55 protein-coding genes and 2 pseudogenes (2 of these 57 running past the window's edge) are annotated in these 57,671 nt (G+C 48.8%); 48 read left to right on the top strand and 9 right to left on the bottom strand.

What is annotated here, in order from left to right; genetic code table 11:
• The 10 genes and pseudogenes from V1224_04490 to V1224_04535 form a co-directional block, all read left to right on the top strand.
• On the top strand, positions 1–1,156 hold the 3' portion of the coding sequence (locus V1224_04490; protein ID WWR16698.1) for an MFS transporter. 80 nt of this gene lie to the left of the window's left edge; the window shows 1,156 of its 1,236 coding nt (coding positions 81–1,236); its start codon lies off the left edge, out of view; it ends in the stop codon at positions 1,154–1,156.
• Positions 1,149–1,319 carry a cysteine-rich KTR domain-containing protein gene (locus V1224_04495; GenBank protein ID WWR16699.1) on the top strand — a complete coding sequence of 57 codons (171 nt, stop codon included), beginning with the start codon at positions 1,149–1,151 and terminating at the stop codon, positions 1,317–1,319. Before V1224_04490 ends, V1224_04495 begins: the two co-directional genes overlap by 8 nt.
• 413 nt (positions 1,320–1,732) lie before the next feature.
• On the top strand, positions 1,733–2,155 hold the full coding sequence (locus V1224_04500) for a sigma-70 family RNA polymerase sigma factor (protein ID WWR16700.1): 423 nt from the start codon (positions 1,733–1,735) through the stop codon (positions 2,153–2,155).
• 330 nt (positions 2,156–2,485) lie between these two features.
• On the top strand, positions 2,486–2,686 hold the full coding sequence (locus V1224_04505) for a hypothetical protein (protein WWR16701.1): 201 nt from the start codon (positions 2,486–2,488) through the stop codon (positions 2,684–2,686).
• Positions 2,687–2,796: 110 nt separating this feature from the next.
• Positions 2,797–3,063, top strand: coding sequence for a hypothetical protein (locus V1224_04510; protein ID WWR16702.1), 267 nt, complete (start codon positions 2,797–2,799; stop codon positions 3,061–3,063).
• A gap of 117 nt (positions 3,064–3,180) precedes the next feature.
• On the top strand, positions 3,181–4,866 hold the full coding sequence (locus tag V1224_04515; GenBank protein WWR16703.1) for a recombinase family protein: 1,686 nt from the start codon (positions 3,181–3,183) through the stop codon (positions 4,864–4,866).
• Positions 4,867–4,921: 55 nt separating this feature from the next.
• Positions 4,922–5,599 (top strand): annotated as a pseudogene (locus tag V1224_04520) (ATP-binding cassette domain-containing protein).
• A gap of 3 nt (positions 5,600–5,602) precedes the next feature.
• A complete protein-coding gene (locus tag V1224_04525; GenBank protein ID WWR16704.1) occupies positions 5,603–6,397 on the top strand; it encodes an ABC transporter permease in 795 nt (264 codons plus the stop codon).
• The gene (locus V1224_04530) at positions 6,394–7,185 is read left to right on the top strand and encodes an ABC-2 family transporter protein (GenBank protein WWR16705.1); all 792 of its coding nucleotides are present in this window, start codon (positions 6,394–6,396) and stop codon (positions 7,183–7,185) included. Before V1224_04525 ends, V1224_04530 begins: the two co-directional genes overlap by 4 nt.
• Positions 7,186–7,281: 96 nt before the next feature.
• Positions 7,282–7,690, top strand: a pseudogene (locus V1224_04535) (DNA mismatch repair protein MutS).
• A 72-nt stretch (positions 7,691–7,762) separates the two neighbouring features.
• Here V1224_04535 and V1224_04540 read toward each other — a convergent pair.
• Positions 7,763–9,835 carry an ankyrin repeat domain-containing protein gene (locus V1224_04540; protein ID WWR16706.1) on the bottom strand — a complete coding sequence of 691 codons (2,073 nt, stop codon included), beginning with the start codon at positions 9,833–9,835 and terminating at the stop codon, positions 7,763–7,765.
• Between the two features lie 176 nt (positions 9,836–10,011).
• Here V1224_04540 and V1224_04545 point away from each other — a divergent pair, with 176 nt between their 5' ends.
• From V1224_04545 to V1224_04560, 4 genes are read left to right on the top strand one after another with little or no spacing between them, the layout of a single operon-like run.
• Positions 10,012–10,509, top strand: a complete 498-nt coding sequence (locus V1224_04545; protein ID WWR16707.1) for a hypothetical protein — start codon at positions 10,012–10,014, stop codon at positions 10,507–10,509.
• Positions 10,510–10,543: 34 nt separating this feature from the next.
• Entirely contained in the window at positions 10,544–11,524 is a 981-nt protein-coding gene (locus tag V1224_04550) for an ankyrin repeat domain-containing protein (protein WWR16708.1), read from the top strand.
• A 46-nt stretch (positions 11,525–11,570) separates the two neighbouring features.
• On the top strand, positions 11,571–12,395 hold the full coding sequence (locus V1224_04555; protein WWR16709.1) for a hypothetical protein: 825 nt from the start codon (positions 11,571–11,573) through the stop codon (positions 12,393–12,395).
• 22 nt (positions 12,396–12,417) lie between these two features.
• Positions 12,418–12,975 (top strand): uracil-DNA glycosylase, encoded by a 558-nt coding sequence (locus V1224_04560; GenBank protein WWR16710.1) that lies wholly within the window; start codon positions 12,418–12,420, stop codon positions 12,973–12,975.
• 81 nt (positions 12,976–13,056) lie between these two features.
• Here V1224_04560 and V1224_04565 read toward each other — a convergent pair whose 3' ends face one another.
• Both V1224_04565 and V1224_04570 read right to left on the bottom strand, forming a co-directional pair.
• Positions 13,057–14,643 (bottom strand): methyl-accepting chemotaxis protein, encoded by a 1,587-nt coding sequence (locus V1224_04565; protein WWR16711.1) that lies wholly within the window; start codon positions 14,641–14,643, stop codon positions 13,057–13,059.
• 41 nt (positions 14,644–14,684) lie between these two features.
• Positions 14,685–15,920 carry an extracellular solute-binding protein gene (locus V1224_04570; protein WWR16712.1) on the bottom strand — a complete coding sequence of 412 codons (1,236 nt, stop codon included), beginning with the start codon at positions 15,918–15,920 and terminating at the stop codon, positions 14,685–14,687.
• Positions 15,921–16,226: 306 nt separating this feature from the next.
• Here V1224_04570 and V1224_04575 point away from each other — a divergent pair, with 306 nt between their 5' ends.
• The 7 genes from V1224_04575 to V1224_04605 all read left to right on the top strand — a co-directional run bounded on the left by V1224_04575 (position 16,227) and on the right by V1224_04605 (position 21,311).
• A complete protein-coding gene (locus V1224_04575; GenBank protein ID WWR16713.1) occupies positions 16,227–17,144 on the top strand; it encodes a fructosamine kinase family protein in 918 nt (305 codons plus the stop codon).
• A 354-nt stretch (positions 17,145–17,498) separates the two neighbouring features.
• Positions 17,499–17,906 (top strand): PTS mannose transporter subunit IID, encoded by a 408-nt coding sequence (locus tag V1224_04580; GenBank protein ID WWR16714.1) that lies wholly within the window; start codon positions 17,499–17,501, stop codon positions 17,904–17,906.
• Positions 17,907–17,921: 15 nt separating this feature from the next.
• The gene (locus tag V1224_04585; GenBank protein ID WWR16715.1) at positions 17,922–18,404 is read left to right on the top strand and encodes a PTS sugar transporter subunit IIB; all 483 of its coding nucleotides are present in this window, start codon (positions 17,922–17,924) and stop codon (positions 18,402–18,404) included.
• Positions 18,405–18,416: 12 nt separating this feature from the next.
• Complete coding sequence (locus tag V1224_04590) at positions 18,417–19,169, top strand: PTS sugar transporter subunit IIC (protein ID WWR16716.1); 753 nt, start codon at positions 18,417–18,419, stop codon at positions 19,167–19,169.
• 4 nt (positions 19,170–19,173) lie between these two features.
• Entirely contained in the window at positions 19,174–20,001 is an 828-nt protein-coding gene (locus V1224_04595) for a PTS system mannose/fructose/sorbose family transporter subunit IID (protein ID WWR16717.1), read from the top strand.
• Positions 20,002–20,025: 24 nt separating this feature from the next.
• Entirely contained in the window at positions 20,026–20,739 is a 714-nt protein-coding gene (locus V1224_04600; protein WWR16718.1) for an N-acetylmannosamine-6-phosphate 2-epimerase, read from the top strand.
• A 53-nt stretch (positions 20,740–20,792) separates the two neighbouring features.
• A complete protein-coding gene (locus V1224_04605) occupies positions 20,793–21,311 on the top strand; it encodes a hypothetical protein (GenBank protein ID WWR16719.1) in 519 nt (172 codons plus the stop codon).
• A gap of 82 nt (positions 21,312–21,393) precedes the next feature.
• On the opposite strand, the gene V1224_04610 is transcribed toward V1224_04605, so the two are convergent.
• A complete protein-coding gene (locus V1224_04610; GenBank protein WWR16720.1) occupies positions 21,394–22,179 on the bottom strand; it encodes a Nif3-like dinuclear metal center hexameric protein in 786 nt (261 codons plus the stop codon).
• 129 nt (positions 22,180–22,308) lie between these two features.
• On the opposite strand from V1224_04610, the gene V1224_04615 reads away from it, so the two are divergent.
• From V1224_04615 to V1224_04665, 11 genes are all read left to right on the top strand, one after another.
• A complete protein-coding gene (locus tag V1224_04615; GenBank protein WWR16721.1) occupies positions 22,309–23,145 on the top strand; it encodes a MurR/RpiR family transcriptional regulator in 837 nt (278 codons plus the stop codon).
• Positions 23,146–23,429: 284 nt separating this feature from the next.
• The gene (locus V1224_04620; protein ID WWR16722.1) at positions 23,430–25,307 is read left to right on the top strand and encodes a methyl-accepting chemotaxis protein; all 1,878 of its coding nucleotides are present in this window, start codon (positions 23,430–23,432) and stop codon (positions 25,305–25,307) included.
• A 108-nt stretch (positions 25,308–25,415) separates the two neighbouring features.
• Positions 25,416–26,915: an MATE family efflux transporter gene (locus V1224_04625; GenBank protein WWR16723.1), complete on the top strand. Its 1,500-nt coding sequence runs from the start codon at positions 25,416–25,418 to the stop codon at positions 26,913–26,915.
• Between the two features lie 87 nt (positions 26,916–27,002).
• Positions 27,003–29,801, top strand: a complete 2,799-nt coding sequence (locus V1224_04630) for a P-loop NTPase fold protein (GenBank protein ID WWR16724.1) — start codon at positions 27,003–27,005, stop codon at positions 29,799–29,801.
• Positions 29,802–29,875: 74 nt separating this feature from the next.
• Positions 29,876–32,449, top strand: a complete 2,574-nt coding sequence (locus V1224_04635; protein WWR16725.1) for a hypothetical protein — start codon at positions 29,876–29,878, stop codon at positions 32,447–32,449.
• On the top strand, positions 32,446–33,153 hold the full coding sequence (locus V1224_04640) for a DUF1653 domain-containing protein (protein ID WWR16726.1): 708 nt from the start codon (positions 32,446–32,448) through the stop codon (positions 33,151–33,153). Before V1224_04635 ends, V1224_04640 begins: the two co-directional genes overlap by 4 nt.
• Positions 33,154–33,201: 48 nt before the next feature.
• Positions 33,202–34,305: an A/G-specific adenine glycosylase gene (mutY, locus tag V1224_04645; protein WWR16727.1), complete on the top strand. Its 1,104-nt coding sequence runs from the start codon at positions 33,202–33,204 to the stop codon at positions 34,303–34,305.
• Positions 34,306–34,351: 46 nt separating this feature from the next.
• On the top strand, positions 34,352–35,590 hold the full coding sequence (gene glyA / locus V1224_04650) for a serine hydroxymethyltransferase (protein ID WWR16728.1): 1,239 nt from the start codon (positions 34,352–34,354) through the stop codon (positions 35,588–35,590).
• Positions 35,591–35,681: 91 nt separating this feature from the next.
• Positions 35,682–36,536: a transporter substrate-binding domain-containing protein gene (locus tag V1224_04655; protein ID WWR16729.1), complete on the top strand. Its 855-nt coding sequence runs from the start codon at positions 35,682–35,684 to the stop codon at positions 36,534–36,536.
• A gap of 120 nt (positions 36,537–36,656) precedes the next feature.
• A complete protein-coding gene (locus V1224_04660; protein WWR16730.1) occupies positions 36,657–37,313 on the top strand; it encodes an amino acid ABC transporter permease in 657 nt (218 codons plus the stop codon).
• Entirely contained in the window at positions 37,303–38,043 is a 741-nt protein-coding gene (locus tag V1224_04665) for an amino acid ABC transporter ATP-binding protein (GenBank protein WWR16731.1), read from the top strand. Before V1224_04660 ends, V1224_04665 begins: the two co-directional genes overlap by 11 nt.
• On the opposite strand, the gene V1224_04670 is transcribed toward V1224_04665, so the two are convergent.
• The 4 genes from V1224_04670 to V1224_04685 are packed head-to-tail and all read right to left on the bottom strand — an operon-like array spanning position 38,038 to position 40,072.
• Positions 38,038–38,337 (bottom strand): YciI family protein, encoded by a 300-nt coding sequence (locus V1224_04670; GenBank protein WWR16732.1) that lies wholly within the window; start codon positions 38,335–38,337, stop codon positions 38,038–38,040. The two genes, V1224_04665 and V1224_04670, sit on opposite strands and share 6 nt — an antisense overlap.
• A 44-nt stretch (positions 38,338–38,381) precedes the next feature.
• Positions 38,382–38,996, bottom strand: coding sequence for a flavin reductase (locus V1224_04675; GenBank protein WWR16733.1), 615 nt, complete (start codon positions 38,994–38,996; stop codon positions 38,382–38,384).
• A 28-nt stretch (positions 38,997–39,024) separates the two neighbouring features.
• Positions 39,025–39,768: a 3-oxoacyl-ACP reductase family protein gene (locus tag V1224_04680; GenBank protein WWR16734.1), complete on the bottom strand. Its 744-nt coding sequence runs from the start codon at positions 39,766–39,768 to the stop codon at positions 39,025–39,027.
• A gap of 55 nt (positions 39,769–39,823) precedes the next feature.
• Positions 39,824–40,072 carry a hypothetical protein gene (locus V1224_04685; GenBank protein WWR16735.1) on the bottom strand — a complete coding sequence of 83 codons (249 nt, stop codon included), beginning with the start codon at positions 40,070–40,072 and terminating at the stop codon, positions 39,824–39,826.
• A gap of 157 nt (positions 40,073–40,229) precedes the next feature.
• Between V1224_04685 and V1224_04690 the strand changes: the two genes are divergently transcribed.
• The 16 genes from V1224_04690 to V1224_04765 all read left to right on the top strand — a co-directional run bounded on the left by V1224_04690 (position 40,230) and on the right by V1224_04765 (position 56,937).
• Entirely contained in the window at positions 40,230–40,673 is a 444-nt protein-coding gene (locus V1224_04690; protein ID WWR16736.1) for an ACT domain-containing protein, read from the top strand.
• Positions 40,674–40,679: 6 nt separating this feature from the next.
• Positions 40,680–41,900 (top strand): homoserine dehydrogenase, encoded by a 1,221-nt coding sequence (locus V1224_04695; protein WWR16737.1) that lies wholly within the window; start codon positions 40,680–40,682, stop codon positions 41,898–41,900.
• Positions 41,897–43,102 (top strand): cofactor-independent phosphoglycerate mutase, encoded by a 1,206-nt coding sequence (locus tag V1224_04700; protein ID WWR16738.1) that lies wholly within the window; start codon positions 41,897–41,899, stop codon positions 43,100–43,102. The genes V1224_04695 and V1224_04700 overlap by 4 nt, the downstream gene beginning before the upstream one ends.
• Before the next feature lie 32 nt (positions 43,103–43,134).
• Positions 43,135–44,454: an aspartate kinase gene (locus V1224_04705; GenBank protein WWR16739.1), complete on the top strand. Its 1,320-nt coding sequence runs from the start codon at positions 43,135–43,137 to the stop codon at positions 44,452–44,454.
• Between the two features lie 110 nt (positions 44,455–44,564).
• Positions 44,565–44,834: a hypothetical protein gene (locus V1224_04710; GenBank protein ID WWR16740.1), complete on the top strand. Its 270-nt coding sequence runs from the start codon at positions 44,565–44,567 to the stop codon at positions 44,832–44,834.
• Between the two features lie 79 nt (positions 44,835–44,913).
• The gene (locus V1224_04715; GenBank protein ID WWR16741.1) at positions 44,914–45,279 is read left to right on the top strand and encodes a VOC family protein; all 366 of its coding nucleotides are present in this window, start codon (positions 44,914–44,916) and stop codon (positions 45,277–45,279) included.
• A 61-nt stretch (positions 45,280–45,340) separates the two neighbouring features.
• Complete coding sequence (metF, locus tag V1224_04720; protein WWR16742.1) at positions 45,341–46,207, top strand: methylenetetrahydrofolate reductase [NAD(P)H]; 867 nt, start codon at positions 45,341–45,343, stop codon at positions 46,205–46,207.
• Between the two features lie 293 nt (positions 46,208–46,500).
• Complete coding sequence (locus V1224_04725) at positions 46,501–47,349, top strand: PRD domain-containing protein (GenBank protein WWR16743.1); 849 nt, start codon at positions 46,501–46,503, stop codon at positions 47,347–47,349.
• Positions 47,346–49,244, top strand: coding sequence for a beta-glucoside-specific PTS transporter subunit IIABC (locus V1224_04730; GenBank protein ID WWR16744.1), 1,899 nt, complete (start codon positions 47,346–47,348; stop codon positions 49,242–49,244). Before V1224_04725 ends, V1224_04730 begins: the two co-directional genes overlap by 4 nt.
• Positions 49,245–49,354: 110 nt before the next feature.
• Positions 49,355–50,782 (top strand): 6-phospho-beta-glucosidase, encoded by a 1,428-nt coding sequence (locus V1224_04735; protein WWR16745.1) that lies wholly within the window; start codon positions 49,355–49,357, stop codon positions 50,780–50,782.
• A 92-nt stretch (positions 50,783–50,874) separates the two neighbouring features.
• Positions 50,875–51,948 carry a branched-chain amino acid aminotransferase gene (locus V1224_04740; GenBank protein ID WWR17424.1) on the top strand — a complete coding sequence of 358 codons (1,074 nt, stop codon included), beginning with the start codon at positions 50,875–50,877 and terminating at the stop codon, positions 51,946–51,948.
• Positions 51,949–52,126: 178 nt separating this feature from the next.
• Positions 52,127–52,762, top strand: a complete 636-nt coding sequence (gene udk / locus V1224_04745; protein WWR16746.1) for a uridine kinase — start codon at positions 52,127–52,129, stop codon at positions 52,760–52,762.
• Positions 52,759–53,514 carry a PHP domain-containing protein gene (locus tag V1224_04750; protein WWR16747.1) on the top strand — a complete coding sequence of 252 codons (756 nt, stop codon included), beginning with the start codon at positions 52,759–52,761 and terminating at the stop codon, positions 53,512–53,514. The genes udk and V1224_04750 overlap by 4 nt, the downstream gene beginning before the upstream one ends.
• A gap of 25 nt (positions 53,515–53,539) precedes the next feature.
• Positions 53,540–54,940, top strand: coding sequence for an FAD-dependent oxidoreductase (locus tag V1224_04755; protein ID WWR16748.1), 1,401 nt, complete (start codon positions 53,540–53,542; stop codon positions 54,938–54,940).
• 4 nt (positions 54,941–54,944) lie between these two features.
• Entirely contained in the window at positions 54,945–56,012 is a 1,068-nt protein-coding gene (locus V1224_04760; protein WWR16749.1) for a peptidylprolyl isomerase, read from the top strand.
• Between the two features lie 70 nt (positions 56,013–56,082).
• Positions 56,083–56,937, top strand: a complete 855-nt coding sequence (locus V1224_04765; GenBank protein ID WWR16750.1) for a polysaccharide deacetylase family protein — start codon at positions 56,083–56,085, stop codon at positions 56,935–56,937.
• Here V1224_04765 and V1224_04770 read toward each other — a convergent pair.
• Positions 56,934–57,671 carry the 3' portion of an AraC family transcriptional regulator gene (locus V1224_04770; GenBank protein WWR16751.1) on the bottom strand. The gene runs 93 nt beyond the window's last position, so the window shows 738 of its 831 coding nt (coding positions 94–831); its start codon lies off the right edge, out of view; its stop codon occupies positions 56,934–56,936. The genes V1224_04765 and V1224_04770 overlap by 4 nt on opposite strands.

Raw genomic sequence — 57,671 nt, forward strand, 5'->3', positions numbered from 1 at the left:
GCAAATGGCCTTGATTTGGCATTTAACAGTAATAACACAATCTGCCTTTGTGCTTTCAATGGCCTCGTTAGCCGGATTTCTACCAAATGCCATTTTTGGAATAGTGGCAGGAACTTTTGTTGATCGAATGGATAGAAAAGGTATCCTAATAGGAGCTGATCTTTTTATTGCGGTAATTAGCCTGACACTTGCTATCGCCGCACAGAACGGGAATATAGCCGTATGGTTAGTATTGGCGGTATTAGCTATCCGTAGCATCGGAACTGCATTTCATACTCCTGCCATTAGTGCGGTCACACCGCTTATCGTCCCACCGGAAGAATTGACAAAATGTGCGGGGTTTACGCAGTCGCTACAGACTATCGGCTACATGGCCGGGACAGCTATAGCAGGAATACTATATCCGATCTGGAGTATTAGTGGTATGGTAGCCCTGGATGTTTTCGGAGCTATTGTTGCTTCTCTTGTTGTGGCACTTATCAAAATACCAAAGATTGAAAATGCTGATAGGGCAAATCAATCGAAAAGTTTTTTTGAAGAAACAAAAGCGGGATATTCCGCATTAAAAAAAGAAAAAGGTATTTTTGCTCTTGTCTGGATTGCCGCCGCGTTTACAATTTTGTACTTCCCTATCAATGCCCTTTTCCCGTTAATGTCTCTTGATTATTTCGGCGGTACAACTTTCCAGGCTTCTGTTACTGAGATTGCTTTTTCCGTAGGTATGCTTGTCGGAAGCGTCATCTTGGGTATTGGAGGAGGGATCAAAAATCGGGGACTTGCAATTCCCTTTTCAATTATGCTTATGGGAGTGCCTATTACCTTTTCGGGACTGCTCCCTCAAAGTGGTTTTTGGGCTTTTGCTTTTTTCTGTATCATTATGGGGGCTTCTGCCCCATTTCATAATGGCCCTGTTACTGCACTCATACAAGAGAAGTTACCACCGGAATATTTAGGTCGCGCTTTCGGATTTTACGGCAGTATTGCTTCACTTGCTATGCCAGTCGGTCTATTGATTTCAGGGGCCTTTGCAGATATAGTGGGAATAACAAAATGGTTTTTTATTACTGGCACTCTTATTGTAATACTTGCATTGATATGCCTTGCAGTGCCATCTATTAGAACGATTGATAAGGATGGTAAAAAGGCTGATGGCTAATAAGTATTGGGTGAAGTGTCCAATTTGCAAAAGAAAAACCCGTATTCAAGTATATAAAGAAACCACGCTAAAAAATTTCCCTCTTTTCTGTCCTAAATGTAAGCAAGTACACGTAATAGATTTAGAACAACTTAAAATTGTAGTCAAAAGTGCCAGTCGCTAAGACGCAGAGCCGACAAACAGCTAAATGTTGTTTGTCGGCTTTTTGCTTTTAAGCAAATCCGCCGGTGAATGAGACGGATAGCGCGTCTAATCGAACCTCTTATCAAATGGCGGTATCAAGGAGGTATCGCCGTGTCTTTTTTAACTTCTATTCAATTTAATTTATCAAAAAAAGCACAGCTCCGCCACCGGACAATTCCGACCATAAACGCGAAATTAACAAGTACATAAAGAATGATGTCATTTCATGCGCCCGCACAGCACAACGCTGTGCGGGCGTTGTCGTTTCTTGTCGGCTCCACTTCGAGACAAACAGTCCCAAAGTGCGGGACGGCTCCCCAGGGTGCCGCTCCCCGCCGCCATCCATATCGTTTCCCGTCAACCCGACCACAAAACGATATGGAGGTACATACCATGACAATTATCAACTTGCGCGACTTTTACTACTGGTACACCCAGGACGAATATATGGAGGTTTCTGACGATGTGGCCGAGGCGCTCCGGGTCAGTGTCCGCTACGAGGCGGCCTATGCGGAGCGGGCCCGGTACAACAAGGCTTACTACTCCCTGGACTGCGATGACGGCATCGAGTATTCGGCCTGCCAGCACGAGCTCACCCCGGATGAGGTTCTGGAGCTCAAGGAGCGGTTCTGCCGTCTGTGGAACGCGCTGAACAGCCTGCCGGAAACCCAGGGCCGCCGGGTGGACGCTCACTTTATCCTCGGCATGACCTACCGGGAGATCGCTCAGACCGAGGGCGTGGACAAGAGCGCGGTGCGGCGTTCCGTTCTCAGCGGACTGGAGAGCATGAAAAAATATCTGCAAAAAAATTCGTGATTGCCGTCTCCATTTGCTCCACTTTTCTGGTGGTATATGAGAGGAAGTTTTTTCTCTCCACAACTGAATAGCGGGCGGCCCCCAGTGAACGCGGGGAGCCGGGCGGCGGGTGCGCGGTGACTTCTCCAACGGGAGGACGAGCGACCAACACCACCGCCGCGCCCGAGGAGCTTGCCAGCCCCGGGGCCACGATCCGCGAGGGACAAGCTGGCCGCTTGCCGCTCCGGGCCGCCGCACAAAACAAGGGAGCGCCGGGACGCTACTCGCTGTCTTTGGACGGGCCAAACATACGGGCCCGGCGCTCCCCATTTTTACATAGGAGGCGGACTTATGGAATACGACCCCACTCTGGCGGCTCTGCTGGCCCAGCCGTGGAGCAACAACGTGTGCCGGGGCTATGTCATCTACGCGATGGAAAACTGCGGGTTTGCTCCCGAGGACATCCGGCGCGTGGTGGCCGAGCTCTATGAGGTTTTTGACTGCCGGGGGCTGGACGAGGCCGAGGCACACTTTCTGGACAGCCCCTATTAGGTTCGAGACATTTTGTCCCAAGGTGAGGACAGGCCAAAGGGCGGCACTTTTCGCAGTGCCGCCTTTTCGCGTTTTCCCACCAACCCAACAACGCAAAAGGAGGTTTTACCGTGAGACTGACCGCAAAAGAGCTTGAAAAAATGCAGAGTGTCAACATTGGCGCGGTGAGCGCGGATGCGCTGGCTGACGTGAGCGGTATGGCCTTTGACCGCACCCTCCCCCGGGAGGAGCGGCTGGCCCGGTTTGTGAAACGGGCCGTCAATCCGTACTGCTTTAGCGTGGGCGGCGTGGGCGTGAAGATCGAATTTGCCGAGGGCGGCCCCTCCCTCCAGGAGACGCTGGCGGCCTTTCTTATCCGGCAAAAGAGCGGGCTGTAACTGCGGTTACGGCCCGTTCCCCACTTCGAGACAAACTGTCCCAAGGCATCGACATCCTTGTTGATACCCCCAGGCAGAGGTATAATATAAGTGTAATGTGATAGGGAAGGAGGAACAATGGCACGAGCTAAAAACAGAGGGTATCAGCAGACTTTTACCCCTACATATACAATCCGGCGTTGGAAAATGGGCGGCTACATCCGGCTCTCTCGGGAGGACTTACAGAAAATCAACCGGGGCTTGGACGATAGCAACAGCGTGAAAAATCAGCGCGACATACTCAACGATTTTCACCATAACCACATGGACGAATTTGAGAGCTATACCGAGTATGTGGACGATGGGCACACCGGAACCGATACGGAGCGCGAAAGTTTCCAGCGGCTCTTGGGCGATGTAATGAATGGGAAAATCAACTGTGTTGTTGTGAAAGACCTTTCCCGTTTTGCCCGGAATTACAGTGACGCCGGAAGTCTGATTGATAACCTGTTTGTGCAGATGGGCGTCCGCTTTATCAGCTTGGCCGAGGGCGTGGACAGCTACCGCGACCCGGATAGCGTGAACAGCATTATTGTTCCAATCACAAACGTGATGAACGACCAGTATTGCTATCAGACCTCAAAGAAAATCCGGCAGGTATTTGACTATAAGCGGCGCAACGGCCAGTACATCGGCTCTTTTGCTCCCTACGGCTACATTAAAGACCCGAAAAACAAACACCAGCTAATCGTTGACACGGAGGCCGCCGAAACCGTCAAGCGCGTTTACTCCATGCTCCTGCAAGGCTCGTCTAAAAGGGCCATCGCTCTGTATCTGAACGAACACGGTGTACCCAGCCCCTCGGCCTACCGCCGCATGAAAGGCTTGCCCGTTTCGTCTGCTGTGGCTGACGACCCCATGTGGAGCGCCCGGATGATACATGAAATGCTCACCAACCCCATTTACACCGGGGATTTGGTACAAGGCCGCCGCCGGGTGAAAAGCTACAAGGTACACCAGATTGAGGCTGTGCCGGAGGAGGAGTGGGTACGAGTGCCCGATACTCACGAGGCAATCATCCCCCACGAAACCTTTGACAAGGTGCAGTCTCTGCTGATACGCGATACCCGGACATCCCCCAAAGGGCGGGAAGTTCACTTGTTCAGCGGTTTTCTGAAATGTGCCGACTGCGGGAAATCCATCACCCGCAGCGTGAGCGGGAAAAATGTGTACTACGCCTGCTCCACCTACAAGAACCGCTCCCGAACCGCCTGCACGATGCACTCTATCAAGCACAACCGTTTAGAGGCCGCCGTACTGTTCGCTATCCAGTATCAAGTGAACACCGCCGTTTCCTACTCGGAGCTGATAGCCCGTATCAATTCGGCCCCGCTGAAAAAAAGTCAATCCCACCGCCTTAACGACCAGATAGCCGCAAAGGAAAAGGAATTGACCAGGATAACCCGCTATAAGCAGTCACTGTATCAAGATTGGAAAGACGGGGAAATCACCCAGCAGGAATACCGGGATATGAAAGCCGATTATGAACGGCAGGCCGCCGAGCTTGCGGATGTGCTGGCCCGGCTGAACGCGGAACGGGCAGAGCTGGCAAACGGCGTTGACAAGGAACACCCCGCGCTGGTAGCCTTTGCAAAGTATCAGAGCATCGAAACGCTGAACCGTGAAATCCTCACGGACTTGGTAGACCACATCAAGGTTTACGAAAACGGCAATATCAGCGTTCACTTCAAGTTCGCGGACGAGTTCCGCAAGATTGCCGAGTACATTGAAATCAACACCACCGATACCGCCGAGGCGGGCTAACCCCGCCAACGCATAAACCCCTTTGACAGTGTGTTTTCCTAATAGGAGTTAATCATATGCGGTAGTTATGGGGCAGAAAAGCCAGTTGTTTTTTGAGCTGACAGCGGAGGATACGCTGAGACTGTTTAAAGAAATATATCGTATTCCAGAAGACGAGTATAGGAGAAATAAGAACTTTTTTGTGGAGCTGTTTCAGGTGCAGGAGCTTATGGATGTACAGGTAAGGACATTATCATTAGGAGAAAGGATGAAAATGGAATTGATTGTTGCATTGCTTCATAATCCCAAAATACTGTTTTTAGATGAGCCGACAATTGGACTGGATGCTGTGGCAAGTAAGCAGATTCGGACTTTCCTGAAAAATATTAATGAATCGAGAGGGACGACCATCCTGCTGACTTCACATTATATGGAGGATATTAAGGCATTATGCAAACGCTCTATTGTAGTAAATTACGGCAGAAAAATATATGACGGCGATACGGATATGTTATTTGAACAATACCAGAAGAGCAAGAAAATGACTATATACTTTGAGCATAGCGTAGAGCCTGATGTCCCGGAACATTGCAGGATATTAGAAAAAACAAATGACAAACTGGTGCTTGAAATACCAAAACAAAATACAGAAAAAGTTCTGGAATTGTATATAGGTCATTATCCGATCCGGGATATTGGAATTGAGGAAGAAGAAATAGGCTCTGTAGTAGAGCGTATCTATAAGGGGGTGTAAAACGTGAAGAAATATATGGAAATTGCTAGGGCATATATGAAAGCGCAGTTAATCTGGAGAGCAGATGTATTTATTGATGTGATTCTGTCAGTAGCCAAGATATTGTTTGCATGGATCTTATGGAGTATTTTGTTTGAAGGAAAAGAGCAGATAGCAGGATTGAAATTTCACACCATGATTTCTTACTATATCATAAGTTCCTATCTATTCCAGATGGAAAAGTCTGCTGAAATCAGCCAGCAGATGACGGGGATGTTGAGAAACGGCACTTTTTCAAAATATATGGTGATACCGGTACAGACACAGGGCTATTTTGTGGCAATGGAGGTCGGGAAGCTAGCATTTTCTTCAGGCATTGGCTTTTTAGCAACTGTTCTGTGGTTTTGTTTGTTCCGGATTTCTATTGTACATACACTCAATTTGAAGATATTGCTATGCGGAATTATCATGGTTGTTTTAGGTCTGCTGTTTATGGCTCAGCTCAATTATTTCCTTGGGATTTTAACTTTAAAATTTGAGGAGATCAGTACCTTTCTTATGATAAAGGATAATTTATCAGCAGTTGTGACAGGAGCGGTGATTCCCCTTGCACTTTTGCCGGAATGGATGATAGCCAGCATGAGATTTCTGCCGTTCTATTATGTCACATATCTCCCAAGTATGCTGTTTATAGGAAGATGTGAGGATGAAGCAGTGACAGGCTTATTTGTTTTAAGTATATGGTGCATTTTCTTTATTGTTTTAAATCAAGTAACTTATGAACATTATCGAATTAAATATGACGGAGCAGGAATATGAAAGATAATTTTAAATTTTTGAAAGAATTAATGAAATTAAGGCTATCCCATATCATGACATTCCGGTTGGGATTCTTTGGACCGTTTTTTATTGACACCAGTTATTTTCTGGTTCAGCTTTTTGCCTTTGAGGCAATTTACGGGCATGTGGATAAAATTCGTGGATGGGGGCATGGAGAAATCCTTGTTTTTGTAGGAACATTTTCCTTGATCAATGCCCTTAACATGACAATTTACTTTTTTGGAGTGATTTCCATACCTGAAAAAATACAAACAGGTGAACTGGATTTGTATCTGACCAAACCGGTAAATCCGCTATTGCGAATTACTTTTGAAAAAATAAATCCAGGTTCCATACCGCTATTGGCTTTCAGTGCATGTATTATTGCGTATGGGGTGAAAGAAATAGGCATGGTTTTTTCATGGTCTCATATTATTAAATATCTGTTTCTGGTTTTTATGATGACGATACTGTACTACGATATGGAACTCTTGATACGATGCTTTGCTTTTTTTGTTTTCTCTGTAAACAATTTAACGAAAATTGAGGAGACAGCGATTGACTTGTGTTTGAAAATACCAGGGATTGCTTTTTATGGAATTTATAAGTTTATTTTTTATTGTGTATTGCCATATGGAATCATTGCAACGTTGCCGACACAAGCATTTATAGGGGCACTGTCAGTAAAGGGTCTGTTTTTTGGAGTAGTAATTGTGTGTATTTTTACTTTTTTTGCATTATCATTTTGGTCATATGGAGTACACAGATATGAAAGTGCAAGCAGTTAATTATTTTTTGTAATAGGAGGGTTAAAATGGTTCAAACAGATAAAGTATTGAAATTTGATAAGATTAAAGAGAAGTCTGAGTTTAGAATAGTCAGGGTGCGTGCCGCTGCAATTTGAGACAGGGTTTTGATGGTGTAGTTATTACAGGGCCTAATACGGGCGGTAAAACAGTTACAATTAAGACAGTTGCATTAAATTGTATGATGGCACAATGCGGTTTACACGTGACATGTAAAAAAGCGGAAATTTGTATGAACAGTAATTTTCTGTGTGATATAGGTGATGGGCAAAATATATCAGAGAATCTTTCTGCATTATCAGCACATATTGTGAAGGTATTAGAAATATTAAAAAAAGTTAATAGAGACAGCCTTGTAGTTATGGATGAGCTTGGTTCCGGCACAGACCCAACAGAAGGTGTGGGAATTGCCATTGCAATATTGGAAAAATTACAAAAGAGTGGAGGATTATTTCTTGTTACGACACATTATCCAGAGGTAAAACAAAAAATGCAGCCGGACTTCGAAAAATCCGGCTGTTGCTGTCTGCATATTGTTACGATTCGACCATCTGATCCTCTATTCTATATCTGTCATAAGTTCCAGCACTGTGTCCAGACCATGTTCCACGGCCACTTGCACAGGTGTAATTCCCTCATTATTTGGCTGGTTATAATTGGCTCCCTTCTTGATCAGATACCGCGCTACACCTGAATCTCCGTTTTGCAGAGCATAATACAGAACCGTATTGCCCTCATTATCCGTGATATGGATGTCGGCTCCGGCCTGAATCAACTGTTTGATGGCGTCTTTGAAACAGTAATGGTCTGCATTCAGCATCAGCGCAGTCATGCCAAGGTTGTCTGTGTGGTTCACATCGACACCCTTTTCTGCGAATATCGGGAACAGTTCTTTGGGAGCGGTAAGGTCCGCAAGCTGTAACAGCATGAGAGGAGTCCTTCCGTTCTGGTCCGGTATATCCAGGTTTTTCAGCAGTTTTAATACAAGGCCCCGTTTTTCGTTGGTCATTTCCCGGCTATACCGATCACTTGACACCACACAGTGTGCAGGTGTTTCCCCTTTGGAATTTTTTATCGTATCATCGGCGCCGACATCCATCAGCAGTTTTACTACATCAACGTGACCATAGGTGCATGCTTCGTGGAGAGGGGTTGTTCCCGGATCGGCGGGAGAGTCCTCGGAAAGATTCACATCAATGCCTTTTTCTATCATGACAGCCAGCATATCCGCATGTCCGTTCCGGGCAGCCATATGTATTGCGGCTTTGCCGCTTTCGTTTAACTGTTCCATAGATTGCTTGGACAGAATTTTTGCCGCTTCGCGATGATAATTGACACAGTCCTGATATATTCTGGAACCGGGGTCTTTGGAAGCTATGATATATGCCGGAGTCAGCCCTTTTATTACGCCGGAATCCATGTCTACGCCAAGATCTATCATTTTCCGGATAACGTTTGCTCCATAGCATGTGCCAAGGCATTCATCGCGCAGGCATGTGATGCTGCCGCCAAAATGGATGGGCATGGTAAAATCAAGTCCGGCATTATGACAGGCGTCCAATACCCGGAAGCCTGGATCAGACAGAAGGGCGTTGTGGAAAATGTCTGTGACATATCCTAATTCATCATCGTCATCCATGTCTACCTGAGCGATCAGTTTCTCTGTAAGAAAAAGAGCCAGGCTGATACCGTCCAGATCATCATGAGAGTGGTTGCAGAAGGCATTGCTGGTAATCTGGCTCAATTCACTGATGTCCATAGGAGCTGTGTCAATCGGAGTTGCCCCGTAGTCCGCAAGGGCAAGGCAGAGTCCGTCATTTCGCCACTCATGGGCGTGCCGGATGGGAGTCACCCCTTCCTTGTTGGCCATCTCCACCATTTCCGGATGCCGTTTCATCAACTGGAGGGCAGCGGTTATATGACCGTTTTTCATGGCCAGCATCAGCAGTGAGTTACCATTTTGATCGATATAATCGGTTTCAGCGCCTTTGTCCAGAAAAACCTCTGTCAGAGGCCAGGTATATTCCGAGCAGTAGGAGGAAGTTAAAAGGCGTGACAGAGGGGTAAAACCTTCTGCGTCTTTCTGATTGATGTCACAGGTTAAAATCCGGGCAATGGCTTCTCTCTGCATTGCGGTCTTTTCCTGACAGGGATCGTTCAGACCCTCAAACTGAGGATATGCGAGGAAATGGAAGGCATTCATGCCCCGTTTGTCGGAGAGGGAGGCATCGGCCCCGTGATCCAGTAAAAGTTTGGTCATAGCCAGATTACCGCGGCAGCAGGCCAGTAAAATGGGAGTAAGGCCATACCCTTTATCATCAGTCAGGTTTACATCTTCGTCAGAGATTCTTCCGTCATCAAACATGGCCTTTATCGCATCATAAAAGTTATGCCATACCAGAAGATGAAACAAAGTAAGTCCATAACCGCCATAGATGCCTGTGGGAGCCAGCAAAGTCTCTTTCGAACATTGTGCAAGGCATTCCTGCGCTTCTGCGATCTCTTCTTCCGTGATGAGGTTATAATAATAAATGCTGTTTTCAAAATCTTCCTCCCACCAGGGGATGAACTTGCTTTGGTTTAAGCGGGTGGCAGATACGGTCAGAAATTTTGACAATTCTTTTACGTCCATGATAAAGTTTTCCTTTCTTTGATATTTTTTCCTGTAAAAATATCATACCACAAATGTAGTAGGAATGGTAGGAAAAGAGACAGTCTACGCCAGCCGTATTGCTTGACTTGTAAAGACTGAGACGATAGAATAAGATATAATCTTACAGAAGTTGGTAAATTCAGAGGTGAGCCATCATGGAGTTTGTGGGCAAAGGCAGAGAGCAGGCGGGACATACGACGGAAGACGAAGAGTTATACCGTGTATTGGCGGTTGGAGATCTGCCTGCGGCATGGCTTCTGACCAAAGCTGTTATGGAGAAATCGAAAACGGAGCAACTACCCTATACAACAGCGTTTAACTGCGGACTGTGCTTATACCGGCTGGAGGAATACGAAAAGGCTCTTGCGGAGCTGAAACGTGCAGAGCAGTCTCTGGGTAATCCTCCTGACTTAGACATATCGGAGAAAAAGCCGTTTATGCAGGCGCTGTCTGTGACAGGGGAAGCGGCAGCGCTGCTCCCTCTCGCTCCAGGCAGTGGGAAACGTCTGGAACGCTATGGGTTTTTGCGGGTGAAATGGCTTATGACTCTTAGCCTGTTACGGCTTGGACGCCAGCAGGAGGCGGCTGCCGGTATCAGGTTTTTACGACAATATCATATCGAGCTCCAGGGAAAGCAGGATGCAATATCATGAGATTCTAAAATATAAACAAAAGGTGGGAGAAACGATGCAGTTAGACAATATGCTCTTACAGGCATGTAAAAACAACAAGAAAAGTGTTGTGCAGACATTTTTAAAACGAGGCGGGGTAGATGTGAACAAACAGGACGAGTCAGGTAACACGCCGCTCATCTACGTCTGCATGAAAAATGCCAGAGATCTTGTAAAATTGTTGCTGGACAATGGTGCGGATGTCAACCTGGGAAACCATCAGGAGCGTATGCCTCTCCATTATGCGGCGGAAACGGGAAACTCAGAGATCATTACCCTGCTGACGGACGCAGGCGCAGACGTAAACTGTACGGATACAAACGGGGTTACACCGCTGATGGTCATGGCGCGCAGCGGCAAGACAGACGCGGCGCTGAAATTCATTCAAAATCCTGACATAGATGTGAAACTCAAAGATAACGACAACCATATGGCCATAGATTATGCTTCTTCTTCCGGACTGCGTGAACTGGTAAAAGCGCTTACGCAGACAGAAGAGCACACGGATGCCTTTGGGAATACGACGCTTCATCACGCCTGCTGGGAGGAACAGGCAGAAGTGGTGAAAGTTCTTCTGGAGAAGGATAAAGAGAGTGTTAATAAAGTCAATGATGAGGGAGAGACTCCGCTGATTCTGGCGGTAAGACGGTCTAATCTTGTGATCACCGAGCTGCTCCTTGGCGCAGGCGCCAAGCCGGAGTGTGCTGACCTGAACGGTGTCCTGCCTCTTCATATTGCCGCTGACAGCGGGGACTTATTTGTGGCAAAGGCGCTGATTGCGGCGGGGGCGGACATTAATACAAAGACTACAGGGGGAGAGACTCCACTGATTCTGGCGGCAAGAAGCGGCAGGAACGATTTCACGGCAATGCTTATGGAGGCAGGTGCAGATGTGAACGCGGTGGACAATGAGCAGCACAGTGCGCTCTATTATGCGACAGAAGCAGGATTTACGGAGATCGTGGAGCAGCTTCTCATGGCCGGAGCGGAAAATTAATGATATGGCAGCAGTTCGTTTCTATGACTACATATGAGGAATCACTATGGAAAACTTGTTACTACTACTTTTTTTTGTATTTATCCTGGCGGTGTTTGTCTGCGTGAAACTGATGAGAAAAGTCAGCAACCGCAAGGCGGCGCAAAGTGGTGAGGATAAGGAGCGTGTGCGCAGGGCGGCGGAGTTGCTGTTGGCCGAAGGCGGAGAACGCAGGACAATCTATGCCCACTGGGAAGAGCGGGAGTCGTATGGCCGCAGCGTCAGGACCACTTATTACCGCTATGTTGTGACATATCAGAATCAGACAATGTGCATTGCCCCTTTATATATTGACAAAAAAACCCGTCAGGTCCAGGTTGGCCAGCCGAGCATTGTTACGCCGGAACGGTTGGGAAAAGTGACGGTCAGGACGAAGAAAAAAGATGGTGTGGTAAAGCGCATAGAAGTCTGGCTGGGCGATAAGCAGGGCCATACGCTCATTGAGCTGTTTATGGATGCGGAAAATCTGCGGAGAAGCCGCTGGTATCCGGTCAACATCATGCAACAGGAGGAATGTGTTGATTTTGAACGCTTTCTCTTATCTCTGGCGCAGCGTGTTGCAGCCGAAAATCCGGGTGTGGACGATCTGATCAAAGCGGAGAACAATGAAGGTTTCGGAATTATCGGTGCAGGCATTTCCATTGCCGGAGCATTTTTTGCATTTTTCTTTCCTCCTGCCGGAGTAATCCTGGCCCTGATCGGACTGATTATGTCCATGGTAAGCAAACGAAAAGGAGCCAAAGGCTGGAAGGTTATGATTATTAGTATTCTATGTACCATATGGAGCGCAGGGTTTTTCTGGATGTACTGGACCTATTTTATTTGTCAATAACGATCACAGAAGGAGCGTCCTTATGCAGTGTACCTGGAACGATATTGAACAATATGTCGCTGTCTGTACCCTCTGTCCGCTGAGCCGGACCAGGCAGCGGCCGGTTATGGGCCGTGGAAATTTTCAGGCGGATATAATGTTGATCGCGGAGGCGCCGGGAGGACAGGAAGACCGGCAGGGAATTCCGTTTGTCGGGCGTTCCGGGGAGATATTGGATGATCTTTTGAGGGACTGCGGACTGGACAGAACGGAAATTTACATAACCAACATTGTGAAATGTCATCCGCCCGGGAATCGTGATCCGGAGGAAGAGGAAAAGGCGGCATGTTTTCCTTTTCTGAAGTATGAGACATTTCTTTTAAAACCGAGAATCATTGTCTGTCTTGGCCGTGTCGCTGCACAGCGTATTATTTCGCCGGATTTTAAGATTACCAGACAACATGGTACATGGATATGCCGTAAAGGCTGTGCGCTGACTGCGACATACCATCCCTCGGCTATTTTGCGGGATCCTTCCAAATATGAAACTGCGAAGGAAGATTTTTACCAGATCGTTAAGAAAAGGGATGAGTTACGTTGACAGGTGTTTCGTACAGGAACATATTGACAGTTTGAGGGCAGGATTTCCTGCCCTCTTTGAATTATCTTTATAATTTTATTGTTACAGGTTGTCAAATACAAGCGTTTCTTTTTCCAGTTCTTCTATGACTTCCTGATTGGTTCCCATGCGCTGTGTGATGTCTTCCATATCTTCCACGAGATCCCGTGTGTTGCCGGCGACGCCGGTAATGCCGCTGGCGCCTTCATCAATGACATTTGTGATCGTGCTGATGGATTCTGCAATTCCGGACATGGAACTTTTCAGACGCTCGGTACGCTCATGGAATTGATCCATCGTTTGTCTGATATAAGCGGCGTCTTGCTTATACTGGCTGCCGGATTGGACGAATGACCGGAACTCAGTGAGAACCGACTGATTCATATAATCAATCAGATGCTGGGCATTTTCGGCCAGATTATATACAGCATCGGTGATCACACTGTTGATCGACTGGATTCGGTTGGCCGCTTCCTGGCTGGAATTAGAGAGATTACGGATTTCGCGGGCAACGATCGCAAAACTTTTGCCGGCGTCTCCGGCGTTGGCTGCTTCGACGGAGGCATTCAGAGAGATCAGGCTGGTCTGATCGGCGATGGCGAGAATGTCATCGGTCAGTATTTTGATCTGATCCACACTTTTACTCTTTTCAATGGCATCATTGAGAGCGCAGAGGATTTCTGATGCTTTGGCGCTGGCAGTCTCCGCACTGTCCCGGGCGGATTGCTGCATGGCGTCTGCGCGTGCGTTCATATCAGTGGTGTAGGCGGTGATGTCACCGCATTCTTCTACAATATTCTGTACATCAAGGCTGACAGTCTCGGTGTTGTCGTTGATGAGAGATACATTGCCGGCCACTTCCTGGATTGTCGCTGATAACTGCTGGGCAAGGGCGGAGAGACTGGCGGCGCTGCCCTTAGAATCCTGCGTTCTTTTCAGAACCTCTCCGGTCATGTTGTTGATACGGCCGGAACTTTCACGGATCGTCCCGATGATGCTTTTGATCGGCAGTACGACGTAATTGTTGATCAGTTTCAGATCTGCCAGTACAAGCAGGATACAGGCAATGACTGCAGCGATACCGACGACCAGGGAAACTATGTACACAATAGAAAGCCGTGTCCTTGCGTGGGCTGTCTGATCGTTGATAGAAGTGTTCAGCGCATCAATATCCGCTTCTATGGCCTCGGCGGCGGAGGCTACATCGCCGTTGGCGAGAGCATAGGCATCCTGAGTCTTGTGACTGGCGCTGGCACAGACGAGGTGGACGAGCGCGTGTTTAAACGAAGCGTAATCGTCCAGAAGTGCTGCATATTGAGGCTGATCCTCGGGGAGCACATACTGTTCGTAGAGAATGAGCTTTTCGTCCAGGAGCGCTTCCTGCTCTTTGATCTGCTGCACGAGGACGATCATCGTATTATAATCAGTGGCAACGATGTGACTCAGCGCCATTTTATGAATGTCCATTGCAGACTGGCTGATCTCAGCCAGCTGGCTTTTGCCATTCATATAATTGTCAGCGATATTGGATGCGCTTGCGTTCACATTGTGAATGTTGATAATGGACAGAATATTTGATAAAAGCGCGACGATTCCGAGAATAACGATCGGTATGATCAGGCGGTGTTTAAGACTGATATTTTTCATCATAACTGATAAATACTCCTTTGCGTTTCTATATATCCGGGGTATTATGGGGCAATGATTCCCTCAACCATAATATCGAGCTGTTCCTGAAGGCTTTCTCCTTTGGGATTCCCTGCCAGCATGTTTTCGGTAAAGGCAGCCACGGGTTCCCAGAAGTTGCCGCCGATACGTTGCGGAGAGGAAAATTCTGACTGCTCGAGCAGCGCCATGATTGCGGGGGAGCTTTGCACTTCCTCTGAAGCAGCAGCGGTTATATTGGATGGTCCCTGACCGCGCAGTAAAAAGCGGAGCTTTTGATTCTCTTCATTTGCAATCCATTCCGCCAGTTTCGCCGCCCAGTCACGGTGCTTGGAATATGCGTTTACACCGATCAGTTTATAGCCGGAAAAGGATGCCATCTGGATCTGTTGTCCGGCGCAGGTATAAGAGGGCAGTTTCGCTGCCCCGAAACCGCTGTTCCATGCGGATTCCACGGCAACGGCGTTCCATACACCGTTGATTCCGGCAATGATCGTCCCGTTTTTGACACCTTCGAGAAATCCGGCGTCATCCGTGCTGATAAATCCCGGGTGTTGCGCCATTCCTGACATGGCGCGTGCGACATCGATGCCTCTGACAGCGCCGTCCGTGCTGTTCCAGGTGCAATAGTTGGTGATACCGTCATCGTTCAGGCCGACCGTGAGTCCGGTGTTGCCAAACAGAGAATATACATACCATCCCGAGGACCATTCCATAGACACTTTTTTGCCTTGTTCGGCGGCAATATCCAGCATTCGGTCCAGAGACTTGATGTCTTCTTCCGAAAAATATTGTTTATTATAATATAGAAAGTAGCCGTTGTCCGCCGTCAGCGGCAGTGCATATAACGTATCATTGACAGATGCCGCCAGGACGGCTTCCGGCAGGTTGGCATTGATAAATTCCTGGGCGTTTTCGACTGGTTCCAGCGCGCCGGCAGCGACGAGCGTATTCAGCTGGTCGTCGGCAAAGGCAAAGACGTCAGCTCCCTGCTCAAGGTTTTCCATCAGAGCGTCGGTACAGTGGCTCTCGCTCTGCGGTTCATAAGTAATCACGAAATTGGCCTGCTCCCGGTATTCTTCTTTGAAACTGTCGATGATCTGTAGGAGCAGTTCTTCATCTTCCTCGGCGCCCCAGACAGTCAGATTGACCGCATCGGAATTGGTTGTCTGCTCTTTGGGATCAGAGTTGTTTTTCTGACATCCGGATAATAATGCGATCGACAAAAAGGCTGGGAGCCATAAATAATATTTTCTTTTCATAACTCTCTCCGTTGCATGTAATTTTTAGTGTTATAATTTTATCATTTTTCGAAATTGCTTACAATCTATCCGGTCAATTTTGTCATAAATCACATGCCGACAAGCGAGAAAAAATAAAAATTTGTATAAATCTCTTGACCTTATACTTACAACACCCTTTATAATCAGCTATATCGATCTGCGATGATCGAAAACCCGAGGGAATTTACGGAGGCGCTCCTGTAATGTGCCAGTGAAAACTGCAGGGAACTTGTTTTTCACAAAAGAGGGAATGTACCCGCTCTTCGAGCAGGAAGGAGAATCATCATGACTATTTCAACGAAAGACATATATTCGTCACTGCGGCAGGCGATCTGTTCAATATTGGGAGAGGACAGGAAGATCGTGCGGTTTGTGCCGGTCTCCGGCGGTGACATCAATGAGGCGTACCGGCTGGAATTACATGACGGAAGTCTGGTTTTTATGAAAACGAACAGAAAGGAAAATCTGTCCTTTTTCACGACGGAGGCAGCAGGACTGCGGGTGATCGCTGCAACCGGGGCTATCGCAGCAGCGCGTGTTCTCGGCTGTGGGACAGATGAGGGCAACGGCGGCTACGCATTTTTGCTGCTGGAATATATTGCGGGCAGGGACCGCGCTGCGGATTACTGGGAAACGTTCGGTCGTGAGCTTGCCGCCATGCACCGGGCGCCGACAGCGGAGCTGGTACCTGGCGGAAGGTATGGTTTTGCAGAAGACAATTATATCGGCGCAAGCCGCCAGATCAATACCGCCTGTGATAATTGGACTGCGTTTTTCCGGGATTGCAGACTGGAACCTCAGCTTCGGTCGGCCGCCGCATATTTTGAGCGGGCAGATCTCCGGCGGTCAGGCAGACTGCTGGATCAGCTGGAGAACATACTCGATGAGCCCAGGCAGCCGTCCCTGCTGCATGGCGATCTGTGGTCCGGAAATGTGATGACGGGAGCGGACGGAAACGTGTGGCTGATCGATCCGGCGGCTTATGTGGGACATGCTGAGACCGATCTTGCAATGACAGAGCTTTTCGGAAGATTTCCCCGGAGATTCTATGACGCTTACAGGGAAGTAATGCCGCTGCAGCCGGGCTATGCCGACCGGCTGGACCTGTATCATCTCTACCATCTTCTGAATCATCTGAACCTGTTTGGACGTGCTTATCTTTCGCCCGTGCAACAGATTTTGAAAAGATATGTCTGGCTGTGACAGGCCGGACATATTTTTTTCGCTATTTGATTGATGGAAAAATGTTTGCATATCTATAAAAACAGAAATAATTATATGATAAATTAGAATATATAAATAAAATTTCTGAATATATATTCAAAATATGAAAATCATATATAAAAATGGAGTGTAAAGAATAAGACAACCGGAGTGGATCAGGTATATCTTTCCATTTTATAAAATACCTGGAAAATTTTTGTGTAATTTTGATAAAATAATTATAAAAAATACTTTACAGGTATGCAGATGTATGCTATATTTTGTCTATGGAGTAATACTTCAAAAAAATAAAAAACCGGAGCGCAAAATGTTTTTTAGAAAGGAGTGTAGTGAGTGTTAGGTGTTATTGTTTGCACCCATTCGGATTTCGCTGATGGGATTCGTAAATCCGTAGAGATGATCTTGGGTGAGCAGGAATGTTTCGATGTGGTTTGTTTTCAGGAGGGAGAAGACATGCTTGCCCTGAGTGACAGGGTCAAGGAAATAACAGAAAAGTATCGTCAGGACGACGAGAAATATATCGTCTGTGTAGATCTTTTCGGGGCAACTCCTTTTAATGCTTCATCAGCAGCATTGGCCGCATTCGACACAAGCGTGATCACAGGGGTAAATCTTCCCATGCTTTTGCAGATCATGTCAGAGAGAGAGGATTATGAGGATTACGACGCTCTTCTGGAAGGAGCCCTCTCGAATGCGAAGGAAAATATGAAAATTGTGAAGATGAAAGAAATGTTCGGTTAGAAAGGAAGGGACAGAATGATTGCTTTAGTTCGTTGTGATGATCGTTTGATTCATGGACAGTGTATGACTGTTATCGTGAAGTCGTATGATATTCAGGAGATTATTGTAGTTGATGATTTTACTGCAACCAATGCAGTTTTGAAAACAGTATTTAAAACGGCAGTTCCGTCCAATATGAAAGCGGATGTGTTTACCATTCAGGATTCCCTGCCAAAGATTAAAGAAGCTCTGACAAATGACGTGAGGACAATGGTATTGATGAAGAGTCCTATCGTTTATGTGGAACTGTTAAAAGCGATGGATGAGCTTCCGAAGGAACTGAATGTGGGTCCTATGACGAAGAGAAAAGGCTCCATTGCCGTTCATCCGGCAATTAACCTGATCCAGAGTGAAGGCGACGCTGTTAAAGAAGCAGTGAGCATGGGTGCGCATGTATATTTCCGTCAGGTTCCTGAACAGGCACTGATCGAATGGGATGAAGTGAAAGATAAATTTTAAAAGGAGGGCACTATGAGTATATTTCAAGCTCTGTTATTAGCATTATTTGGTTGGATGAGTTCTATTTACTGCCCGGTATTATCGGGTGGACTGGGCGGCTGGTATACACTGGGCAGACCGCTTGTATCCGGTATGGTGATTGGTATTATCATGGGTGATGTACAGACCGGTATTATCATGGGCGCGGCAATTCAGATGCTCTATATCGGCCTTGTTACGCCGGGCGGTGCAATGCCGGCTGACGTAAACTTTGCTTCCTGGATTGGAATACCGCTGGCTATGGCTGCGGGAGCAGGACAGGAGTTCGCACTGGCGCTGGCAGTACCGCTGTCTACGCTTGGTGTGTTTGCAGTCTATGGTCTGTGTGCAATCAATCTGTTTTTTGTACATAAACAGGACGCTTATATTGACAGCGGTGAACTGGACAAAGCGGCAAGAATCCCGATTATTGGTCAGATTACGAATATTATGCTGCGGTTTTTCCCGATCCTGATTATCAATTATTTTGGTGCGGATCTGGTAGCAACCCTTGTCGAGATGATGCCTGTATGGCTGACAGATATTTTGCAGATTTTCGCAAATATGCTTCCTCTCGTTGGATTTATGCTGCTGATGCGTACACTTGTTAAGAAAGATCTGGATCTGATCTACTTTGTACTTGGATTTGTGCTGGTATCCGTTATGGGACTGGGCATGATTCCGATCGTTATCTTTGCACTGGTAATTGCATATCTGAAATATCAGATGTCGGAAAAGGAGGCGTGAGAAGATGAGCGAAGAAAAGAGAACTTTAAGTAAGAAAGCGATACGCAAATCTTATTGGAACTGGATGTTCTGGAACTTGTCCGTTCAGAACTTCGAGCGTATGGAAGGTCCGGCAATCGTAAAGATGCTTGCCGATGTGAGAGAAGAGCTGTATCCGGGTGATGTAGAGGCGCAGAAAGAGATGCTGGAGCGCCATTCTATCTTCTTTAATACGGAGCCTTTCCTTGGCAGTATCGTTCCTGGTATTGTACTTGGTATGGAGCATGAGATGGCACAGGGCGGAGACGTGCAGCCTGAGTTTATCAACTCCATCAAAACTGCTCTGATGGGACCGTTTGCAGGTATCGGTGATTCCCTGCTTCCCGGCACACTGTGCCCGATCCTTTTGAGTATTGCCCTTGGTCTGTGCGGTAACGGCGAGATTATCGGGCCTCTGTTCTACATTATTGTGTTCCTTGGCGTTATGTTCCCGCTGACATGGTTCTTATTCTCCTATGGTGTTAAAACCGGTGCCAATGCAGCCGAGATGGTGCTGGCGGGCGGTATCAAGGATAAGGTGACAAAAGCAGCCGAGACGGTAGGTTTGATTGTCGTCGGTGCGGTCACAGCTTCCTATACCCATGTAAATATTGGACTCGTGTATACGAGCGGTGATTTGTCCGTTGATATTGGAGCGATTCTCAATTCCCTGCTTCCGGGACTTTCCGTACTGATCGTATCCATGATTGCATATGTATTGATGGTAAAGAAAAAATGGTCAGTCAACAAAATGATGCTGCTCTTCCTCATTATTGCTATTGTAGGCTATGTGACAACGGTTCTGACGGTTTAAAACCGGCCGGGAGGAGGAAAACGTATGCACAAAACAGTAGAAAAGTTATTACACGGACTGGTGATCTCCTGCCAGGCTTATGAAGATACCCCTTTGTACGGGCCGAAGTATATGGCAGCGATGGCGCTGTGTGCACAGATGGGCGGAGCCAATGGGCTTCGCGCCTGCTGGGCGCAGGACATCCGTGCAGTGAAAGAGGCTTGTGATCTGCCGATCATTGGTATTAACAAGAAATTCGGAGACGGCAATCCACTGGATGAGATATTCATTACACCGACATTTGAATCTGCGAAAGAGATCATTGAGGCGGGTTGCGACATTGTGGCGCTGGATTGTACGATCCGTGACTGCCGACCATTTGCGGAATTGGATAATCTGTTGCACCAGATCAAAGACGCTTATCCTGACATTGCGATCATGGCTGATCTGGCAACGCTGGAAGAGGCTGTTAAGGCTGCGGAGACAGGTTGTGTGGACATTATCTCCACCACCCTTGCCGGGTATACGAGAAATTCTCTTGACGGCGCTACGGACGGACCGAATGTAGGATTGATCAGAGAGATCAAAAAACAGGTTTCTCTGCCGGTCAATGCAGAAGGCCGCATTTGGGAACTGCATGATCTTGAGGAAGTGCTGGAGGCGGGAGCCGATATGGTTTCCATCGGCAGTGCGGTTACAAGGCCTCATCTGATCACGGAACGTTTTGCGAACTGCAATAAGAAATACCATAACAGATAGGAGTTTGGGGCTGTCTTATGACAGCCCTTTCTTAAAAAGGTGAAAAGTCAGAGATGGACAGAACATTTCATGTAACATTACAGGAAGAAGAATATGTTGAGTATTTGAGCTGTCAGATCAGCTACTCAAAGATGATGCGGGGATACCGCTGGTTTCTGTTGACAAGCGTTCCGGCGCTGCTTGTGACAGGGGTGCTGATTCTGAAGATCAAATCATGGCTGTTTGTATCAAGTATCATTGCCCTTGCCGTAGTGTGGGTACTGTACGGCGCTTCGGCAGTATGGAGAAGATACATCAGAGGAAAGATCAGAAAAAAATTTCTGCCGAGGATGAATGTCAAAGAATTTAAAGAAGTCACCTATCATTTTGGCGAGCGGGAAATCGAATATTCTGACAAAAATAAAAAAACAAAGATCGCTTATTCTGATATTGTGACAATGCTGCCATTAAAAAGTCAGTTTGCTTTCTGCTATCCCGGCGGGACGATCCTGCTCCCTTATCGCGTTTTTAAGGAAGAAGAGGATATGAAACAGTTTATAAAAGAATATGAGGAATTCAGAAAGAAAGGCTGAGATAACAGGGAGCTGATACAGACGATTGCACCAGCTCCTTTTTAATAAATAGAAAACGATTTTTTATGAATAAGACTGTCTCTTATACACAGATATGTGTGACAGTATACCCTTCTTCCAGATAAGAGACGGACAGCTCCGGAAAACGGTTCTGTAAATACTGTTCCATACTTTTGATTCCCGCAATCTCACAGCAGGAGTGGTTGACGACAATCAGAGGGAGATCATTATCAATCGCATACTGGGCCTGATAAAAATTGGAGATTCCGTCATCAGCCACAATACATACGTCGCAGTGCTGTTTGTCGAGCATTTTGAAAATATCGGTGGCGGCGCCGGTCCCCATGCCGATGGCAGATACTTTTTTATCGACATCTCCAAAGACATAGACACCGTTCTCTCCGTCCTGTTTCAGACAGTCGGCAACATGGGCAGCAAGCTCTCTGACGGTTGTCTCCGGAATCGTCGCGTGCTGGATATAGGAGGAAGTTACCCGGGTGAAATCAAAGCCGAGACGTTTCGCCCACATATCGGCCACGCCAACTTCGGGGATCATGTCCCACAGGTCATGACAGCGATAGACAGTAATATCGTGTGCGTTCAGACGTGCAAGTTTTCGCTTAACACTTTCGTGTGCGAGCTTCTTGGGGCCGGTCGTCATATGGTAAAAGGGATTTTCATGACTGATAATAAAGTGGATGCCCTTTTCGATTGCCTGATCAATGACCTTGTTTGTTGCTACCCAGCATACGCCGATACGGTCAGCATCCATGTCCTCACTGCCGCAGAGGATAATGTCACGTGTTTCATTGTAATTGACCCACGGCGCATCTGCTGTTAATTGTTCTATTAAATTTTTTATTTTCATTTTGATTCCTTTCCGAATCGGAGCGCTAATCTTATTTTAACAGATTTTCAGAGAAAATACAGTATTTATATATCTTTTACTATCGCTATAATATATAATGCAAAAATATAACATATAAAGGGGTGGCGGATGAATACAACAGATATTATTGACAGCAATTACACGAAATTAACCAAAACGGAAAAAAAAATAGCGAATTTCATTCTCCAGGACCAAAGGCATACACTGATCAATATGACATTGCTGGAGCTGTCAAAGCAGCTCAGACTTGGGGAAGCGAGTATTATCAGGTTCTGCCGGAAAATGGGTTTCAGAGGGTTTCAGGATCTGAAACTGAGCATGGCGATTGAGAGCGCTCAGGATGAGGAAAAGGATAAAACAGGAAGAGCGGGAGAGGCGGACAACAGTATCGGTTCGGAGAAAATGATCCGCGTCATCCAAAATACGGATGCCTGTGTCAATCGTGAACATTTAAAACAGGCTGTGGCATTGATGGGAGTGAACGAACAGGTCTACTTTTATGGGGCCGGCAGCAGCGGGATCGCGGCGGAAATTGCGGAGACACGTTTTATCCGTATGGGCAGAAGGAGCAAGTCAGTCAGAGATTCCCATATTCAGACAATCCAGGCTGCGATTATGTCTCCGGAAGATGTGGTTGTGGCGATCTCTGTCTCAGGAACCACGCATGACCTTTACAATGCGCTGATGCTCGCCAGAGACAGCGGCAGCAAGATTATTGCCATTACCAATCATGAAAATTCACCGATCGCCGAAATAGCGGACTGCGTGCTTTTGACGAGTGCACCGGAGAATCCGATTACAGGGGGGACGTTCGAATCGATCGTATCGCAGCTTTATGTGCTGGATATGCTGTTTTCCTGCTATTCTGCAAATAATCGGGAGACAGTCAGCAGTTACAGGGAGAAAGTGGCAATTTCCATTAACCGAAAACTGGAGACGAAATAAACAGGCAGACGTTGACAGGAAAGGCCGCCGTAAGAAGATTTATCAGAGGCGGCAGTCTTTCCTGTCAGCGGTTATGTACAGACCGTATAAAATGTAATTTTTAGTATGACGAAACCAGGTGCCATGAATATGACAAAAGTCATTGACGGTTTGGATGTCTTGTTATATGATAGAGACAGGGGAGAAAACATTGCCGATATTGATCGGTATGTTTATTTTTTTTACCTTTTTTTAGGCATTACACGACAAAACCTATAAAACACAAAAGGAAGGAAACCCATCCAATGAAAAAAATGTTTACCAGGCGCCTGTTTCTCTATATGCTGGCGGGACTCGTCATCACAATCAGCGTTATCTTTGCATTGCAGACAGTAATCAACCAAAAAGAAAATACTGCATCCAGTGGGGACAAACTGGCGATGGTGAAAGAAAGGATGCGCATTAACGAGGAAAATATCGAAAATCTTACGGTAAATCTCGGTGAAAACAACCTTGCCAAGACGAGGGCCTTTGCGGATATGCTTGTCATGGATGATACGATTGCAGGCGATATGGCAAAACTCAATGAAATCAAAGACCGTCTGATGGTCAATGAGTTACATATTATTGATGAGAATGGGATCATTACGAGCAGTACGATAGAAGCGTACATAGGATTTGATATGAAGAGCGGTGAGCAGTCCAATGCTTTTATGGTCATCGTGGATGACCCTTCTATCGAGATCGTACAGGAGCCGCAGGTTAATGTTGCGGAAGGAACAGTCATGCAGTATATTGGCGTGGCAAGAAAGGATGCAAGAGGGCTTGTACAGGTGGGTGTACAACCGGAAGTTCTGGAAAATATGCTGGCTGGTACGGAAATATCCAGAGTCCTGCAGGATATAGATTTTGGGAAAAAAGGATATGTGTATGCGATTAATATAGAAAACGGAGAGATCGCGGCGCATCAGAACAAGGAGCTGATCGGTACGTCCGCTGTCTCTGCAGGATTTCCCGCTGAACTTACCGGAAGCGGAAAGGCCGTTATCGATGGCATCAGGGGTTATTATGTGGCGGAGCGGCACAATAGCTGGGTCATCGGTACTTTTATGCCTGCGAACGAATATTATGATGCCCGTGGCAGCCAGATGTTGGTAGTATCGCTGAGCATGTTGGTCATATTTGGTGTGTTACTCATTGTAATCAATCAGACTGTGGATGGTAAGATCGTTCAGGGAATCAATCGTATTGTTAATTCCATGAAAGAGATTGCCGGTGGAAAATTTGACGTTGTCGTCAATGAGCAGGGCAATCCGGAGTTCGTGCAGCTTTCAGAAAGCATCAATAAGATGGTTGGCAGTATCTGCCGGAATATGCGGGAAAATGAAAGGCTGTTGGAACAGCAGAAAGATGATGTGGCGAATAACCATAATCTGATCCAAAATGTGAAAAATGCCTGTATTGACCTGAATGAAGTGTCGGGAGAGACTTTGCGGAATGCGGACAGCATCCATGACGGGACCGGGGAGCAGGAAAAAGCGGTTGCAGATTTGAAGCAGATCATGAATCAACTGACCCAGGAGCTGAACCACAGCGCCAGTGCTTCTGAAAGTGCTTTGGCGGCGACAGACGGGATCGCAGAAAAAATGGCGCAGACGCAGTCTAAGATAGAATTGCTCAAAGGCTCCATGAAGAGAACGAGTGAAATGTCGATCGCAATCGAAAAGATTATTGATGAGATTGATTCCATTGCCCAGCAGACGAATATGCTTTCTCTGAATGCCTCCATTGAGGCTGCCAGAGCCGGTGAGATGGGAAAAGGGTTTGCCGTTGTGGCGACACAGGTCGGGGAGCTTGCGGAGAGGAGTGCGCGGGTGGCAAAAGAGACGAATGAGCTGATTACCAATTCCATACAGGCTGTGGAAGAGGGAAGAGAGATTACTGATCAGACGGTGAACGCATTTGATATTGTTGCGGAAAACATTGAGAAGGCCAACCATGATATAGAACAGATTACAAGCATGGTAAAACAGAATGTTGAAAGCGTTTTCAAAGCGGTTCAGAAACTGGAGAGAATATCCGGCGTCGTGGAGGAAAATGTAAAGATTTCTCATGACTCAAAGCAAGTGTCGATGCAGATGGCGGATATTACAGGAAAACTGCTGGTATTAATAGAATCATGATAGCTGTGTGAACGGAGAGGCCCCGTGACTGTGTGACAGTCATGGGGCTTCTCCGTTGTTTTTCCCAGGAGAGAGCAAAAGTCATTGACCGTCCGTTGACGCTGTACTATGATGAGAATGCAGGAGAAAATCAGGACTGCAGATCAGGCGAAGAGGGGGATATTGATGGAGATGGAGAATGAAACAGAATATTCTGATGTAAAATTTTCCCATAAAAAGAATGGTCAGATGGATATGGTGACAGGCAGTCTCTGGGATAAGATTTTATTGTTTGCCTTGCCGATTGTCGTCACGAATGTATTGCAGCAGTTGTTTAATACGGCGGATATTGCCGTCGTCGGACGGCTTGTCGGCAACGACGCGCTGGCGGCGGTGGGCTGCACAGGTCCGATCGTCACACTGTTTATCACACTGTTTTCCGGTCTGGCGATCGGAGCCAACGCCGTTATCGCCAGACATATCGGCGCAGGAGACCGGAAAAAGACTAAAGAGGCGGTACATACATCCATAGCCATCGCCGTCCTTGCAGGGCTGGTTATTATGGCGGTGGGTGAGAGCATCACCAGACCTTTACTGGAAGTCGTGAGTACGCCGGATAATGTGATGGATCTGGCAGTCACTTATCTGCGCATCTATTTTTCCGGCAGTCTCTTTCTGATGCTCTATAATTTTGAGGCTGCGATCCTGCGCGCGGGCGGCGATACGAGAACGCCCGTATTTGTATTGATGGCCACGGGAGTGATCAATATCGGACTGAATCTGTTTTTTGTATTGGCCTGTGGTATGAGTGTGGAAGGTGTGGCGCTCGCCACGCTGATTTCCAATATTATGAGTGCGCTCATTCTTTTCATGATTCTGATGAGGGAGGAGGGCGTGCTCAAAGTCAGGCTGCGGTCGGTGCGCATATACGGAAAAGATGCAAAGGCGATTTTGATGATCGGCGTTCCGGCGGCGATACAGGGAATGCTGTTCAATGCGGCCAATATTGTCATTCAGTCCGGAGTCAACAGTCTCGGCTCCGATGTGGTGGCGGGAGCGACCGTCGGCCTCAACGTGGAGACGTTTGGTTACTATATCGTGGCTGGCTTTGGTCAGACGAGTATTACGTTTAACAGTCAGAACCTGGGGGCAGGCAAGTTAAGGCGCTGCGCCGAGTCCACGAGGTGGTGTCTGGGACTTGGGTTTCTCGTCACGGCGCTGGCCTCTGTATTGATGGTCGTCTTCCGGGAGGCGCTGGCGGGACTTTTCACGACGGATCAGACATTGATCGAGATCGCCTCTGTGCGCATTATGCTGATCGCGGGCTTTGAAGTGGTCAATATGGTCATCGAGGTGATGTCAGGCACCCTCCGGGGGTTGGGATATTCGGCTTTGCCGGCGCTATTAAGTGTCTTTTTCGTGTGCGGAGTGCGTATTTTCTGGCTCTTTTATATCTTTCCGCTTAATCGGACATTTGGCTGGCTGTTCACGGTCTATCCTGTGAGCTGGGGACTTGCGGCTGCCAGCATGACGGCTGCATATCTGATTGTAAAAAAGAGATTGTATACACTGGCGGCGAAGCGACTGCAGGCAGGGGGAAACAGTGTGCAGGCTGATTATAATATGTGAACGGCAGATGAAATTCTGAATGAATTCTGAATGGAGCTACAGTTTTGCAATCGGTGGCAGAACCTGTAAGAGAAAGGACGACGACAAATGATAAAGTTAAAACTTTCGGACGCGCAAAAATTTAAGATACATATCGAAGAGAAAATCAAACGGGACAGCCTGTTTTTTCACGAATATAAGACTGCCGCCGGTCATCTGAATCAGATCTGGCAGATGCAGAAGGAGGCGGAACAGGACAGAAAGCAGGAGTTTGCCGCGGAAACGCCGAACAATATCATTGCCTTTTGCGGCGAGCGGGGAAGCGGGAAGAGCAGCGTCATGCTCTCCTTTGTGAACGCGGTCATAAACTGCGGAAAGGAGGAAAATGTCCTTTCTTTTGACAAGGCAGTCAGGGAGAACGGCTGGAGCCATGCGGCAGTGACGATCGACCCTTCCATGTTTGATGAAGTGCACAATATTGTGGACATTGTATTGGCGCACATTTATCAGAGTTTTGCCGATGCCTATGAGGCGGACAATCAGAGACTTGATACGTATGAGCGGGAGAAGATGATTGGCCTGCTGGCGAAAACGTACAAGAGCCTGTCGATTATTAAAAAGAAAGAAAAAATGCTGGATGACGAGTATGACATCGCCGGCAATGTGTCCAAGCTGCAAAAGCTCGGTCAGAGCACGCGGCTGAAACAGGATCTGAGGGAACTGATCGATCATTATTTAATGCTGCTTCCGGGACTCGTCAGCAGTAAGAAAGACGCAGCGGACTGGAAAAGCAAAAAGCTGCTGATTGCGATCGATGACCTTGATCTGTGCAATGAACATGCCTATGAGATGGCGGAGCAGGTGCGCAAGTATCTGATCCTGCCGAATGTGGTCGTTCTGATGGCCATCAGGATCGAGCAGTTACAGATGGGCGTGGAGGAAAAGAACCGGGAAGATTTTAAACAGGTAATTGCAGGAAGGAACAACGACCCTTCGATCGCACGGGAGATGAAGGACATGGCCGAGCGGTATGTGACAAAACTCATTCCCATGGCGCGGAGAATCTATCTGCCGGAACTTCGCAGCGATCAGGTCAGCCTTGTGCCGGAGAGCAGGGAGGATCAGCAGGGAAAAGACGATGTGGTGCGGACAACGGAAGAGAGCAAAAAGGCAGATAACGAAGAATCGCTCGAACAGACGATCCTGCGTCTGATCCGGGAAAAGACAGGGATGTACTTTGTGACGCCCGAAGAGGGGCCTTCCTATTTTGTGTCTGCCAATCTGCGGGAATTTGTGAACCTGGCTTCCCTGCTGATGGCGATGCCGACACCAACGCCGACGCCGGATGATGATCAGACAAGACTGGATAATATTGATACATTCCAATCTTATTTTACAGAGGGAATGCTGAAGAAAAATATTAGTTGGGAGCGGCTGGAGTGGTTTCTGGAAATTATGAAAAATGCCGACAGTGTGAGAAACTATAACATCGGTATGTATCTGAACGGCTTGCTGGACAGTGCAAAGCAGGAATACGATCTGTATCAAAATTCCCTCTGTGAGTTTCCGAATATGAGTCTTTCCTTTGTGGCGGAGCGGCTGGCATCAGTCTCACGTTTTCGGACCAGACGGGAAGACTGGCGGCTGTTTTATTATATCAGAGTCTATTATACGATCTTGCTCAATGCAAGACTGTGTGCGAACGGCAAGATCCCGTTCTCCATTACTGGCGGTTTCCTGTGGGGGAATCGGCTGGGCGGATTACTGCCTGCGGTCACGATCAGGCAGAACCAGCATATGATGAACCGGGAGCGGTTTTTTATTCCTGCGCTGCGGGGCTGGAATGAGACCGCCTCTGTGCTCCATGACAGCGAGAATTCGTTATCTGTGCCGGAAAAAGATGCTTCTCAAGCTTATGTTTCAAAAATAGAGGACGAACACTGGCTGGCGGAGACGGTATGCTGGCTGCTTCTGGCGCTGGTTTCCGCGCATAATGGCAAAACGAATTTTAGGAAAAACTATATGAACCGGGCGCCCATTGTCTATAACAATTATGCGGTGCCGTCAGTGGAAATCGAAATCAGTCTTGAGAACTATATCGTCAATCTGTGTGATCCGGAAGATCTGTACCGGATTGCCAATCTGGAACTGCTGGGAATCACCCGGGAGAGAATACAGCCGGTTCTGGAGGCAATGAAAGCGCACAATGCGCCAGTCATTCGGCAGGCGAAGATCGTGGCGGCCAATATGGACCTGGCGGACAGACTGCTTCAGTACTGTCAGATTCACAATGATTATAAAGAAAGGACACAGTCAAAAGAGGACAGGACCTACCGCCTGTATGGTTTATTTTTCAAAAATGTAAGGAATTATTTAAAGATGCAGGGAGCCGGAGAGGCGGACTGGACGCAGCTCTGGATTCCGACCGGGATCAAAGAGGATGGACAGATCGAAGGAGTGTCTATCGATATGAATAGACTGTTTACGAAACTATGTGCGGCTGCTGCGGCGATCCTGCGAGAAAACTCAGGAGAAGGAAGTGACAGTGAGAACGCGAAAGAAGGATATATCAGCTATGAGGAAGGCCAGCGGAAAAAGCAGGAGTTTGCACAGCAGGTGCAGACGGTCGCGCAGGTGGATTATGCCAGGGGACTTCGAACAATCTCCGGTGCTCTGCAAAATAAAACGGCGGATCACGCGAGGTTTATGCTGGAAACTATCGGCAACAGCATTCAGAAGTATACATTCAGAGAGAAGAAGCTTCCCGCAGGCTTTGACCCTGTGCCTCTGATCCAATTATATGAGGAAGTGGTCGATCTGTGTGTGACAGACCCCAAAAAGGAGATCACAGAGATACAGCACAATACATACAGAGCCATTGCCAGAATCAAAGATGTAATCGGATAGACCAAACGACATTTTATGCCGCACGGATGTTATGACCGGATCAATGATGAGATCGCAGCGAACAGGACAGAACGATGGATATTGAACGTGGAAATCTGGAGATCTTGCTGAAAGAGATTCCTTATGACGAAATACAATTAAGTGAAAGACCGGGAGGGCGGCGTCATGACTATGCACATGTGGACCGGACGCTCTATCTGGAATACGCCAGACGTATTTTTCCTGCCTGCTCGGAAGATGAGAGGAGCAGTCACTATGAGTTGCTTGTGGAGAGTATGCGGGACGATAGAGGAGGCGTGCAGAGCCTGTTTGCACTGATCGTGAAGATCGCGTCCAGACTGCTCTGTCTGCAGGGGAATGCCGTCAAATGCCGTCTGAATGAAATGCTGCGCTGGCGGGAGATCTCCTTCCAGCTCGGGCAGGAAGTCTTTACCTGTGCGCTGCTGGCAGCCGAGGACATACGCAGAGGAATGAGGACCAGATTCTTCGCCTGGGAACCGATCATCGGCAGTAACGATATGCGGCTCGATCATATTCTGAAGCGGGGACTGGCGGAAAATCATTTTCACCTGAACGGATCGACGAAGATATTTGAGCTCAACTGGAGCTGCCTGATGAATCAGATCGAAGACCGTGGCCGGGCGTTTGCCAGATTTGAAACAATATTACAGCATGACTATGTGGAGCGGTCAGAGAGACAGAGATTCTATGGACGTTGTCAGGAGGCGGCGCTCTACCGCCTGTATTTGTTCAGTGTTTTGCACAGGGATCACTATCTGCTGGAAAATGTGGGCAACCTGTTATTAAAGGTAGAAAAGCGGAATGTCTTTATCTGGGAATGCCTGTCCGGGTTACAGGAGATGATCGGCCTGGCAGGAATGCTGTACGGCGCGGTCAATGAACGCGGCGCGGTGCTCGACTATGCGCTGGAGAAGGATTCGTACGACAGCAACAATAATTCGTGCCGTCTGCTGGCCGGTGAGCGGAGGTTCCTTTATGCGTGTTACCGGAGCGCGCTGGGAACAGGGGCCGAGGCCTTTTCTGCGTACGATAAAAATATATTTTACCGCTATCTTGTCCTGCGGACGTATTTCAGAAGCGAGATGATTCAGGTCAACCGCATGGTCGGTTTCGCTAATTTCAGCGAATATGAACTGCGCAAGGAATACTTTGTGGAAGGAAAAAAGGAATATGAAAGCGAGCTTGTCCGTCTGGCGGTCAATGCCTCGTTTCAGAATCAGAATATCGTCTCTCTGGAAGCAAGACTTTGTCCGGCGATGGACGCCGGCGGATTGGCGAGGAAGATCAATGAAAAGATCAGAGCGACGGCGGAAGATGACATTGAGCAAAAGCTGTTTTTTGTTCTGCACTTTCCGAAACAGAGGGAAGAGACTTATCGGCCCGGAGAGCCGCGTAATGCCGCCGTGCGCAGCAGGACAGCGAGGCAGACAGACGCTATTGTGGCGCTTTTGGAAAAAGAAGGCGGATTGGGCGAATCTGTCAGGGGCATTGATGCCTGCGCCAATGAGATCGGCTGTCGGCCGGAAGTATTTGCCCGGTATTTCCGTTATCTGCTTGACTATCATCCACCGGTAAGGAGAGAGCGGGCACACAGTCTGATGGCCACGTACCATGCGGGCGAAGATTTTCTTGACATCGTGGACGGACTGCGGGCGATTGATGAGGCGGTGCTTTTCTGCGGGCTGTCTCGGGGCTGCCGGCTCGGTCATGCACTTGCGCTCGGTATCAGTGCCGCTGATTATTATCAGTTCAAGGGGAACCGGGTCGTGATGCCGAAGCAGGATCTGCTGGATGATATTGCGTGGCTGCTCGTGAAACAGGAGCAATACGGCTGTCCGCTGGACGGGGCGTTAAAGAGTATATTAGAGACAATGTTTTATGAACTGTTTCATGAGATCTACGGCGGGAGAGTTAAGGGGACCGGGACGATGTTCCGTTATCCGGATTATTACAACAGCTGGATGCTGCGGGGCGACGAACCGTCCGCCTACCTGGCGGATCGTGACAGTTTTCTGCGGAGACTGGCGGTCGTTCCGCTGCATAAGCCGGACCGCTATCGGTTTAACAAAGCGGCGGCGGATTCGATACGTAGAGTTGATCAGTACAGAGAGTTGTATGTGCTCTATCATTATGACAGGCGGGTGAGAGAGAGGGGCGCGCAGACGATATTATTTAAAGTACCGTGCGGTTATGCGGAACTGGTGAGGAATATCCAGGATAAGATGATCCGGGAGCTGGTGGACAGGGGGATTGGCATTGAGACGAACCCGTCTTCCAACTATCTGATCGGGACAATCCGGAAATATGAGGAACATCCGATCATCCGTTTTAACGGCAGAAAATTAAAAGACACAGAGACAAACATGTCTCTGCAGGTTTCGATCAATACGGACGATCAGGGTGTATTTGACACTTCGCTGGAAAATGAATATGCGCTGATGACGATCGCCCTGAAAAAAGCCAAAGACGGGAATGGCAGGTATTTATATGATATGGAGGATATTTATGCGTGGATCGACTATGTGCGGCGAATGGGCATCACACAGTCGTTTCGGATGCAGGAGGACGGGAAAGCACAGACATCTTGGACAGAGGTTAACTGGAAAGAGAGAGATTGGAAAATATGAGAAAATGGAACAATAAAAAAAGTGATAAAGTTAATAAGACCGGAGACGAAGCGATGACAGTCATGCCGGGGACAGGCGAGATCTACCGGCATTTTAAGGGGAATCTGTACAGGATCGTGACACTGGCCACACATTCGGAGACGGGAGAAAAGATGGTTGTTTATCAGGCACTCTATGGTGACTGTGAGATTTATGTGCGGGAGCTGTCCATGTTTATGAGCAAAGTGGACAAAAAGAAATATCCGGATGCGGAGCAGGAGCAGCGGTTCGCCCTGATGCCGCAGATCATCGGACAGGGGGCGGTGAGCGGAGAGAGCAGGCCGATGCAGAGCCATGCGCAAAGTCAGCCGGATATACCGATACCGCCAGCGCGGCCGGAGAGCGGACAGGTTCAGCCACAGTCTGTCGTTCGCCCACAGCCCACAGTGACAAAGAAGGAGGCTGCTGCCCGGCCTGCGGATCAGATACAGGAAGATGAGGCCCCGCTGGACCCGTTTTTATTACAGTTTTTAGATGCGGATACGTATGGGGAAAAGCTGAATCTGCTGGCAGCGCTCCATGGACGGATCACAGATGATATGATCAATACGATGGCTGTCTCTCTTGATCTGGAAGTGAATGACGGAGAGATTGAGGAGCGGTATGAGGCGCTGAAGACCTGTCTGCTGACACTGGAAAAGTATGAATGTAACAGGCTCAGATAAGATATGTAATGTGATTTCGGACTGTGCGCATATTCTGGAGGTGAATAGATGATAACGACAGAGCTGGAAGCCCTTGTGGAGCCGCTGCTTGGCTGGTATGACAAGTCGCATCGCGTCCTGCCGTGGCGGGAGGAGCCGACACCGTACCGGGTATGGATTTCGGAGATCATGTTGCAGCAGACGAGAGTGGAGGCAGTCAGACCTTATTTTGCCCGCTTTCTGGCTGCTCTGCCCGATATTCGGCATCTGGCGCAGGCGCCGGAGGATGAATTGCTCAAGCTGTGGGAGGGCCTTGGCTATTACAACCGGGTCCGCAATCTGAAAAAGGCGGCGGTTGAGATCATGGAAACGTATGACGGCCAGATGCCGGGAGACTATGAACAACTGCTGAAGCTGCCGGGGATTGGCAGTTACACGGCGGGCGCAATCGCGTCTATCGCTTTCGGCCAGGCTGTGCCGGCGGTCGATGGCAACGTGCTGCGGGTCATTACAAGAGCGACGGCGGACGACGGGGACATCGGCAGCCAGAAGGTGCGCCGCGGGATTGAGGAGCGTCTGCGCGCCGTGATGCCTCGGCAGCGTGCAGGGGATATGAATCAGGCGTTGATGGAGCTGGGGGCTGTTGTCTGTATTCCGAACGGAGCGCCCAAATGCGGGGACTGTCCCTGGAAGACGCTTTGCCAGGCAAGGGCGCTGGGAAAGATCAGCGAATATCCGAAGAAGCCTTCCAAAAAGCCGAGAGTCATTGAGGAAAAGACGATACTGATCATTCAGGATGAGAATCGGACGGCTCTGAGGAAGAGACCATCGAAAGGACTTTTGGCGGGGATGTATGAGTTTCCTTCGCTCCCGGGGCACAGAGAGGAAGAAGAAGTTCTTTCTTATTTAAAGGAGCTGGGTTTGAAAGCGGTCTATATCAGACGGCTGGAGGAGGCAAAACATATTTTCACCCACAGAGAATGGCATATGATCGGCTATGTCATTCGGGTGGACGAGCTGGAGAGGGGAGCTTTTGATTCAGAAGAGCCTTTTCTGTTTGCAGAGAGAGATGAGACAGAAGAAAAGTATCCGATTCCCTCAGCGTTTGTCCGTTATGCGCAATACTTAAAAATCAGGCTTGGCAATGATAAATATATTTACAGCAAAGAGTAAGCTGTGATATACTCACAGGTAAAAACAGCTTAGAGGAGGAATCGCAATGTATTCATTGGACGAAGTGAGAAATACGGACCCGGAGATCGCACAGGCGATCGTGGACGAGCAGGAGAGACAGAACAGTCATATTGAGCTGATCGCCTCGGAAAACTGGGTAAGCAAGGCAGTGATGGCGGCTATGGGAAGCCCTCTGACGAATAAATATGCGGAAGGGTATCCGGGGAAACGTTATTATGGCGGCTGTCAGTGTGTTGACGTTGTGGAAAATCTGGCCATCGACAGGGCGAAAGAGCTGTTTGGCTGTGATTATGCCAATGTGCAGCCACACTCCGGTGCACAGGCGAATCTGGCTGTGCAGTTTGCAATCTGCGAACCGGGTGATACGATCATGGGAATGAACCTGGATCACGGCGGACATCTGACACACGGAAGCCCGGTCAACATTTCCGGCAAGTATTTTAAGATTGTCCCTTACGGCGTCAATGACGATGGATTCATTGATTATGATAAACTGCGGGAAATCGCGCTGGAAGCAAAACCGAAAATGATCATTGCCGGCGCGTCCGCATATGCGAGAACGATCGACTTTAAAAAATTCAGGGAAGTGGCGGACGAAGTCGGAGCTGTGCTGATGGTGGATATGGCGCATATTGCCGGGCTGGTGGCGGCAGGCCTTCATCCGAGTCCGATTCCCTATGCCGATGTGGTGACGACGACGACACATAAGACACTGCGTGGACCGAGAGGCGGCCTGATTCTGGCGAATGAGGCGGCTGCAAAAAAATACAATTTTAACAAAGCAATCTTCCCGGGCATTCAGGGCGGGCCGCTCATGCACGTGATCGCGGCAAAAGCAGTATGCTTCAAAGAGGCGCTGTCCGATGAATTTAAGACTTATCAGAAAGGAATTGTCGACAATGCGCAGGCGCTTTGCCAGGGACTTCTGGACCGTGGGATCAAGATCGTGTCCGGCGGCACGGACAATCATCTGATGCTTGTAGATCTGTCCGGATTCGGCCTGACGGGCAAGGCAGTGGAAAAGCTGCTCGACGAGGCGCATATCACATGTAATAAAAACACGATCCCCAATGATCCGCAGTCACCTTTTGTGACGAGCGGTATTCGCCTGGGTACACCTGCCGTGACATCGAGAGGGATGAACACGGAAGATATGGACAGAATCGCGGAAGCGATCGCGCTTGTTGTCAAGGACGGCGAGGAAAAGATCCCGCAGGCGAAAGCGATCGTTGAGGAATTGACGAAAAAATATCCTCTGATCTAACGCGCGACTTGACAAGGACAAGCCTTTTATGGTATTGTTTGTGTCGGGATAATTGTATACAATTATCCAAAACAGATAAGGAGGATAAATTATGAAAAAGAAATTTTTATCGGTAATTCTTGCAGCTGCAATGGTTTTTGCCGTGACAGCATGCGGAAGTAAAGAAGAGGCTCCGGCAGCGGAGGCAGGAACAGAGGAAGCGGCAGAGGCTCCGGCAGCGGAAGCAGGCGCAGAGGAAGCAGCGGAAGGAGAAGCGGAAGCGGCTGGCGGAGAGGGAAAAACCTATATCATCGCTACAGATACCGTGTTTGCACCATTTGAGTTTACGGATGCGAGCAACAGTTTCGTGGGAATTGATGTGGATCTGCTGGCAGCGATTGCAGAAGATCAGGGTTTCTCCTATGAGCTGCAGTCTCTTGGTTTTGACGCTGCTCTGCTTGCAGTAGAGTCCGGACAGGCGGACGGTGTGATTGCCGGTATGTCTATTACAGAGGAAAGAAAAGAGAAGTTTGATTTCTCTGACTCTTACTATGACGCAGGCGTGACAATGGCAGTTGCCAAAGGTTCGGAAGTAGCTTCTTTTGATGATTTAAACGGTAAGAAAGTTGCTGTCAAGACAGGAACGAACGGTTCGGCTTTTGCGAAGTCGATCGCAGAAGAATACGGTTTTGAGATCGTGGAATTTGCAGATTCACCGACAATGTATCAGGACGTGATCACAGGCAATACGGTTGCATGTTTTGAAGATTATCCGGTTATGGCTTACAATATCCAGCAGGGCGCCGGAATGGAGATGCCGGGTGATGTCAACGAGTCTCAGACACCTTACGGTTTTGCCGTTAAGAAAGGCGAGAATGCAGAGCTTCTGGAAATGTTCCAGGCAGGTCTGAAAAATATCAAAGAAAACGGCAAATATGATGAAATTATTGGTACGTATACAAAATAAACGATCACTTCTGTGATTAAATGGATGACGCATGTGGGCGAAAAATGCACGGAATCGGACGCCGCACGGGGCGGCGTTCACATGCGTCATCACTTAACTGCAGAAAAGGAGGGGGCTTTCATGTCATTTTTGGAATTAATCAGGGAAAACGGGGTATATCTGTTGGCAGCCATGGGCAAGACGCTGGAGCTTACCTTTTTATCACTTGTGTTTGCTTCGCTCATCGGTCTGTTTTTCGGTCTGCTGAATGTATCAAAGAAAAAGATACTGCATGTGATCGCCAATGTATATATTGACTGCATCAGAGGGGTGCCGTTGATCGTGTTGGCGTTTTTTGTGTACTTTGGTGTGCCGATGGCGATCAATGTGCGGCTCAGTGCATTGACGGCAGGCATTATTTCGCTCAGTATGAACGCGGGCGCTTATATGGCGGAGATTGTGCGTGCAGGTATCCAGTCGATCGATAAAGGGCAGATGGAGGCGGCGAGAAGTCTCGGTCTTCCCTATGGGAAGGCGATGAGCAAGGTAGTGCTTCCCCAGGCCATCAGAACGATGATTCCCTCTATTATCAATCAGTTTATTATGACTTTGAAGGATACGTCGATCCTCTCTGTGATCGGTTTCCCGGAACTAGTGAAGGCAGGCCAGATTGTGATCGCGCGGAACTTTGAGACATTTCGTATGTGGGCCATCATTGCAGTCATGTATCTGATCGTTATCACCACACTCTCGAAGGTTGCAAGGGCATTGGAAAGGAAGATCTCCTATGGGAAATAACAATAGCAAAATCAGTGTAAAGGGACTCAGAAAAAGTTTTGGTCATCTGGAAGTGCTGAAAGGGATGGATATAGAAATCAAGGAGGGTGAGGTCGTCTGTCTGATCGGTCCTTCGGGTTCGGGCAAGAGCACCTTTCTGCGCTGCATGAACGCACTGGAGAAGATCACTGCCGGTTCGGTGATCATAGACGGCTATGATCTGACCGATAAGAAGATCAATATCAACAAGGCGAGAGAAAACATTGGCATGGTTTTCCAGCATTTTAATCTGTTTGCCAATCTCAATGTAATTGATAATATTATGCTGGCGCCGGTGGAATTAAAGAAGATGACGAAGGAAGAGGCGAGAACGAAAGGCATGGAGCTGCTTGCGATGGTCGGTCTTGCGGAGAAGGCAGAAGTATACCCGAGTAAGCTCTCGGGCGGGCAGAAACAGCGGGTAGCCATTGCCAGAGCGCTGGCGATGAATCCGGACATCATGTTGTTTGACGAGCCGACGAGTGCGCTTGATCCCGAGATGGTCGGTGAAGTTTTGGAAGTTATGAAAAATCTTGCCAGAGAGGGTATGACGATGGTCGTGGTGACACATGAGATGGGTTTTGCCAGAGAAGTTGCCAGCCGTGTCATTTTTATGGACGAGGGTGTGATCGTGGAGGAGGGGACTCCGCAGGAAGTGCTGCTGCATCCCACACAGCCCCGAACGATCGACTTCCTCAACAAAGTGTTATAGTAAATAGTTATTCTCTTTGTCGGCCACTTGCAGAGCCGCGAGCGTAAATGTCGCATAACCTTCAGCGACAAGCGGCTCCTGCCGACAAAGGGCTTCGGCTTCCTCATAGCTTTGCGTTTTGAAAATAACCATGCCGGCAACGCCCGGACAATGTTTGAGCGGACCACAGAGTTCCAGTTTTCCGTCTGCATCTAAATTTCTCAGATTTTCAACATGTCTCTCGATCACAGCTTTTGTCACTTTGTTATAAGTCTTCCCCTTTTTGATTGTCATTACATATAACCATTTTTCCATGTGTTCCTCCGATTTTATCACACGTTTCCTGAAACCTTGTTGCCTTATCCGACTACTTTCTCGAAATCAGATGCAGGATGTTTGCAGAGCGGACAGATAAAGTCTGCCGGAAGCTCTTCACCTTCGTATGTGTAGCCGCATACTTTACAGCGCCATACGGTCTTTCCGGTGGCATTCTGTGCCGGTTTCGGCTTGATTGAGGACTGATAATAGGCATAGGTTGCCGAAGCCGTTTCTGAGAGCACCTCCATATCGGTGACAGAGGCGATGAACAGCGTGTGGCTGCCAAGATCAATGGCCTGTTCCACGGAGGCGCTGATATAACCGTTTGTTCCGGCGGTAATATAGCAGAGACCGTTCTCGCTTCTGCGGCAGCTTTCATAGCCGGCAAATTTATCGGTGTCGCGGCCGGACTGGAAACCGAAATGCCGGAACGTTTCAAAGCTGGCATCCTCGCTGAGAATGGAAAGATTGAACTTACCGCTTTTTTGGATCAGACTTTCCGTGAAATTCGATTTATTTACGGCAATACTGATCCGGTTTGGTTCGGAAGTTACCTGGCTACCGGTATTGATAATGCAGCCATTGTCTTTCCCTTCGTATGCGGAAGTGAGGACAAACAGGCCGTATGTCAGTTTGTACATGGTACTTTTATCCATTAAAAATCCTCCTTTTTTCGTTCACTGCTTAAACCATCGCTGCGCCGTCTACGTGCAGAATTTCGCCGGTGACGTAAGATGCCAGATCGCTTGCCAGATACAGAAAGGCGTTGGCGATGTCCACAGGTTCGCCCGGCCGCCCGAGTGGGATACCGGCAGAGATCCTGTCAATCATTTCCTGTGGCAGGGCGGCTACCATATCGGTTCTGGTCACCCCGGGTGCGACTGCGTTGACACGGATATGATTCGGCGCAAGTTCCCTGGCCAGAGACTTTGTCAGACCGTTCACGGCAAATTTGGTGGCAGGATAACCGCAGCCGGAAGGCTGGCCGTAGGTGCCCACCATGGAGCTCGTATTGATGATTACGCCGCCGCCCTGATCTCTCATCAGTCTTGCGGCAGCCTGGGAACAGACAAATACTGCCTTCAGATTGAGATCCAGTATCTGGGAAAATTCCTCCAACGTGTAGTCATAGAGACTCGTGCGGGAGGAGATTCCAGCGTTATTTGCGAGAATGTCAAGACTGCCAAAGTGTTCCTTCACTGAGGCGAAAGCCGCGCCCACAGCCTCAGGCTCACAGAGGTCAGGCCAGAGCCCGAGTACTCGTCCCTGCCGCTTATACTCTGTCAGCTCAGTCAGCGCCTTTTCCACCGACTCCTGTCTGGAGCCCGTAAAGGCTACGTTGGCACCGTTTTCCAGATACTTTTTTACAATCGCGAGTCCGATTCCCCGCGTGCCGCCTGTGACAACGGCTGTCTTATTTTTCAGCATACCGGTTCCTTTCTTTACTTTGAGATTCGGTTGACGCCTTGCCTTCATTTTAGACTTACGCATCCATAAATGCTTTCATGGCGTTGACTCTGGAAGCCATCTTTTTTAATCCAGGCAGTTCACGCTTCATGTAATCTTCCAGTTGGACAAGCTCTGCCTGGGAGAATCCGCTGCCTGTCGTAATAACACAATCGGGTATTTTCCCCTCGGCGTTTCTTGTCCCATCGGAAAAAGAGACAAAGGCATATTTTTTTCCGTCTTTTTGAAATATCTGTGATACCGACATCGTTAAGGCATCATTCATGTTTGTATCCTGCCTTTTTTTGGATTTGAAAACATATTATTTATAGTATACACCATATCCCAAAAAATTTCACTTGTCTTCCCCGATTTTCTATGATAAAATATCTTTCGTTGACAAACAACTGTCCATGTATAACGGACAGTAAAGGAGATACGAAATGAAGGACGAAGGCAAATATTTTGTACTGAAGCAGAAAGCGGTTCCCGAAGTCCTGCTCAAAGTGGTGGAGGCAAAGAGACTGCTGGACTGCGAGAAGGCGATGACGGTGCAGGAGGCAGCGGAAGCGGTGGGTATCAGCAGGAGTTCCTTTTATAAATATAAAGAGGATATTTTTCCGTTTCATGACAGCTCACAGGGGCGGACAGTCACGTTTACGCTGCAGATGGATGATGAACCGGGGCTGCTGTCCGATGTGTTGAAGATCGTGGCACAGTTTCAGGCCAATATTCTGACAATTCATCAGAGCATTCCGATCAACGGTGTAGCATCTCTGAGTATCAGCGTACAGGTATTGCCGACGACACAGGACGTATCAAAGATGATTGAAAAGATGGAGACCCAGAAAGGTGTCCACTATGTAAAAATACTTGCTAAGGAGTAGAAGACAATGGTTTATGCGGCGATTTTAGGGTATGGTACGGTAGGCAGCGGTGTAGCGGCCGTGCTGGAGCACAACAGAGAGATGATCACCAACAAGGCGGGGGAGGAGATTTCCGTCAAATATATTCTCGATCTGCGGGAATTTCCGGGAGACCCCAATGAAGACAAAGTGGTGCATGACTTTGAAGTGATACTGGCGGATGAGCAGGTGTCTGTGATCTGTGAGACGATGGGCGGTACGGAGCCGGCCTATACATTTTCCAAAAAGGCTTTGCTGGCAGGAAAAAGTGTGTGTACTTCAAATAAAGAACTGGTGGCGAATCATGGACCGGAGCTGCTGCGTCTGGCGAGAGAGAACAACTGCAATTACCTGTTCGAGGCAAGTGTGGGTGGTGGGATTCCGATCATCCGGCCGATGAACTATTCCCTGACGGCGGAGAAGATCGACGGTATTACCGGTATCTTGAATGGGACGACCAATTATATTCTGACGAAGATGGAGCAGGAAGGGGCTGACTTTGCCAGTGTCTTAAAAGAAGCGCAGGAAAAAGGATATGCAGAGAAGAATCCGGAGGCTGATGTGGAAGGGTATGATGCCTGCCGCAAGATTGCCATCCTTTCTTCCCTGATGCTCGGCAGGACTGTCAACTATGAAGATATTTATACGGAAGGAATTACCAAGATTACAGCGGAAGATTTCCGGTATGCAAAAGCGATGGATAAAACGATCAAGCTGCTTGCGATCAGCAGGATGACAAAAGAGGGCTGTTTCGTGATGACGGCGCCCTTTATGATCCCGGCGGCGCATCCGCTTCACGGGGTGAACGATGTATACAATGCGGTATTTCTTCACAGTAATATGTTGGGCAATTCCATGTATTATGGCAGAGGCGCCGGCAAGCTGCCGACAGCCAGCGCCGTCGTGTCGGACGTGGTGGACTGTGCCAGACATCAGGGCAAGACGGTAATGTGCCTGTGGGATGAGGAAGCGGTGAAGCTCGGGGATTACGGAGACTTTGTGCGGAGATTTTTTGTGCGGGCGGACCGGAAACAGCTTGCTGAAGCGCAGGCGCAGTCTCTGTTCGGGCCGCTGCAGATCGTTACGCTGGAAGGGCAGACAGAGGAGTACGGCTTTGTGACGGAGCCGATGCGGGAAGCGGATTTTGAGGCAGCCAGAGAAAAGGCACAAGGGATTCTCGGGAGAATCCGTCTGGAGGATGAGAAATGAAATATGTGATCGTATTGGGAGACGGCATGGCAGATCAGCCAATCGCAGAGCTGGACGGCAAGACGCCGCTCGCGTATGCTGCCACGGAGAATCTGGACAGACTGAGCAGACAATCGGAGATTGGTATGGTACATACAATTCCCGACGGCATGAAGCCCGGTTCGGACACGGCGAATCTGTCCGTGATCGGCTATGACCCGAAAGTCTATTATTCCGGCCGTTCACCGCTGGAGGCGCTGAGTATCGGTGTGCCGATGAAAGAGACTGACATTGCCATCCGCTGTAATATTGTGACGATCTCCGAGGAGGAAGGGATTCCCTTTGAGGAGCGGACGATCATCGACCACAGCTCCGACGAGATCAGTACGGAGGACTGCGCGGTCCTTCTGGAAGCCGTAAAAAAGGAATTGCAGAGTGACACTTATAAATTTTATCTCGGTACAAGTTACCGGCACTGCCTGATCTGGGATCGTGGGGAAGTGACGGAGCTGACACCGCCCCATGACATACTGGAACGGGTGATCGGTCCTTATCTTCCTGCCGACAGGGCGCTCTGTGAGATGATGAAGAAAAGTTTTGAGATTCTGGTGTCTCATCCGCTGAATGCGGAGCGGAGAAAGAAGGGACTGCGTCCGGCCAACTGTTGCTGGTTCTGGGGCGCGGGGACGAAACCGCTTCTCTCCGATTTCGAACAGGAACATCACAAAAAAGGAGCGATGATCTCAGCGGTCGATCTGCTCAAAGGAATTGCCGTAGGCGCCGGTATGGATAATATCGAAGTAAAGGGAGCGAACGGCGGACTGCATACCAATTATGAGGGCAAGGCAGAGGCGGCTGTGAAAGCGCTGACAGAGGATGGTTATGATTTTGTCTATATTCATGTGGAAGCGCCGGACGAAATGGGGCATCAGGGAAGTGCGGAGAGAAAGGTACAGGCCATTGAAAATATTGACACTCGTGTCATACGTGTATTGACAGAGGGGCTGGAGGCTGCAGGTGAAGATTACCGACTGCTCGTTCTTCCTGATCATCCGACGCCGGTCAGTTTGAGGACTCATACGTCCGATGATGTGCCCTATCTTCTGTATGACAGTACCTGCCCACAGGAAAACGACTGTGTCTATCAGGAAGATGCGGCGGCCGCTACAGGCATCCGTATCGCGAAGGGACATGAGCTGATCCGCAGACTGTTCCAGGAGTAAAACAGAGAGAGTTATGAGGAGAATACGGTATTATGGAAAAAGTAGTGAAATTCGGCGGCAGTTCGCTTGCCAGTGCCAGGCAGTTTAAAAAAGTGGCTGAAATCATCCGTGCGGATGAAGAGAGAAGGTATGTCATACCGTCCGCACCGGGGAAACGGCATCTGCATGACACAAAAGTAACGGATATGCTGTATGAGTGTTATGATCTGGCGGAGCAGGACAAAAATTTTGAGAAGCAGCTCAAGCAGATTCGTCTGCGCTACGAGGAGATCATTACCGGGCTGGATATGGTGTTGTCTCTCGATAAAGAGTTTGCAGAGATCTCCGCACAGTTTAAAGACAAAGCAGGGAGAGATTATGCCGCTTCCCGGGGCGAATATCTGAACGGTATTATTATGGCGCAGTATCTGGGATTTCCGTTTATCGACGCTGCGGAAGTGATCCGGTTTGATGAAGATGGCCTCTTTTTGAGTGATGAGACGGATAAATTGCTCAGAGAACGGCTGGCCTCGCTGGATGCAGCCGTGATTCCAGGCTTCTACGGAGCGAAAAAGGATGGCACGGTAAAGACATTTTCCAGAGGCGGCTCGGACGTGACGGGTTCTATCGTGGCGAAAGCCGTTCATGCCGATGTGTATGAGAACTGGACGGACGTATCAGGGTTTCTCGTCGCCGATCCCCGCATTATCGACAGACCGGAAGGGATCGAGACGATCACCTACAGGGAACTGCGCGAGCTCTCCTATATGGGAGCCACTGTACTTCATGAGGATGCGATCTTCCCCGTGCGCAAGGAAGGGATTCCCATCAATATCCGCAACACCAATTCGCCGGAAGACAAAGGGACATGGATTGTGGAGAGTACCTGTCAGAAATCAAAATATACAATTACGGGAATTGCCGGGAAACGGGGATTTTGTTCGATCAATATTGAGAAAGATATGATGAATTCGGAAGTCGGATTCGGCAGAAAGGTGCTTCAGGTGTTTGAGGAAAACGGTATTTCCTTTGAACATATGCCTTCCGGTATTGATACTTTGACAGTCTTCGTCCATCAGGATGAGTTTATCGATAAGGAGCAGAAAGTAGTGGCGGGGCTGCACCGCCTGACTCGTCCGGATTCCATCGATATTGAATCGGATCTGGCGCTGGTTGCAGTCGTGGGCCGGGGAATGCGCGCGACGAGAGGGACCGCGGGAAGAATATTCTCTGCGCTGGCTCATGCCAATGTCAATGTAAAGATGATCGATCAGGGTTCCAGTGAGTTAAATATTATTATCGGTGTCAGTGACAGTGATTTTGAGGCGGCGATCAAGGCTATTTATGACATATTTGTCATTTCCCAGTTGTGATGATCGCAGTGTAGGTGGACTGTGGTCTTTTGGGGCACAGTCCTTTCCAAATGGAATGGAAAAGTAACCAAAAACAAACACATAAAAGAGAGAAGCCTGTGAAAGATAATATGTTGGAAATTTTTGCAAAGCTGATGACTGCTGAGCGGTTTGATCAGATCGTATCAGAAGAAAAAGAATATATAAAAAGAGACCAGACGGTGGAAGAGCTAGTGGAGCAAGTGCGTAGGTGCAGACTGACCAGAGAACAGCGTCTGGCAGTTGACAGGCTTCTGGCTGCAAATAATATGTGTAATTATCGCTATAGTGAGCTCGCATATATGCAGGGAATCAAAGACTGCGTCAGTCTGCTCAAGGAGATGGATCTGATCAAGACGTGAGACAAAGCATGAAGAAATGAAAACTACCGGCGAAACCGGTACCATTACTTTAAATAAATATGATTTGAGGGGTTGACAGATGAAGCTGAAAAACGTACTGATCGTCACGGAGGACATTGAGCGGTCCAGGAAATTTTATAAAGAGTTATTCGGCCTGGATGTTGTGCTGGATCATGGCGGCAATGTCATTTTAACGGAAGGACTGGTACTTCAGGATAAGCGTATCTGGGAGTCCTTTCTTGAAGCGGACATCAAATTCAGAAACAATGCCAGCGAATTGTATTTTGAGGAGAAAGAAATCGAAGAATTTGCCGAAAAACTGGATGCTTATGAGTTGCCGGTCACATATGTCAACAGATTGACGGAGCATTCCTGGGGCCAGAAAGTGCTCCGGTTTTATGATCCGGACGGCAACCTGATCGAGGTTGGGACACCGATGCAGTGACAGAGGATTTTGGGAAATTCGAAAAATAGAGGTACAGGATCTGAGAAAGGACGATAACAATATGAAGTTGGACAGACTATTTGAAGAAAAAAACAGGCAGGTGCTCTCCTTTGAGATATTTCCGCCCAAGAAAGGAACGGCGCTGAAAAATATTGACGAGACGCTGGAAATTCTCAGCAGCCTTCATCCGGATTTTATCAGCATTACCTTCGGAGCGGGCGGCAGTGCGGTGAACAATAAGACGATCGGGCTGGCGAAAAAAATCAAGGAAGTCTATCACGTGGAACCTGTCGTACACCTGACCTGTCTCAACTATACAAAAGAAGAGATCAAGGGAATGCTGGATGAGCTGCGGGAGGCAGGGATTTATAATCTGCTCGCCCTCCGCGGGGACCGCAGTGCGGATATTGAGCCTAAAAAAGAATTTTTATATGCCAATGATCTGATCCGCTTTATCCGGGAACAGGGGGATGATTTCCATATCTGTGCGGCCTGCTATCCGGAGACGCATCAGGAGGCCGGGAGCCGGGCGGCGGATCTGCAGCATCTGCGCGAGAAGGTGGAAAGCGGGGCTACGCATCTGATTTCCCAGCTCTTTTTCGACAATGATAAATATTATCGCTTTCTGGAAGATGTGGCGATCGCAGGCATTCAGGCGCCGATTGAGGCGGGGATTATGCCTGTGACGAATAAGGCACAGATTGAGCGTATGGTCAGTCTGTGCGGGGCAAGTCTGCCGGAAAAATACAGACGGATCATGGAGCGGTTCGAGGACAATAAAGAAGCGCTGTTTGATGCGGGTATGGCATATGCCATCAATCAGATCGTAGACTTGCTGACAAGCGGCGTGGATGGTGTGCATCTGTATACGATGAACAATCCGGCGGTTGCGCGCAGGATATGCGAAGGGATACGGAACCTGATCTGAAGCCCGGTGATCTTTATTTCGGGCTGTTGTGAGAGCAGGCAGCGGAAAAGTATAAAAGGATCGTTGCGATCAAGGATACTTATAACAGATAACGTAGAGGGATTTTACAGTATAAAAGCACGAAATAACACTTGACAACCCGGAGGGGTTTAGTTAAAATATCCTCAGAGTGTTACTGGTAATGCAGGCATGACTGGAAGAATGTACAAAGTACATTTATTGGTCATGCCTTTTTGCTTTGCAAAATTACTTTTTGCAGGGAAGGTCCAGGGAAGGAACGAAAGGAGACAGCCGTGAAGCTGATAAAAGCATTGAACAACAATGTAGCATTGGTAAAGGACAGGAATGGACAGGAGGCGGTTGTCATGGGAAAGGGCGTTGCCTTTAACGCAAGGCCCGGTTCCCGCATTCGGGAATACCTGATCGAAAAGCATTTTGTACTGGACGGAGACGGCGGGAAGAAGGATTTTGAAAGCCTCCTGAAACGTATCACGGTGGATGATATCGAACTGGCCAGCGCTATTATCCATAAGGGAGAGGAGAGGCTTGGATACCGCTGTAATGACAGTATTTTGCTTACATTATCAGATCACTTGGGAATGCTGCTGGAACGAATGAAGAAGGGGATTTACTTTGGAACGCCTCTGGAGTGGGATATTAAGCTGATCTATCCTAAGGAATATCAGTTTGCAAGAGAGGTCGTGGCAGATTTAAGCCACAGGACCGGGTATGAGATTCCGGAACAGGAGGCAGCTTTTCTTGTTCTTCATTTTATCCATGCCAATTCCAGTGCGAGCGGCATGGAAGAGACGATGATGTACACGAAGATCATTCAAAATATTTTGAATATCAGTAAGCTGCATTACGGACGGGAGTTTCGGGAGGATAATTTTGATGTGAATCGGTTTGTTGCACATGTGCGCTATTTTGTGAAACGGCAGATAGAAGGGGAACGGCTTGAGATTGACGAGTCTATTGCGGCGGTGATTGCGCAGAAATGCCCGGAGGATCACAAATGTGCGAAAAAAATTTCCCGGTTTTTACATCAGACGTATGGATGGGAGGTCAGTGAGGGTGAAGAGCTTTATCTGACGCTTCATTTGAATCGGATGAATGTACATGGAAAGGAGAGTGCGAAATGAAATATTTGGAGGAAGCAAAACAGATCACAGCCTTAGTGGGCGGTGAAGAGAATATTATCAGTCTGGTACATTGTGCCACAAGACTGCGTTTTGAGCTGAAGGATGAAGGAAAGGCAGATAAAGAGGCATTAAATAAGCTCTCTTATGTGCTGCAGGTCGTGATCAGCGGCGGACAGTATCAGGTGGTGATCGGTCCGGCAGTTCACGATTACTATGAAGCAATTTTGTCTGTTGCCAAAATCGGCGGCGGGGGCGGCAGTTCCCAGAAGAAGGACGGCAAGAATCAAAATCTTATGGGCCGGGTGATGAAGGTGATTTCCGGCGCCTTTTCCCCGCTGATTCCGGCGCTGGCAGGAGCAGGTATGGTGAAGGCTCTGCTGACACTGTTTATCGAATTTGGAATTATGGGGTATGAAGATCCTACTTATCTGATACTCTCGGCAGCGGGCAATGCGGTGTTCTATTTCCTGCCGATATTCCTTGGAATTACTTTGTCGAAGCAGTTCGGCGCCAATCCCTATGTGGGCGGTACGATTGGAGCAGCTTTGCTGGAACCGAATTTCACAGGACTTTTGAGCGCGGAAGGGGTAAATTTTCTCGGGATTCCCGTAACGCCCATCGATTATGCGGCTACGATTTTCCCGATCTTTATCGCAGTGATTGTATACAGTCTGCTGGAAAAGGGATTGAAGAAGATCATTAAGCAGGAGCTGCAGCTATTCCTCGTCCCGATGATTTCCGTGATGGTGATGGTGCCCTTTACGGTCATTCTCTTTGGACCGTTCGGAACGACGGTAGGCAATGCGGTATCGGATGTGATTGTGGCATTGTTCAACTTTAACAGCCTGATCGCCGGTCTTTTTCTGGGCGCGGCTTATCCTTTCCTCACGATGTTGGGACTGCACTGGGGCTTTACTCCGGTAACGTTGCAGAATCTGGAACTGTTCGGCGGCGACGTGCTGGAAGGTGCGGCTGTCTGTGCCGTATTTGCGCAGATTGGTATTGCAATCGGCGTTTATCTGAAAGGAAAGAAGCATTCGAGGATTCGCGAGGTAGCAGGGCCTACGATCATTACCGGAATCTGTGCCGGTGTGACAGAGCCTATCCTTTATGGTATTGTTATGAATTATAAGAGGCTGATGGCGGTGGTAGCCATTGCCGGCGGAGTGGGCGGCGCTATTAACGGTGCATTTCACGTCACCTGCGACGCTTATGTGTTCCACAATATTTTCTCTCTTGCCATGCGTACGTATTCTCCTTTTTTCGGTTACCTGTTGGGAATTACGGCGGCGCTTGCGGCCGGACTGGTACTGACTTATTTCTGGGGAATCACAGAAGATGACAAGGCAGACTTTGTGCCGGAGAACAGAAAAACGGAGCCTGAGAAGCCGGCAGCGTCAAAAGAGACCGGGAAGACAGGCGGAGCCTCCGGGGAAGGTCAGGTGATCGAGGTTCGTTCTCCTCTGTCTGGAGAGGTTGTTGCGCTGAAAGATGTGCCGGATGAGGTGTTTGCGAGCGGCGTTGCCGGACAGGGCATTGCCATAAAGCCTTCCGTGGGCGAAGTAAAGGCTCCGTGTAATGGCGTGATTTCCGTGCTCTTTCCTTCTAAACATGCCATCGGTATTGCAGCGGAGGACGGAACGGAGCGGCTGATCCACATCGGACTGAACACGGTCATGCTGGACGGAGCGGGCTTTGAGACGCTTGTGGAACAGGGTGACAACGTTACGGAGGGGCAGACTCTGCTGAAATTTGATATGGACTTTATTGCAAAGAAGGGGTATTCTCTGATTTCTCCGGTGCTGGTGACCAATGGGGATGATTATCAGGAGATAAAAACGCTCAGTAAGAAGCAGGTTGAGGCAGGCGAAGCGGTATATCAGGTGATTGGCTAGTAGAGGGTATACCTATATGCACAGAAAGCGTGTGCGATAATTAGGAAATACCACAAGGGTATACCAGTATGCACAGAAAGCGTGTGCAATAATAAGGAAAGGAGAGTATCATGAGAGAGGATTTTCTCTGGGGCGGCGCGGTAGCCGCCCATCAGGTAGAAGGCGCCTATCAGGCAGGAAATAAGGGATTAAGCATTGCGGATGTGATGACGGCAGGAAGCCGCACGAAGGCGAGAGAGATTACCGACGGCATTGTGGAGGGGAAGTATTATCCGAACCATGAGGGGATCCGGTTTTATGATTTTTATCAAGAGGACATTGCCTTGTTTGCGGAGATGGGTTTTAAGTGTTTTCGTACGAGCATTGCCTGGAGCAGGATTTTTCCAAACGGGGATGAGGAACAGCCTAATGAGGAAGGGCTTCAGTTTTATGACCGCCTTTTTGATGAGCTTCACAGGCACAATATCGAGCCGGTCGTAACCCTTTCCCATTTTGAACTGCCCTATGGTCTTGTGAAAAAGTACGGCGGCTGGCGCAGCCGGGAGATGATTACGTTTTTCGTCCGTTTTGCAGAGACGGTGATGAAGCGGTACCGGGATAAAGTAAAGTACTGGATGACGTTTAATGAAATAAATAACCAGATGATTCTTTCCAATGGCATCTATGCCTTTACCAACTCAGGGATCTTGTTTGAGGAAGGAGAAGACCGGTTGCGGACAGTCTATCAGGCGGCGCATTATGAGTTTGTGGCCAGTGCCATGACGGTGAAGCTGGGACATGAGCTGAATCCGGACTTTAAGATTGGCTGTATGGTTGCGGCGACGCCTGTCTATCCGCGCACATGTCATCCGGACGATGTACTTCTGGCGATGGAGGAAGACCGGAAGAATCTTTTCTTTGTGGATGTTCATGCCAGAGGCCGTTATCCGTCCTATGTCAAAAAGGACTGGGAGCGGCGGGGATATACCTTTGATATAACGCCGGAGGATCTGGCTGTCATGGAAAAAGGCTGTGTGGATTATATTGGTTTCAGCTATTATCTCAGCAGTGTGATGAGTGCGGACCCCGCAGTGGAAAAGCTGGGGGATGATCTGGCGACCAGTCCGGATGCGGTGGAAAACCCTTATCTGGAAATGACTCCATGGGGATGGACGATCGATCCCAAAGGGCTTCGCTATGTACTTAACCAGTATTATGACAGATACCAGCTTCCGCTGTTTATTGTGGAAAATGGATTTGGATATGAGGATAAACTGGAAGACGGACAGATTCACGATCAGAACCGGATCGAATATCTGGGCAATCATATCCGGGAAGTGGTGAAAGCTGTCGATGAGGACGGTGTGGATCTCCTGGGCTACACAGTCTGGGGCTGCATCGACCCCGTTTCCTTCGGGACAGGGGAGATGCGCAAGCGGTATGGTTTTATCTATGTGGATAAGGATGATTCCGGGAACGGAACGTATCGGAGGATGCCAAAGGACAGTTTTTACTGGTACCGGGATGTGATTGCCGGGAACGGAAAGATGCCTGAATAAGACAGTTCACGGAATGTTCCTTTCTGCGTTTGTCCTCAACAGCGGCACGGTTATCATTGACTTTTCCGAGGTAACGTATCATAATAGAGGTGATGTTGGCAGGTGTGCCGACGGCTTACGAGTGGAAAGGGAGGAGTCAGGAAATGGAAAAGAAGCATATCGACTGGAGCAGTCTGGGATTTACTTATGTGCAGACGGACCAGCGTTTTGTAGCGAATTATACGAACGGTGCGTGGGATGAGGGCGGACTGACTGCGGATGGCAATGTAGTGATGAGCGAATGTGCAGGGGTATTGCAGTATTCGCAGTCATGTTTTGAAGGCCTGAAAGCCTATACGACAGAGGACGGGCGTATCGTTACATTCCGGCCTGACCTCAACGGACAGCGGATGGAAGATTCCTGCCGCAGACTGGAGATGCCGGTCTATCCGAAGGAAAAGTTTGTGGAGGCGGTCATCAGGACAGTCAGGGCAAACGAAGCCTGGGTGCCGCCTTACGGCAGCGGTGCAACATTGTATGTCCGTCCGTTTATGTATGCCAGCGGGCCGGTTATCGGTGTAAGTCCCGCCAGCGAATTTCAGTTCCGTGTGTTCGCGACACCGGTCGGACCGTATTTCAAGGGCGGCGTAAAACCGCTGACGATCAGAGTCACAGATTTTGACCGGGCAGCGCCGAACGGTACGGGCCATATCAAAGCCGGACTGAACTATGCGATGAGCCTTCATGCCATCGTGGATGCACACAAACAGGGTTATGATGAGAATATGTATCTGGACGCCGCTACCCGTACGAAGGTGGAGGAGACCGGGGGAGCCAACTTTATCTTTGTCACGAAGGACAATAAGGTGGTGACGCCGAAGTCTTCCAGCATCCTGCCGTCCATCACAAGACGTTCTCTCATGTATGTGGCGAAAGAATATCTGGGTCTGGAAACCGAAGAGAGGGAAGTGCACAGGGAAGAACTGAAAGATTTTGCGGAGTGCGGCTTATGCGGTACGGCGGCAGTCATCTCTCCTGTTGGCAAAATCGCAGACCATGGCACGGAGATCTGTCTGCCAAGCGGCATGTCAGATATGGGCCCTGTTACGAAGAAGCTGTACGAGACTCTGACCGGAATACAGATGGGACGCATCGAGGCGCCTCAGGGATGGATTCAGGAGATCTGAAAGGCTGACCGGGACGTACTGTCCATGGAAATTAAATAAAACCGGCGCGGAGGAGCGCCGTGTGAAAAAGGGACGTCATGGAAGCTGCTTAGTCACTTGCCAAACGTTCCTTTTTTGTTGTAGAATTAATATTTGTATGGGGAAGTAGCCAATAGCAAAGACAAGAGAGGAAAATGGGATGGGCAGAACGTATGTGATTGGGGTGGCAGGAGGAACGGCTTCCGGTAAGACGACGATTGTGAAGATCATCAAAGATTATTTTGGCGAGGGCATAGAGCTGATCGGGCATGACTGTTATTACAAGGCGCATGATGACATGCCGTTTGCAGAGCGGGAAAAGCTCAATTACGATCATCCTCAGTCTTTCGACACGGAGCGGATGGTGGCGGATGTGATCGCACTCAAAGAAGGAAGGACGATCCAGCGGCCGGTCTATGATTACAGTGTGCATAACCGCTCCGAAGAGACGGTGACAGTACGGCCGAAAAAAATACTGATGCTGGAAGGGATTCTGATTCTGGAGTCGGAGGCATTGAGAAATCTGATGGATCTGCGGATCTTTGTGGATACGGACGCAGACGAACGGCTGATGCGCAGGATTACACGGGATATGGCGGAGCGGGGCCGCAGTGTGGAATCCGTTCTCCGGCAGTACCGCACGACCGTGAAACCGATGCACGAACAGTTTGTAGAACCATCCAAAAAATATGCAGACCTGATTATTCCCAGGGGCGGGAAAAATACAGTGGCAGTGGCGATACTTAAAAACTATCTGAAACGGATCTTAGACGGAGAAGAGGCAGAATGGACATGAAGGATTTTCGGAGAGAATATCCGTATTTGTATGAAACACATTTACACACGCGGGAGGCGAGCGCCTGTGCCAAAGCAGGAGGCGCAGATATGGTAAAAGCCTGTAAGGCGGCCGGATATACGGGCATTTTTATCACGGACCATAACTGGGGCGGCAATACGGCGGTCAGCAGAAGGCTTCCATGGGAGGATTTTATCGGACAGTTCGTAAAAGGCTATGAAGCCGCCAGACGTATGGGAGAGCAGATCGGGCTGGATGTTTTCTTCGGCTGGGAAGCAGGTTATCGCGGCACGGAATTTCTGATCTATGGGTTGTCTCCGGAGTGGATGCTCGCTCATCCGCAGCTTTGGACGGCTTCCGTGGAAGAACAATATGCGCTTGTGCATGAAGGCGGCGGACTTGTCATTCATGCACATCCTTTCCGGAAAGAATATTATATTCCGCAGGTCAGGCTGTTTCCGGAAGCGGTGGACGGTGTGGAGGGACTTAACGCTACACACAGCAACAGCCGCAGCCTGGAACATAACGACAGAACATTTGACGAAGAGGCGATCGTCTATGCCCGGGAACATGATCTGCCGATGACGGCGGGCTCAGATATTCACAGGACAGCGCTGCTTGGCGGCGGGATGGCGTTCAGAAGGAAACTGAAGGACGCGCAGGACTTTGTGCAGGCAGTGAAAAACCGGGAAGATTATCTGCTGACAAACGGCGAGGAATGGTTTGACAGAGACGGGAGAAAACTGATATAGTGACAAAGAGACGGAGGGACAGGGAATGGAAAAACAAGCAGATGTGATTATAATCGGAGCGGGACCGGGTGGTATCTTCTGTGCCTATGAGCTGATGAGACAAAGGCCCGGACTGAAAGTCATCATGGTGGAAAAAGGACGTTCCATTGAGAAAAGGGAATGTCCGAAGCGAAAAACAAAACAGTGTGTCGGCTGTAAGCCCTGCTCCATCACGACCGGTTTTGCCGGTGCGGGCGCGTTTTCGGACGGAAAACTTTCCTTATCGCCGGATGTGGGCGGAAATCTGCCGGAGATTCTCGGCTACGACGAGACGGTAAAACTGATCCGGGAGTCGGATGACATTTATCTGAAATTTGGCGCGGATAAAAATGTGTACGGTGTCAATAAAGAGGCGGAGATCCGGGAGATACGGCGTAAGGCGATCAATGCCAATCTGAAACTGGTGGAATGCCCGATCCGGCATCTGGGTACGGAAGAAGGGTACAAAATATATGCCAAGCTCCAGCAGGCCTTACAGGAACAGGGCGTGGAGCTGCGTTTCAACACGATGGTCACAGATATTATTGTGGAAGACGGCCGGGCGGTCGGTGTCAGGACCGGACAGGGAGAAATCCTCTGTGCGGACGAGATCGTATCAGCGGTGGGACGGGAAGGCGCCGACTGGTTTAAGGACAAATGCGAGGAGATCGGCATAGAGACGACGCCGGGGACCGTAGATGTGGGCGTGCGCGTGGAAGTGCGGGACGAAGTGATGCAGATTCTCAACGAAAATCTGTATGAGGCGAAGCTCATCTGTCATACGCCTACGTTTGACGATAAAGTAAGAACTTTCTGCACCAATCCTTCCGGGGAGGTGGCGACAGAATATTATGAAGGCGGGCTTGCCGTTGTCAACGGTCATGCCTACAAATCTCAGGAATACAAAACAGACAACACTAATTTTGCCATACTGGTATCCAAAAACTTTACCAAGCCGTTCAAGACACCGATCGAATACGGCAGGAAAATTGCGGAGCTGTCCAATATGCTCTGTGGAGGCAAGATTCTGGTACAGACATTTGGTGATTTCCGCCGGGGACGGCGGACGACGGAGGAACGGCTCTGCCGGAATAACCTGATTCCGACGCTCAAAGACGCGGTACCAGGCGATCTGTCGCTCGTATTTCCGCACAGGATCATGGTTGATATTGAGGAGATGCTTGTGGCGCTGGACAAGGTGACGCCGGGGATTGCCTCGGAGGAGACGCTGCTGTATGGTGTGGAAGTGAAGTTCTATTCCAATAAAGTAATCGTGGACAGAGATTTCCAGACAAGTATCCGGGGATTGCGTGCCATTGGGGACGGCGCCGGCGTTACCCGGGGATTGCAGCAGGCTTCCGCCAATGGGATCAGCGTGGCGAGAAGTATATTGAAGTGCATGGAGTGATGTTATGAAAAAAAAGGCGGGAAAGCTGCTTTGTCTTATGCTCTGCTTTCTGTTTTTCCTGACCGGCTGCGGGGAGGACGAAGAGACGACAAAGGTAGTGCTGACGACCGGATTTGACAAAGATGAAATCTTCCGCGTGGAGAGCGCTTCCTGCAGTCTGCCGGAAGTGATGGTCTATCTGACAAACACACAAAACCGGTATGAAAGCATATACGGACCGCAGATCTGGGAGAAAAGTCTGCGGGGCAGGACGCTTGAACAGAATGTAAAAGATACAGTGCTCGCAGAGCTGGCGCAGATCAAAGTAATGAATCTGCTGGCAGAAAAGTATGCGGTCGCGCTCAGTGACAGCGAGAAGGAACTGGCAGATCAGGCTGGCGCAGAATACTTCGCTTCCCTCAATGAGACAGAGATCGAGGCGATGGGGGTCGATGAGAAAGCGATCAATGCGATGTATGAGGAATATGCCATAGCCGATAAAGTTTACCGTTATATTATCAAGGACATCAATCCGGAGATCAGCGACGATGAGGCGAGGACGATCACTGTGGAGCATATTCTGATCAAAACCTATTCTCTGGACGGCAGCGGACAGAAAGTACCCTACGACGAGGCAGAGAAGCGGCAGGCTTATGAGAAAGCGCAGCAGGCGCTGGAAGCCGCGCGGGAAGGTGAGGTGTTCGAGAGTCTGATTTCGAGATATAATGAGGATAACAAGAGCGTCTATTCGTTCGGCAAGGGAGAGATGGAGCCTGATTTTGAGAAAGCTGCCTTTAACCTTGGTACCGATGAGATCAGCGATATTGTAGAGACCGAATATGGATACCATATCATCAAATGTATCAGCACATTTAACCGGGAAGAGACGGACGCCAACAAAGTGAAGATTGTCGAACAGCGCAGAAAAGAAGTGTTCAGCCAGGAATACGATGCTTTTGCGGATTCTCTGACGCGCAATCTCAATGAGGAGGCGTGGGATCGTGTGACGCTGATTCACGATGAAAAGGTAGCGACGACAGATTTTTTTCAGGTTTACAACACCTATTTTGAAGGAGTGTTCGGAGAGGAGTAAAAAAGGCACACCATACAAGCGTTCTGCATAGGATAAATGTGGATATAAATCAGGAAAGAGGCAGTTTGGCATGAGAGTGAAAAAATGGATGGTGAGAATGATCCTTCTTGACCTGTTCACGCTGGGACTGCTTCTTTTTGTACGTGGTTATGGACAGGAGAGCGCAGCGGCCGCGGCGCCTGCCGCTGCCACTGATATGAGGATGGAAGAAGCGGGCATGCCGGTCGGTGAGACGGCTCTTCCGGGGCAGAAAGGCAGCGCGCAGGGACAGGAAAATAGTGTGCAGGGACAGGAAGGCAGCGAGCAGGTGCAGGAACAGGAGGACAGCGGGCAGGTGGAGGAACAGGAGGGCAGCGGGCAGCAGGATGTCGGCAAACACATTGCGCTCACGTTTGACGACGGGCCTCATCCCCGGTATACGGAAAAGCTGCTGGACGGTCTGGCGGAGCGGGGTGTAAAAGCCACTTTCTTTGTGACAGGCGCCAACGCGGAGAAATATCCGGAGATCGTAAAGCGGATGCAGGAGGAAGGGCATTTAATCGGCAATCATACTTATCATCATGTGCAGTTGACGGCTGCCAACGGCGAGAAGTTCCGGGAGGAGATCATATCCACGAACGAGGTCATCAAAGAGATCACAGGTGAAGACACAGAATATATCCGGCCGCCATACGGCTGCTGGAATAAGAAATACGAAGACGAGCTGAATATGTTTCCGGTTCTGTGGTCCATCGATCCGCGTGACTGGTGCTCGGATGATGTGGACTGCATTGTCAGAAACACCGTGGGCAAGATCAAAGAAGGAGACATCATCCTCATGCACGATCAATATAAATCGAGCGTCACTGCCGCCCTGGAGATCGTGGATCAGCTGCAGGACCAGGGCTATGAGTTTGTGACAGTGGAAGAGATGCTGCTGGATTAGGCGGACGGTACGTTCTGCTCCCGGTAACGGGCAGGACTGACGCCCATTTTCTGCCGGAAGATTCTCGAAAAATACAGAGGGTCTGCGTAGCTGACAGAGTGGGCGATGGCACGTACCGATAAGTCCGTGTTTTTCAGAAGGATACAAGCCTGTCGGATCCGGTAATCGGTCAGCCACGTCTGGATGGAAAATCCGGTGTGCGATTTAAAGATCCGGTGCAGATAGGAGCGGTTCAGGTTTAAATGGTCGGCGATGTCCTGAACGGTGATTGGATCACAATAACAGCTTTCGATATAGTTCAGCGCTTCTTCCACGTGATCGGACTTTTTTTCCTGAGCAGGATAGCGGCTGCCTGGAAACTTGCGCGCCAGCAGGAAGAGATATTCATACATAATGCTGTTCATTATCAGATCACGGTTTTGCGGGAGCCGGTCAGCTTCAAACATCTTCTCATAGCAAAGCCGCATCTGGTCATCCTGTCCGTAGTGGACAACCAGTTCATTGATCAGGGAAGTGCGCTCCAGATAGCCTTTTACTTTAATGCCCTGCATACCGATCCAGGTATAGCTCCAGGGGCAGTGAGCGTCAGCTTCATAATAGATCAGTTCGCCGGGGCAGATCAGAAAGGCGTCCCCCTTACCGAGCCGGAAGAGCTTTCCTCTTGCCTTATAGATGCCTGAACCGTCCAGTACATAGTGGATCAGGTAGCCGTTGCGCAGGATCGGCCCATAGCT

It is taken from the genome of Lachnospiraceae bacterium JLR.KK008, from assembly GCA_037015955.1.
In the GTDB taxonomy this organism is placed as follows: Bacteria; Bacillota; Clostridia; order Lachnospirales; family Lachnospiraceae; genus VSOB01.

What these genes read in the sequence shown, in the direction of transcription:
- V1224_04665 (WWR16731.1), top strand. Translation starts at nt 37,303, where the DNA reads ATGGGAAATAACAATAGCAAAATCAGTGTAAAGGGACTCAGAAAAAGT.
- V1224_04660 (WWR16730.1), top strand. Translation starts at nt 36,657, where the DNA reads ATGTCATTTTTGGAATTAATCAGGGAAAACGGGGTATATCTGTTGGCA.
- V1224_04750 (WWR16747.1), top strand. Translation starts at nt 52,759, where the DNA reads ATGAAGGATTTTCGGAGAGAATATCCGTATTTGTATGAAACACATTTA.
- V1224_04590 (WWR16716.1), top strand. Translation starts at nt 18,417, where the DNA reads ATGAGTATATTTCAAGCTCTGTTATTAGCATTATTTGGTTGGATGAGT.
- V1224_04735 (WWR16745.1), top strand. Translation starts at nt 49,355, where the DNA reads ATGAGAGAGGATTTTCTCTGGGGCGGCGCGGTAGCCGCCCATCAGGTA.
- glyA (WWR16728.1), top strand. Translation starts at nt 34,352, where the DNA reads ATGTATTCATTGGACGAAGTGAGAAATACGGACCCGGAGATCGCACAG.
- V1224_04655 (WWR16729.1), top strand. Translation starts at nt 35,682, where the DNA reads ATGAAAAAGAAATTTTTATCGGTAATTCTTGCAGCTGCAATGGTTTTT.
- V1224_04675 (WWR16733.1), bottom strand. Translation starts at nt 38,996, where the DNA reads ATGGATAAAAGTACCATGTACAAACTGACATACGGCCTGTTTGTCCTC.
- V1224_04630 (WWR16724.1), top strand. Translation starts at nt 27,003, where the DNA reads ATGATAAAGTTAAAACTTTCGGACGCGCAAAAATTTAAGATACATATC.
- V1224_04530 (WWR16705.1), top strand. Translation starts at nt 6,394, where the DNA reads ATGAAAGATAATTTTAAATTTTTGAAAGAATTAATGAAATTAAGGCTA.
- V1224_04540 (WWR16706.1), bottom strand. Translation starts at nt 9,835, where the DNA reads ATGGACGTAAAAGAATTGTCAAAATTTCTGACCGTATCTGCCACCCGC.
- V1224_04545 (WWR16707.1), top strand. Translation starts at nt 10,012, where the DNA reads ATGGAGTTTGTGGGCAAAGGCAGAGAGCAGGCGGGACATACGACGGAA.
- V1224_04765 (WWR16750.1), top strand. Translation starts at nt 56,083, where the DNA reads ATGAGAGTGAAAAAATGGATGGTGAGAATGATCCTTCTTGACCTGTTC.
- V1224_04680 (WWR16734.1), bottom strand. Translation starts at nt 39,768, where the DNA reads ATGCTGAAAAATAAGACAGCCGTTGTCACAGGCGGCACGCGGGGAATC.
- V1224_04550 (WWR16708.1), top strand. Translation starts at nt 10,544, where the DNA reads ATGCAGTTAGACAATATGCTCTTACAGGCATGTAAAAACAACAAGAAA.
- V1224_04505 (WWR16701.1), top strand. Translation starts at nt 2,486, where the DNA reads ATGGAATACGACCCCACTCTGGCGGCTCTGCTGGCCCAGCCGTGGAGC.
- V1224_04500 (WWR16700.1), top strand. Translation starts at nt 1,733, where the DNA reads ATGACAATTATCAACTTGCGCGACTTTTACTACTGGTACACCCAGGAC.
- V1224_04695 (WWR16737.1), top strand. Translation starts at nt 40,680, where the DNA reads ATGGTTTATGCGGCGATTTTAGGGTATGGTACGGTAGGCAGCGGTGTA.
- V1224_04685 (WWR16735.1), bottom strand. Translation starts at nt 40,072, where the DNA reads ATGAATGATGCCTTAACGATGTCGGTATCACAGATATTTCAAAAAGAC.
- V1224_04690 (WWR16736.1), top strand. Translation starts at nt 40,230, where the DNA reads ATGAAGGACGAAGGCAAATATTTTGTACTGAAGCAGAAAGCGGTTCCC.
- V1224_04560 (WWR16710.1), top strand. Translation starts at nt 12,418, where the DNA reads ATGCAGTGTACCTGGAACGATATTGAACAATATGTCGCTGTCTGTACC.
- mutY (WWR16727.1), top strand. Translation starts at nt 33,202, where the DNA reads ATGATAACGACAGAGCTGGAAGCCCTTGTGGAGCCGCTGCTTGGCTGG.
- V1224_04575 (WWR16713.1), top strand. Translation starts at nt 16,227, where the DNA reads ATGACTATTTCAACGAAAGACATATATTCGTCACTGCGGCAGGCGATC.
- V1224_04705 (WWR16739.1), top strand. Translation starts at nt 43,135, where the DNA reads ATGGAAAAAGTAGTGAAATTCGGCGGCAGTTCGCTTGCCAGTGCCAGG.
- V1224_04710 (WWR16740.1), top strand. Translation starts at nt 44,565, where the DNA reads ATGTTGGAAATTTTTGCAAAGCTGATGACTGCTGAGCGGTTTGATCAG.
- udk (WWR16746.1), top strand. Translation starts at nt 52,127, where the DNA reads ATGGGCAGAACGTATGTGATTGGGGTGGCAGGAGGAACGGCTTCCGGT.
- V1224_04555 (WWR16709.1), top strand. Translation starts at nt 11,571, where the DNA reads ATGGAAAACTTGTTACTACTACTTTTTTTTGTATTTATCCTGGCGGTG.
- V1224_04620 (WWR16722.1), top strand. Translation starts at nt 23,430, where the DNA reads ATGAAAAAAATGTTTACCAGGCGCCTGTTTCTCTATATGCTGGCGGGA.
- V1224_04635 (WWR16725.1), top strand. Translation starts at nt 29,876, where the DNA reads ATGGATATTGAACGTGGAAATCTGGAGATCTTGCTGAAAGAGATTCCT.
- V1224_04600 (WWR16718.1), top strand. Translation starts at nt 20,026, where the DNA reads ATGCACAAAACAGTAGAAAAGTTATTACACGGACTGGTGATCTCCTGC.
- V1224_04570 (WWR16712.1), bottom strand. Translation starts at nt 15,920, where the DNA reads ATGAAAAGAAAATATTATTTATGGCTCCCAGCCTTTTTGTCGATCGCA.
- V1224_04615 (WWR16721.1), top strand. Translation starts at nt 22,309, where the DNA reads ATGAATACAACAGATATTATTGACAGCAATTACACGAAATTAACCAAA.
- V1224_04565 (WWR16711.1), bottom strand. Translation starts at nt 14,643, where the DNA reads ATGATGAAAAATATCAGTCTTAAACACCGCCTGATCATACCGATCGTT.
- V1224_04670 (WWR16732.1), bottom strand. Translation starts at nt 38,337, where the DNA reads ATGGAAAAATGGTTATATGTAATGACAATCAAAAAGGGGAAGACTTAT.
- V1224_04495 (WWR16699.1), top strand. Translation starts at nt 1,149, where the DNA reads ATGGCTAATAAGTATTGGGTGAAGTGTCCAATTTGCAAAAGAAAAACC.
- V1224_04760 (WWR16749.1), top strand. Translation starts at nt 54,945, where the DNA reads ATGAAAAAAAAGGCGGGAAAGCTGCTTTGTCTTATGCTCTGCTTTCTG.
- V1224_04605 (WWR16719.1), top strand. Translation starts at nt 20,793, where the DNA reads ATGGACAGAACATTTCATGTAACATTACAGGAAGAAGAATATGTTGAG.
- V1224_04610 (WWR16720.1), bottom strand. Translation starts at nt 22,179, where the DNA reads ATGAAAATAAAAAATTTAATAGAACAATTAACAGCAGATGCGCCGTGG.
- V1224_04640 (WWR16726.1), top strand. Translation starts at nt 32,446, where the DNA reads ATGAGAAAATGGAACAATAAAAAAAGTGATAAAGTTAATAAGACCGGA.
- metF (WWR16742.1), top strand. Translation starts at nt 45,341, where the DNA reads ATGAAGTTGGACAGACTATTTGAAGAAAAAAACAGGCAGGTGCTCTCC.
- V1224_04740 (WWR17424.1), top strand. Translation starts at nt 50,875, where the DNA reads ATGTTGGCAGGTGTGCCGACGGCTTACGAGTGGAAAGGGAGGAGTCAG.
- V1224_04755 (WWR16748.1), top strand. Translation starts at nt 53,540, where the DNA reads ATGGAAAAACAAGCAGATGTGATTATAATCGGAGCGGGACCGGGTGGT.
- V1224_04585 (WWR16715.1), top strand. Translation starts at nt 17,922, where the DNA reads ATGATTGCTTTAGTTCGTTGTGATGATCGTTTGATTCATGGACAGTGT.
- V1224_04700 (WWR16738.1), top strand. Translation starts at nt 41,897, where the DNA reads ATGAAATATGTGATCGTATTGGGAGACGGCATGGCAGATCAGCCAATC.
- V1224_04715 (WWR16741.1), top strand. Translation starts at nt 44,914, where the DNA reads ATGAAGCTGAAAAACGTACTGATCGTCACGGAGGACATTGAGCGGTCC.
- V1224_04625 (WWR16723.1), top strand. Translation starts at nt 25,416, where the DNA reads ATGATGAGAATGCAGGAGAAAATCAGGACTGCAGATCAGGCGAAGAGG.
- V1224_04515 (WWR16703.1), top strand. Translation starts at nt 3,181, where the DNA reads ATGGCACGAGCTAAAAACAGAGGGTATCAGCAGACTTTTACCCCTACA.
- V1224_04595 (WWR16717.1), top strand. Translation starts at nt 19,174, where the DNA reads ATGAGCGAAGAAAAGAGAACTTTAAGTAAGAAAGCGATACGCAAATCT.
- V1224_04730 (WWR16744.1), top strand. Translation starts at nt 47,346, where the DNA reads ATGAAATATTTGGAGGAAGCAAAACAGATCACAGCCTTAGTGGGCGGT.